The 56,541-nt window shown below is 64.9% G+C and carries 51 protein-coding genes and 1 tRNA gene (1 of these 52 only partly in view); 15 read left to right on the plus strand and 37 right to left on the minus strand.

What is annotated here, in order from left to right:
• Window positions 1-161: 161 nt before the first annotated feature.
• Both HMPREF2559_RS03020 and HMPREF2559_RS03025 read right to left on the minus strand, forming a co-directional pair.
• Window positions 162-238, minus strand: a tRNA-Met gene (locus tag HMPREF2559_RS03020).
• Between the two features lie 152 nt (window positions 239-390).
• Window positions 391-3,360, minus strand: coding sequence for a UPF0182 family protein (locus tag HMPREF2559_RS03025; protein WP_066485539.1), 2,970 nt, complete (start codon window positions 3,358-3,360; stop codon window positions 391-393).
• Between the two features lie 124 nt (window positions 3,361-3,484).
• On the opposite strand from HMPREF2559_RS03025, the gene HMPREF2559_RS03030 reads away from it, so the two are divergent.
• Both HMPREF2559_RS03030 and HMPREF2559_RS03035 read left to right on the plus strand, forming a co-directional pair.
• Window positions 3,485-4,042, plus strand: coding sequence for a PPA1309 family protein (locus HMPREF2559_RS03030; protein WP_066485535.1), 558 nt, complete (start codon window positions 3,485-3,487; stop codon window positions 4,040-4,042).
• A gap of 61 nt (window positions 4,043-4,103) precedes the next feature.
• Window positions 4,104-4,781, plus strand: a complete 678-nt coding sequence (locus HMPREF2559_RS03035; protein WP_070539509.1) for a hypothetical protein — start codon at window positions 4,104-4,106, stop codon at window positions 4,779-4,781.
• Window positions 4,782-4,807: 26 nt separating this feature from the next.
• Here HMPREF2559_RS03035 and HMPREF2559_RS03040 read toward each other — a convergent pair whose 3' ends face one another.
• Window positions 4,808-5,935: a YlbL family protein gene (locus HMPREF2559_RS03040; RefSeq protein ID WP_066485533.1), complete on the minus strand. Its 1,128-nt coding sequence runs from the start codon at window positions 5,933-5,935 to the stop codon at window positions 4,808-4,810.
• 93 nt (window positions 5,936-6,028) lie between these two features.
• On the opposite strand from HMPREF2559_RS03040, the gene HMPREF2559_RS03045 reads away from it, so the two are divergent.
• The gene (locus HMPREF2559_RS03045) at window positions 6,029-7,405 is read left to right on the plus strand and encodes a zinc-dependent metalloprotease (protein ID WP_066485531.1); all 1,377 of its coding nucleotides are present in this window, start codon (window positions 6,029-6,031) and stop codon (window positions 7,403-7,405) included.
• Between the two features lie 36 nt (window positions 7,406-7,441).
• Here the strand turns inward: HMPREF2559_RS03045 and HMPREF2559_RS03050 are convergent, their stop codons facing one another.
• Window positions 7,442-7,960, minus strand: a complete 519-nt coding sequence (locus HMPREF2559_RS03050; protein ID WP_066485529.1) for a M48 metallopeptidase family protein — start codon at window positions 7,958-7,960, stop codon at window positions 7,442-7,444.
• A 68-nt stretch (window positions 7,961-8,028) separates the two neighbouring features.
• On the opposite strand from HMPREF2559_RS03050, the gene HMPREF2559_RS03055 reads away from it, so the two are divergent.
• The gene (locus tag HMPREF2559_RS03055; RefSeq protein ID WP_066485519.1) at window positions 8,029-8,862 is read left to right on the plus strand and encodes a hypothetical protein; all 834 of its coding nucleotides are present in this window, start codon (window positions 8,029-8,031) and stop codon (window positions 8,860-8,862) included.
• Between the two features lie 46 nt (window positions 8,863-8,908).
• On the opposite strand, the gene HMPREF2559_RS03060 is transcribed toward HMPREF2559_RS03055, so the two are convergent.
• The 10 genes from HMPREF2559_RS03060 to HMPREF2559_RS03105 all read right to left on the minus strand — a co-directional run bounded on the left by HMPREF2559_RS03060 (window position 8,909) and on the right by HMPREF2559_RS03105 (window position 24,057).
• Window positions 8,909-10,309 carry a dicarboxylate/amino acid:cation symporter gene (locus tag HMPREF2559_RS03060; RefSeq protein ID WP_070539510.1) on the minus strand — a complete coding sequence of 467 codons (1,401 nt, stop codon included), beginning with the start codon at window positions 10,307-10,309 and terminating at the stop codon, window positions 8,909-8,911.
• A gap of 245 nt (window positions 10,310-10,554) precedes the next feature.
• Window positions 10,555-11,427, minus strand: coding sequence for an endonuclease domain-containing protein (locus tag HMPREF2559_RS12685; protein ID WP_141759150.1), 873 nt, complete (start codon window positions 11,425-11,427; stop codon window positions 10,555-10,557).
• 67 nt (window positions 11,428-11,494) lie between these two features.
• On the minus strand, window positions 11,495-13,543 hold the full coding sequence (locus HMPREF2559_RS03070) for an ATP-dependent DNA helicase UvrD2 (protein WP_066485503.1): 2,049 nt from the start codon (window positions 13,541-13,543) through the stop codon (window positions 11,495-11,497).
• Window positions 13,533-14,300, minus strand: coding sequence for an NAD(+) diphosphatase (locus HMPREF2559_RS03075; RefSeq protein ID WP_230384195.1), 768 nt, complete (start codon window positions 14,298-14,300; stop codon window positions 13,533-13,535). The genes HMPREF2559_RS03070 and HMPREF2559_RS03075 overlap by 11 nt, the downstream gene beginning before the upstream one ends.
• Before the next feature lie 5 nt (window positions 14,301-14,305).
• Window positions 14,306-15,415: a potassium channel family protein gene (locus HMPREF2559_RS03080; protein WP_066485499.1), complete on the minus strand. Its 1,110-nt coding sequence runs from the start codon at window positions 15,413-15,415 to the stop codon at window positions 14,306-14,308.
• Between the two features lie 144 nt (window positions 15,416-15,559).
• Window positions 15,560-18,784 carry an ATP-dependent helicase gene (locus HMPREF2559_RS03085; protein WP_070539512.1) on the minus strand — a complete coding sequence of 1,075 codons (3,225 nt, stop codon included), beginning with the start codon at window positions 18,782-18,784 and terminating at the stop codon, window positions 15,560-15,562.
• Window positions 18,774-21,986 carry an ATP-dependent helicase gene (locus HMPREF2559_RS03090; RefSeq protein ID WP_082723166.1) on the minus strand — a complete coding sequence of 1,071 codons (3,213 nt, stop codon included), beginning with the start codon at window positions 21,984-21,986 and terminating at the stop codon, window positions 18,774-18,776. Before HMPREF2559_RS03090 ends, HMPREF2559_RS03085 begins: the two co-directional genes overlap by 11 nt.
• A 57-nt stretch (window positions 21,987-22,043) precedes the next feature.
• Window positions 22,044-22,841, minus strand: a complete 798-nt coding sequence (locus tag HMPREF2559_RS03095) for a hypothetical protein (RefSeq protein WP_066485491.1) — start codon at window positions 22,839-22,841, stop codon at window positions 22,044-22,046.
• A gap of 31 nt (window positions 22,842-22,872) precedes the next feature.
• Window positions 22,873-23,811, minus strand: coding sequence for a DUF3152 domain-containing protein (locus HMPREF2559_RS03100; RefSeq protein WP_066485489.1), 939 nt, complete (start codon window positions 23,809-23,811; stop codon window positions 22,873-22,875).
• A gap of 21 nt (window positions 23,812-23,832) precedes the next feature.
• Window positions 23,833-24,057 carry a DUF3107 domain-containing protein gene (locus HMPREF2559_RS03105; RefSeq protein WP_066485487.1) on the minus strand — a complete coding sequence of 75 codons (225 nt, stop codon included), beginning with the start codon at window positions 24,055-24,057 and terminating at the stop codon, window positions 23,833-23,835.
• A gap of 71 nt (window positions 24,058-24,128) precedes the next feature.
• On the opposite strand from HMPREF2559_RS03105, the gene HMPREF2559_RS03110 reads away from it, so the two are divergent.
• Both HMPREF2559_RS03110 and HMPREF2559_RS03115 read left to right on the plus strand, forming a co-directional pair.
• On the plus strand, window positions 24,129-25,505 hold the full coding sequence (locus HMPREF2559_RS03110) for a DEAD/DEAH box helicase (protein ID WP_066485483.1): 1,377 nt from the start codon (window positions 24,129-24,131) through the stop codon (window positions 25,503-25,505).
• Window positions 25,502-26,737, plus strand: coding sequence for an Rv3212 family protein (locus HMPREF2559_RS03115; RefSeq protein ID WP_068801500.1), 1,236 nt, complete (start codon window positions 25,502-25,504; stop codon window positions 26,735-26,737). The genes HMPREF2559_RS03110 and HMPREF2559_RS03115 overlap by 4 nt, the downstream gene beginning before the upstream one ends.
• A gap of 154 nt (window positions 26,738-26,891) precedes the next feature.
• Here HMPREF2559_RS03115 and HMPREF2559_RS03120 read toward each other — a convergent pair whose 3' ends face one another.
• Window positions 26,892-27,347, minus strand: coding sequence for a YbjO family protein (locus tag HMPREF2559_RS03120; protein WP_066485472.1), 456 nt, complete (start codon window positions 27,345-27,347; stop codon window positions 26,892-26,894).
• A 716-nt stretch (window positions 27,348-28,063) separates the two neighbouring features.
• Between HMPREF2559_RS03120 and HMPREF2559_RS03125 the strand changes: the two genes are divergently transcribed.
• A complete protein-coding gene (locus tag HMPREF2559_RS03125) occupies window positions 28,064-28,324 on the plus strand; it encodes a WhiB family transcriptional regulator (RefSeq protein WP_066485471.1) in 261 nt (86 codons plus the stop codon).
• A gap of 100 nt (window positions 28,325-28,424) precedes the next feature.
• The gene (locus tag HMPREF2559_RS13475) at window positions 28,425-28,499 is read left to right on the plus strand and encodes a 50S ribosomal protein bL37 (RefSeq protein ID WP_096030696.1); all 75 of its coding nucleotides are present in this window, start codon (window positions 28,425-28,427) and stop codon (window positions 28,497-28,499) included.
• An 88-nt stretch (window positions 28,500-28,587) separates the two neighbouring features.
• On the opposite strand, the gene HMPREF2559_RS03130 is transcribed toward HMPREF2559_RS13475, so the two are convergent.
• Genes HMPREF2559_RS03130 through HMPREF2559_RS03140 form a run of 3 tightly spaced genes read right to left on the minus strand, consistent with a single transcriptional unit; the run spans window position 28,588 to window position 30,103 of the window.
• A complete protein-coding gene (locus HMPREF2559_RS03130; RefSeq protein ID WP_083297758.1) occupies window positions 28,588-29,253 on the minus strand; it encodes a DNA alkylation repair protein in 666 nt (221 codons plus the stop codon).
• The gene (gene rsrA, locus HMPREF2559_RS03135; protein WP_066511679.1) at window positions 29,241-29,516 is read right to left on the minus strand and encodes a mycothiol system anti-sigma-R factor; all 276 of its coding nucleotides are present in this window, start codon (window positions 29,514-29,516) and stop codon (window positions 29,241-29,243) included. Before rsrA ends, HMPREF2559_RS03130 begins: the two co-directional genes overlap by 13 nt.
• A complete protein-coding gene (locus tag HMPREF2559_RS03140) occupies window positions 29,516-30,103 on the minus strand; it encodes a sigma-70 family RNA polymerase sigma factor (RefSeq protein ID WP_077210037.1) in 588 nt (195 codons plus the stop codon). Before HMPREF2559_RS03140 ends, rsrA begins: the two co-directional genes overlap by 1 nt.
• Window positions 30,104-30,157: 54 nt before the next feature.
• On the opposite strand from HMPREF2559_RS03140, the gene ybaK reads away from it, so the two are divergent.
• A complete protein-coding gene (gene ybaK, locus HMPREF2559_RS03145) occupies window positions 30,158-30,661 on the plus strand; it encodes a Cys-tRNA(Pro) deacylase (protein WP_066485461.1) in 504 nt (167 codons plus the stop codon).
• A gap of 35 nt (window positions 30,662-30,696) precedes the next feature.
• On the opposite strand, the gene HMPREF2559_RS03150 is transcribed toward ybaK, so the two are convergent.
• The gene (locus tag HMPREF2559_RS03150) at window positions 30,697-31,365 is read right to left on the minus strand and encodes an SOS response-associated peptidase (RefSeq protein WP_066485458.1); all 669 of its coding nucleotides are present in this window, start codon (window positions 31,363-31,365) and stop codon (window positions 30,697-30,699) included.
• On the opposite strand from HMPREF2559_RS03150, the gene aroA reads away from it, so the two are divergent.
• Entirely contained in the window at window positions 31,364-32,671 is a 1,308-nt protein-coding gene (gene aroA / locus HMPREF2559_RS03155; protein ID WP_070539514.1) for a 3-phosphoshikimate 1-carboxyvinyltransferase, read from the plus strand. The genes HMPREF2559_RS03150 and aroA overlap by 2 nt on opposite strands.
• Complete coding sequence (gene rsgA, locus HMPREF2559_RS03160) at window positions 32,664-33,701, plus strand: ribosome small subunit-dependent GTPase A (RefSeq protein ID WP_070539516.1); 1,038 nt, start codon at window positions 32,664-32,666, stop codon at window positions 33,699-33,701. The genes aroA and rsgA overlap by 8 nt, the downstream gene beginning before the upstream one ends.
• A gap of 93 nt (window positions 33,702-33,794) precedes the next feature.
• Here the strand turns inward: rsgA and HMPREF2559_RS03165 are convergent, their stop codons facing one another.
• From HMPREF2559_RS03165 to HMPREF2559_RS03180, 4 genes are all read right to left on the minus strand, one after another.
• Window positions 33,795-34,424, minus strand: coding sequence for a hypothetical protein (locus HMPREF2559_RS03165; protein ID WP_066485448.1), 630 nt, complete (start codon window positions 34,422-34,424; stop codon window positions 33,795-33,797).
• 131 nt (window positions 34,425-34,555) lie between these two features.
• A complete protein-coding gene (locus HMPREF2559_RS03170) occupies window positions 34,556-35,032 on the minus strand; it encodes a hypothetical protein (protein ID WP_066485444.1) in 477 nt (158 codons plus the stop codon).
• A gap of 146 nt (window positions 35,033-35,178) precedes the next feature.
• A complete protein-coding gene (locus tag HMPREF2559_RS03175) occupies window positions 35,179-35,700 on the minus strand; it encodes a DUF6912 family protein (RefSeq protein WP_371131632.1) in 522 nt (173 codons plus the stop codon).
• Window positions 35,700-36,110 carry an HAD family hydrolase gene (locus tag HMPREF2559_RS03180; protein ID WP_066485435.1) on the minus strand — a complete coding sequence of 137 codons (411 nt, stop codon included), beginning with the start codon at window positions 36,108-36,110 and terminating at the stop codon, window positions 35,700-35,702. The genes HMPREF2559_RS03175 and HMPREF2559_RS03180 overlap by 1 nt, the downstream gene beginning before the upstream one ends.
• Before the next feature lie 282 nt (window positions 36,111-36,392).
• Here HMPREF2559_RS03180 and HMPREF2559_RS03185 point away from each other — a divergent pair, with 282 nt between their 5' ends.
• The gene (locus HMPREF2559_RS03185) at window positions 36,393-36,770 is read left to right on the plus strand and encodes a hypothetical protein (protein ID WP_066485427.1); all 378 of its coding nucleotides are present in this window, start codon (window positions 36,393-36,395) and stop codon (window positions 36,768-36,770) included.
• A 275-nt stretch (window positions 36,771-37,045) separates the two neighbouring features.
• Here the strand turns inward: HMPREF2559_RS03185 and secA are convergent, their stop codons facing one another.
• The 8 genes from secA to HMPREF2559_RS03225 form a co-directional block, all read right to left on the minus strand.
• On the minus strand, window positions 37,046-39,607 hold the full coding sequence (gene secA, locus HMPREF2559_RS03190) for a preprotein translocase subunit SecA (RefSeq protein ID WP_070539519.1): 2,562 nt from the start codon (window positions 39,605-39,607) through the stop codon (window positions 37,046-37,048).
• 206 nt (window positions 39,608-39,813) lie between these two features.
• Window positions 39,814-40,479, minus strand: coding sequence for a ribosome hibernation-promoting factor, HPF/YfiA family (hpf, locus tag HMPREF2559_RS03195; RefSeq protein WP_066485415.1), 666 nt, complete (start codon window positions 40,477-40,479; stop codon window positions 39,814-39,816).
• Between the two features lie 205 nt (window positions 40,480-40,684).
• Complete coding sequence (locus tag HMPREF2559_RS03200; protein WP_230384196.1) at window positions 40,685-41,215, minus strand: ComF family protein; 531 nt, start codon at window positions 41,213-41,215, stop codon at window positions 40,685-40,687.
• Between the two features lie 288 nt (window positions 41,216-41,503).
• Entirely contained in the window at window positions 41,504-43,252 is a 1,749-nt protein-coding gene (gene lpqB / locus HMPREF2559_RS03205) for an MtrAB system accessory lipoprotein LpqB (RefSeq protein WP_066485411.1), read from the minus strand.
• Window positions 43,249-44,898 carry an MtrAB system histidine kinase MtrB gene (gene mtrB, locus HMPREF2559_RS03210; RefSeq protein ID WP_083297761.1) on the minus strand — a complete coding sequence of 550 codons (1,650 nt, stop codon included), beginning with the start codon at window positions 44,896-44,898 and terminating at the stop codon, window positions 43,249-43,251. The genes lpqB and mtrB overlap by 4 nt, the downstream gene beginning before the upstream one ends.
• An 81-nt stretch (window positions 44,899-44,979) precedes the next feature.
• Entirely contained in the window at window positions 44,980-45,681 is a 702-nt protein-coding gene (mtrA, locus tag HMPREF2559_RS03215; protein WP_066485394.1) for an MtrAB system response regulator MtrA, read from the minus strand.
• 209 nt (window positions 45,682-45,890) lie between these two features.
• A complete protein-coding gene (locus HMPREF2559_RS03220) occupies window positions 45,891-46,529 on the minus strand; it encodes a dTMP kinase (RefSeq protein WP_066485393.1) in 639 nt (212 codons plus the stop codon).
• A gap of 290 nt (window positions 46,530-46,819) precedes the next feature.
• Window positions 46,820-47,170 (minus strand): DUF4259 domain-containing protein, encoded by a 351-nt coding sequence (locus tag HMPREF2559_RS03225; RefSeq protein WP_066485392.1) that lies wholly within the window; start codon window positions 47,168-47,170, stop codon window positions 46,820-46,822.
• A 96-nt stretch (window positions 47,171-47,266) separates the two neighbouring features.
• On the opposite strand from HMPREF2559_RS03225, the gene HMPREF2559_RS03230 reads away from it, so the two are divergent.
• Window positions 47,267-48,160, plus strand: coding sequence for a hypothetical protein (locus HMPREF2559_RS03230; protein WP_068801494.1), 894 nt, complete (start codon window positions 47,267-47,269; stop codon window positions 48,158-48,160).
• A gap of 110 nt (window positions 48,161-48,270) precedes the next feature.
• Here the strand turns inward: HMPREF2559_RS03230 and manA are convergent, their stop codons facing one another.
• The gene (gene manA, locus HMPREF2559_RS03235) at window positions 48,271-49,470 is read right to left on the minus strand and encodes a mannose-6-phosphate isomerase, class I (RefSeq protein ID WP_070539521.1); all 1,200 of its coding nucleotides are present in this window, start codon (window positions 49,468-49,470) and stop codon (window positions 48,271-48,273) included.
• Window positions 49,471-49,491: 21 nt separating this feature from the next.
• Window positions 49,492-50,625, minus strand: a complete 1,134-nt coding sequence (locus tag HMPREF2559_RS03240) for a hypothetical protein (RefSeq protein ID WP_066511649.1) — start codon at window positions 50,623-50,625, stop codon at window positions 49,492-49,494.
• Between the two features lie 26 nt (window positions 50,626-50,651).
• On the opposite strand from HMPREF2559_RS03240, the gene cobA reads away from it, so the two are divergent.
• Window positions 50,652-51,377, plus strand: coding sequence for a uroporphyrinogen-III C-methyltransferase (gene cobA / locus HMPREF2559_RS03245; RefSeq protein ID WP_083297759.1), 726 nt, complete (start codon window positions 50,652-50,654; stop codon window positions 51,375-51,377).
• On the opposite strand, the gene HMPREF2559_RS03250 is transcribed toward cobA, so the two are convergent.
• From HMPREF2559_RS03250 to HMPREF2559_RS03265, 4 genes are read right to left on the minus strand one after another with little or no spacing between them, the layout of a single operon-like run.
• Window positions 51,347-52,333, minus strand: a complete 987-nt coding sequence (locus HMPREF2559_RS03250) for a sulfite exporter TauE/SafE family protein (RefSeq protein WP_083297760.1) — start codon at window positions 52,331-52,333, stop codon at window positions 51,347-51,349. The genes cobA and HMPREF2559_RS03250 overlap by 31 nt on opposite strands.
• A gap of 1 nt (window position 52,334) precedes the next feature.
• Complete coding sequence (locus tag HMPREF2559_RS03255; protein ID WP_070539525.1) at window positions 52,335-53,120, minus strand: sirohydrochlorin chelatase; 786 nt, start codon at window positions 53,118-53,120, stop codon at window positions 52,335-52,337.
• Between the two features lie 13 nt (window positions 53,121-53,133).
• Window positions 53,134-53,385, minus strand: coding sequence for a hypothetical protein (locus HMPREF2559_RS03260; protein ID WP_066485354.1), 252 nt, complete (start codon window positions 53,383-53,385; stop codon window positions 53,134-53,136).
• On the minus strand, window positions 53,385-55,067 hold the full coding sequence (locus HMPREF2559_RS03265) for a nitrite/sulfite reductase (RefSeq protein ID WP_066485349.1): 1,683 nt from the start codon (window positions 55,065-55,067) through the stop codon (window positions 53,385-53,387). Before HMPREF2559_RS03265 ends, HMPREF2559_RS03260 begins: the two co-directional genes overlap by 1 nt.
• A gap of 380 nt (window positions 55,068-55,447) precedes the next feature.
• Between HMPREF2559_RS03265 and HMPREF2559_RS03270 the strand changes: the two genes are divergently transcribed.
• Window positions 55,448-56,541, plus strand: partial view of an FAD-dependent oxidoreductase gene (locus tag HMPREF2559_RS03270; protein WP_066485343.1) — the 5' portion only. Its footprint extends 262 nt past the window's final position; only the first 1,094 of its 1,356 coding nucleotides appear in the window; it begins with the start codon at window positions 55,448-55,450; the stop codon falls past the right edge of the window.

Genomic DNA, 56,541 nt, shown 5'->3' on the forward strand with positions numbered 1-56,541 from the left:
AGGTCACAAAATCGAAAATTGTCACTTAACCCCATCACTTCCAAACCGGCTTAAGTGACAAAATGCCATCGCTAAAGTCCCGATTTGAGTCCCAGGACGTGCGCCTTAAGAGAAATAACTAAAGCCCCTACCAGTGTTTCTCCTGGTAGGGGCTTGGAAGTTGGTAGCGGGGGCAGGATTCGAACCTACGACCTCTGGGTTATGAGCCCAGCGAGCTACCGAGCTGCTCCACCCCGCGACGCGTGAAACAAAGAGTTTCACTATCGACTGGAAGGCTTGCGCCCTCCGTGGCGACCCCTGTAACTATACATACCGTCTCCGACTAGACAAAATCGCCAGGGCATCCCGTATAAAAGGGAACCCTGGCGATGGTTTCACGCGGGGTAGCGCTTACTTGTTGAGGTTCTGGTACTCCTTGACCGCCTTGTCGAGTTTGTCGAGAGCCTTGCCGTACTCCTCGTGGGAGCCGTCGCGGGCGTCCTCGATGCCCTTGAGCGCGTCGTTGATGGCGTTGATGGCCTCACCCTCGTTGGAGCTCGCCGGCGCGGACGCCGGAGCCGAGGGGGTGATTGCCTTGTCGGCATCGCCGGAGGTGGGGGCATCGGAAGGCTGAGCGTCGGTGGAACCGGTGTCGCCGTCGATCTCCTCGATGTCCTGAGCAGCCTTCGGGTCGATGCCCACCTGGCTGAGCGCCTCAGAGATGGTGGGCGCGTAACCAATGGAGCCCTTGTAGGACACGAGCACGCGCAGGAGCTTGGGGAACGCGGATTCCTGGTTCTTACGCTTGGAGTAGATGGGCTCGAGATAGAGCAGCTCGCCGTCGCCGACGGGGAGGGCAAGCAGGTTGCCGTTCTGCAGCTGGTTCGTGGACTCCCATAGCGAGCGGTCGCGGGCGACCTGGTCCGAGGACATCATGGCGTCCTGGGCCTGCTTGGGGCCAAGCGTCTGCGTGTCCGTGGGCAGGACGCGGACGGTGATCTTGCCGTAATTGTCCGGGTCCGAGGACGCGGACATGTGGGCGGAGAGGAACTCACGCTTCAAGCCACGGAAGGTGGTGATGAGCTGGAAGCTCGGCTTCTTCGTCTCCGGATCAGCGGCCATGACGTAGTACGGCGGCTGAGACAGCGCGTTGGTGCCCTCGGCGGCATTGGGATCCTGCGGGACGGACCAGAACGCGTCGTTGTTGAAGAAGACGCCCGGATCGGAGACGTGGTAGCGGGCCAGCAGGTTGCGCTGGACCTTGAACATGTCCTCCGGGTAGCGCAGGTGGTCGCGCAGCTCCTCAGAGATCTCAGAGTTCGGCTTCACAACGCCCGGGAAGACGCCCTCCCAAGCCTTGAGGACGGGGTCTTCGGTATCGAACTCGTAGAGGGAGACCGAGCCGTCATACGCGTCGACGGTGGCCTTCACGGAGTTGCGAATGTAGCCCACCTGGTCGTTGATGAGGCGCTGCGTCGTGCCGTCGGGGCTGAGCGCGTCCTGCGTCTCATCCGCGAGCGAGGTGCGCTGGGAGTACGGCAGGTTGGACAGCGTGGTGTAGCCGTCGACGATCCACTTGATACGGCCGTCGATGACGGCCGGGTAGGTCTTCGAGTCGGTGGTGAGCCACGGGGCGACTTCCTCGACGCGCTGACGCGGGTCGCGCTCGTAGAGAATCTTGGACTCCGCACCGACGCGATCAGAGAGCAGGAAGTTCATCTCGCCGTACTTGAGGGCGTACGCCGTGCGGTCGACGATATTGCCGATGCCGACGCCGCCGGAGCCCTCATAGGTGTAGGTGGACTGGTCCGTGTCGTATTCGACGGACTCGTTACCTGTCTTGCCCACGATGGCGTAGTCACGGCCGTCGCGCGCCGAGGCGATGACGGGGCCGAAGTAGATGCGCGGCTCCTCGACGTTGATGCCCAAGGAGGACTCGGCGTCCTTGGTCTCACCCTCACCCTCGGCCTCCTTGCCGGCCTTGGTCTGGAGGTCAGAGACGGTAAAGACCGGGTAGCCACCACGGGTGGAGCCGGCGTCACGGGCGACCTCGTCGACCTTGTTGGCCTCGGCCGCAATGAAGCCGTTGCCGTGGGTGTAGACGGTGTGGCGGTTAATCCAGTTGAGCTGGTTTTCACTCAGCGCGTTGGGGTCAAGCTCGCGGGCGGCGACCACGAAGTCGCGCATCTCGCCGTCGATCTCGTAGCGGTCCATCTCGAGCGTGTCCGGGAAGCCGTAGAAGTTGCGCAGCTGCTGCATCTGGGTAAAGGTCTCGCCCAGGATGTCCGGGTCGAGCAGACGCAGGTTATTGATCGTCGCCTCGTCCGAAGCCACGGCCTCGTCCGACGCGCCTTTCGCGCCCCAGTTGTTCTCGTAGGTCACGTTGTCATCGCCAATGCCGTAGGCATACTTCGTGGACTCGATATTGCGCGTAATCGATTCCGCTTCCTTCGCCTGACGGTTCGGGTCGACGGAGAAGCGCTGCATGAGCACCGGCCACACGTTGCCGATGACGACGGAGGAGACGAGCATAAGCACGACGGCTAGGCCCGGAATGCGCAGGTCCTTGATCACGATGGCCATGAAGAACGCGATGGCCACGAAGACGCCGATGACCATGAGGATGATCTTCGCCGGCAGGTACGCATTGATATCGGTGTAGGAGGCACCAGTGAAGATGGAGTTGTCCCTGTACAGCAGCTCGTAGCGCTCAAACCAGTAGCCAGCGACCTCGAGGAGCATCCAGATGCCGCCGGTAATCGCCAGCTGCTTGCGCGCCGCCGGTGAGACGGAGCCGCGCACGCCCGCCGGGCGGGAGCCAATGCGGATGCCGCCCAGCACGTAGTGGCCCACGAGCGCGATGAGGAACGCGAGCATGGTGAGCAGCGAGAGCGTGGAGATCACAAACTGGTAGACCGGCAGCTGGAAGGCGTAGAAGCCCAGATCCATGTGGAACTGCGGATCGTCCACGCCGAAGGACTGTCGGTTGATAAACAGCATGACCGCACGCCAGTTGGACTGGGCCAGGAAACCGGCGACGATGCCGACGAGGAGAGGCAGCACGCGCAGGAACGCGCCCATGGACTTCTCAATGGACTGGCGGTAGGCGTAGACCGGCGAGTTGAGATCACCCAGGTCGAGGTCGTCCGGACGTCCGCGCCACACGAACCACGCCGCGGCCCACGTGATGAGTCCCGCGATGATCGCGGTGACGAAGAAGATCGCGAGGCGTGCGAGCACCGTCGTGGTGAAGACGCCGCGATAATCAATCGCACCGAACCACTTCCAGTCCGTGTAGAAGCCCACGAGCAGCGGGCCTACAAAGAAGAGGAGACCAAGAATGGTGACGGTCCAGGCCAACAGCCGGGATGGCCGTCGCATGGGGGCATTGGGTCGTGTGAGTCCGGTGGACAACGCCAACTCCAATCAGTTATCGAAGAGATGAGCAAACGGTATAGTCTTCCAGCTTAAGGAAGTAACACAGCATTAACGAATGAGGTCATCAATGAGTTCCCTCTCCCCCAATCAGCAGGCGCTCAATAAGGCCATGCGCGAGGCCGTCGAATTCGTCCACGCAGAGGGCTGGGACGCCGCCCCTACCCTCTTCGCCCTCGTGCCCTCCGAGCTGCTCGTCGACGCGCTCGACTCCCTCGATGACTCGCCGCTGACCCTCGTCGTGCAAAACGATCTGCCGGACAATATCGAGGCCGGCTCGGAGCAGCTCGCGGATTATGTCTCGCGCCTGGCCTGGCCAGCCGAGGTCGCCGGCGTCATCCTCGCCCAGGAGATCCTCTTCCGCGACACCGCGTCTCACGACGCGTCGGCTAGTGTCGCGTCGGCGCCAACCGACGCCCCACGCCCGGCGCGCCTCTACTCCGGCGTCCTGCGTGAGGAAGGAATTGAACAGACCTTGCTGCAGCTGCGCCCCACCGAGGAAGAGCTCGAGGCCGCAGGCCCCTTCGCCCAGGACGAGATCCAGCTGCGCGGCGGTCCTCAGGTCGCCCCCGGCGTCATCGCGGCGCTGCGCTACGGATTAGAGCAGGATCCCGAGGAGCTTTACTAGCCGCGTCCTCTAGACTGATAGAAGACTTCACTCACAGGACAACTCGTCTCAGGAGGCTCTCGTGCGCCACGTTTCCGCCGCCCACTCGCTCGCCCGTCTCGCCACGGTCGCGCTCATCCCTGCCCTCCTCGTTGGTTGCGGCTCCGATGACCCCGCCGACCCCCCGCCGGAGACCCCCGCCCCCGCCGCTCCTGCGTCCCCCACTGTGACCTCCACGTCGGCGTCGAGCACCTCGTCGCCCGCGGCGACGACCTCCGCGTCGACTTCCGCGACGTCTTCGGCATCTGAGTCCTTAGAGCCGTCTTCTTCCAGCGCCACCACGACGTCCTCGGCGTCGCGCTCCTCGCGCGCGGACTCCGTGGAAGATGTCGCGGACATCTTTGGCACGCTAGCGCCCCGCTCGTTCTTCAACGAGCTAGAGGAATGCGACAGCGCGGGACTCAAGGATTCCTACAACTGCTCAGGCCCCGAGGTCGGCCAGTTCCAGTTCTCTAAATCCGAGACCAAGGCCGCGCAGACGACGCAGCTGCTCGAGGAGCTCAAGTCCTCGCGCCTGCTCTACAACGATGACGTGCGCCTCGTGGGTTGGACGATGTTCGGCTCCACCGCCATCATCACGGTCGTCGACAATGACGAGGGCCTCGTCATGCAGCAGATGACGAGCACCGACGAGCAGGATCCCAAGGACAAGATCCGCGAGCTCGGCCTCCTCGACGGCGTCGACGCCGCGGAAGAATAACCGACCGCGCCATGAAAGTCGGCGGGTTAAGGCTGGCAGGTCTTTACCTCGCCGCCGTGGGCGAAGGCGTCCATAGCTGCGACGGAATCCGCGATGGTGTCCACTGACGCAATGACCATGTCGCCGGTATCGCGGCTCATGGCTTCCGCGCAATTGCTGCTGGGCGCAAGGAAGAGTTCCGCGCCCGCGTCGCGCGCCGCGCGCACCTTGTGCACGATGCCGCCGATGGGGCCCACCGTGCCATCCTCGGCGATGGTGCCGGTGCCCGCCACGAAGTGACCGCCGGTGAGGTCGCCGGGCGAAAGCTTGTCGATGACGGCGAGCGAGAACATCATGCCGGCCGAAGGTCCGCCAATGTCTTGCAGGTTGTAGGTGACCTCGACGTCGGTGACCGGCTGGGAGGACATGAGGATGCCAAGCAGGGCCTTCTTCTTGTCATTCGGGTTCTCGCCGAGCGTCACGGTCGCAGTCTGCTCCTTGGCGTCCTTGGCAGCGTCGGCCTTGTCATCCGGCTGCGCGGACTCATCCGCCGCGCGCTTGAAGCCGAGTTTTACCTCGTCGCCCGGCGCCTTGGCCTGGATGAGCTTCTGCGCTTCCTCCGGCTTGGAGACGGCCTGCCCGTCGACGGAGGTGAGGATATCGCCGGCTTCGAGGGCTCCTGCGGCCGCGGCGTCATCCATAACCTTGGCAACGACAATTTCCACGGGTTTGCCCAGGTAGTCCATCGCGGCGACGGTCGCGGCAGACTCGGACTGGGTGAACTGGGCCTCGTTGGCCTCAGTGACTTCTTCCTGCGTCATATCCTGCGGGATGATCTGCTCGACGGGGACGATGGTGTCATCCGTCGAGGCCCAGCGCGCGATGACCTGCGCGAGCGACATGTTGGTGCGCACCGAGACCGTCGTCATATTGAGCTGGCCCTTGGGCTGCTCGACCTCAGTCTTGCCTTCCGTCGACTCGACGTCGACGACCTGGACGCCCTCAACCTCGCCGAGCGTATCCACGGTGGGACCGGGGCCCTCGGCAGCATAAGGCACGGTGAGCGAGATATCCGTGCCGGGAACGTGGTCGAGGCTCACGGCCGCAGCGAGCACGAGAACAGGGATGGCTCCCCAGGTCACAGTCCGCAGGCGGCGCTTCGATGCTGAATTCACGAATGAACAGCCTACCCGTGATCGCTCAAAGCGTTGTATTTCGAGACTGCATGCGACCCATCTGCCGCGCCTGGGCCGGTACATTGGGAAGGCATGAGCAATGGATTCGGTTTTTCCTTCCCCAACAACAATGGCGACGACGACGATGACAACAACCGCCGCGGCGACAACCCGTTTGGTGCGTTTGGATTCGGCGGCCCTGGCGCCGGTGGCTTGGGCGACATGCTCAACCAGTTCGGCCAGATGCTCTCCGGCATGGGCTCGTCCATGAATAACCCGGAGAATTCCGGCCCCGTGAACTTCGAGATGGCGCAGCGCATCGCGCGCCAGCAGCTCGGCACCACGGCCAAGCCCTCGGACGCGGATGTCCGCGCCGTCGAGGAGGCCGTGCGCTTGGCGGAGCTCTGGCTTGACGATGCCACCGCGCTGCCCACCGCAGGAGGGCGCGTCGCCGCATGGAGCTCGGAGGACTGGCTCGAGAACACCATGCCCATCTGGCAGCGTCTCGTGACGCCGGTTGCGGAGCATATGAATGAGGCACAGCTCGAATCCATGCCGGAGGAAGCCCGCGAGATGATGGGCCCGATGGCGAATATGATGCGCCAGATGTCCGGCATGAACACCGGCATGCAGCTGGGTGGCTCGCTGGCCGAGCTCGCCAAGTCCGCCATCACGGGCGCAGACTTCGGCCTGCCGGTCTCCCCGGCTGGTGTGACGGCGCTACTGCCGAAGAATATCGAGGCCATCTCGCGCGATCTCACGGTCCCGGCGCAGGAAATCCTCGTCTACATCGCGGCCCGCGAGGCCGCCCGCCAGCGCTTGTTCACCCACGTGCCGTGGCTTGTCGAGCGTGTCGTCTCCGCCGTGGAGGAATACGCCGTGGGCCTGGTCATCGACACCTCGCACATCGAGGAAGCCACGCGTGAGCTCAACCTCGAGTCCGGCGACCCGCAGGCCATCCAGGACGCGATGGCCAAGCTGCAGGGAATGGACCTCACGCCACGCATCACCTCGCGCAACGCGTCCGCCACCACGCGCCTGGAAACCCTCCTCGCGCTCGTCGAGGGCTGGGTCGACGTCGTCGTCACCGAGGCGCTCACGGAGCGCATTCCGTCCGTGGCGACCATGAATTCCGCGTGGGCGCGCCGCATCGCCTCCGGCGGCTCGGCCGAGCACGCGCTGAGCAAGGTCGTGGGCATCGAGATCGGTGCCCCGCAGATTGCCAAGGCCGCCGAGCTGTGGCGCCGCTCCACCATCGCGGTGGGCTCCACCAAGCGCGATACGGCCTGGGACCACCCGGACTTCCTGCCGACTGCAGAAAACATCGAGAACCCGGCCGAGTTCATCGATACGCTGCTCGATGACGCCCCGGCAGATGACTTCGAGGCCGAGTTCGCGAAGCTCGAGGAGATGCTCCGCGGTGAGGGTGGCGCCGAAGAGAAGGACAAGGACCCCGAGGACGACGAGTAGTCGTACCTCTCCCCTGCCCCGGGCCGGATGGCTGAGCTAGCGCTCGCCGCCCGGCCCGAAGCGTTGGTAGGCCTCGAGAAAGCCTTTCGCACGCTCGGCACGCGGCGCGCGGTCCGCCCACTCCCAGAACTCGCGGCTGTGGTTGGGCACAAAGGTATGCGTGAGTTCGTGGACGAGCACCGCATCCAGCACATAATCGGGCACGTGCTGAAGCCGATCGCTCACACGAATCGCGCCCGTGGACGTTGTGCAGCTCGCCCAGCGCGTGGTCATATTCCCCACCCATCGGATAGACGTCCACTGCGCGTGGCCCTCGAGGATTTCGGCGTTGAGACGTGCGGCGCGGTCGCTAAGGGCGGCATCGGAAAGCGGGGCGACCTTGCGCTTCTTCATGGCGCGCGCCAGCATGTCCTCCACGGCGCGCTCCTCCTCGGCCTTGGATAGGCGCGCGGGGATGCGGACCTCCAGCACGCGGCCTTTAAACCGCGCCTCGATGGTGCGGCGGCGCCGGGCGGAGCGAATGACTTTGACCGGCGGACGTGCGCTTTCTTCCATAGCGGGCAGTCTACCGCTGGCTCAGCTAGACTCGCAGTCGCACTGTTTAAACGCTAGGGGGAAGTGTCATGGGGGTTCTGTATCGCCGCACGCCCGGGGTCCGCATTATTGTGCGCGATCCCGGCGCCATCCAGTTCGGTTTCGACGCGACGCGCGCGGGGCTTATCGAAGTCGCCGATGCCGCCGCCGTGGCCCGTGCGCTGCGCCAGCTCGATGGTTCGGTCTCGCGCGAGCGCTTCGTTTATCAGCTGCGCGCGGCAGGCGTGGGCGACGGCGCTCCAAGCCTCGTGGACGAGCTCGTGTCCTTTGGTCTGTGGCAGCCGCTACGTCCGCCGGACGCCATCTACGTGCTGGGTATGTCTCCGCTTGCTCTACAGGTCTGCGATGCGCTGCGCGCGGATGGCTTCCGCGTGCGTCGGCCACGATTAGGCGAGCTCACCGCACACTACGTGCAGCGCATCGACCCGGACGTGCCCGTCCTGTGCATCGACGAGGACCGCCACATGGCCATGCTCGCGCGGATTATCCGCTCGATGCCCAGCACGTGGCTGCCGGTCACGACCTTCGATACCCGCGTGTTGCTGGGTCCCTTCCACACGCACGGCAAGGGGCCTTGCCCGCTGTGCTTTAGCCTGCACCGCACGGACGCGGACCCGCACTGGGTCACGGTGACGGACCAGCGGCATCCCACAGACTCGCTTGACTCCCTCGTGGCGCTGGCCGGTGTCGCGCACATCGTGGCCGCCGCGCGCCACCTCGTGGGAAGGCCAGGCCTGCCCGGCGCGACACCGGTGCGCTGGATGCCCGGCGAGGTACGCGAGATTGACGTCTTTGGCCGCACGCACCAGCAGTTCCTTGAGCCGCATGCGCGCTGCCCGGCGTGCTTCCAGGCGGAAGCCTAAAACGCACAAACCCCGGCCTTGTGCGGCCGGGGCGGTGCGCGATGTATTAGGAACGGACGAGAGCCGCGTCCTCTGCATCCTCTGCGGACTCCGGGTCGAGGATGCCCGCAACGCCATCTTCGGCAGCGTCCCAGGTGTCCTTGTCCCAGATGCCGGCACGCTTGGCCACGATGGTGGCGGCGAGCGACTGGCCGGTGACGTTGACCGCGGTGCGGCCCATGTCGATGATGGGCTCGATGGCGAGCAGCAGGCCGACGCCGGCGAGCGGCAGGCCCAGGGTGGACAGCGTCAGGGTGAGCATGACGGTCGCGCCCGTCGTGCCAGCCGTAGCAGCCGAGCCAATGACGGAGACGAAGATGATGAGCAGGTACTGCGTGAGCGTCAGGTCAATGCCGTAGAACTGTGCCACGAAGATGGAGGCGACGGCCGGATAGACGGAGGCGCAGCCGTCCATCTTGGTCGTCGCACCCAGCGGGATGGCGAAGGAAGCGTACTCGCTGGGCACGCCCATGGCGCGCTCGGTGACGCGCTCCGTCACGGGCATGACCCCCATGGAGGAACGGGTCACGAAGCCCAGCGAGAAGACCGGCCACACGCGCTTGTAGAAACCAAAAACGGACAGGCCGTTGAGCTTGAGCACCGCCGGGTAGACGACGCCGAGGACGAGTGCCAGGCCGATGTACATAGCGAGCACGAACTTGCCCAGGGAGCCAAGGGCGTCCCAGCCGTAGGTCGCGACGGCCTTGCCGATAAGAGCCGCGGTGCCAATCGGCGCCAGGCGGATGATCCACCACAGGATGACCTGGATGACCTTGAGGAAGGACTCGGTAAAGCGCAAGAACGGGTCCGCGGCCTTGCCAGCCTTCACAGCAGCGATGCCGATGGCCAGGGAGATAACGAGCAGCTGCAGCGCGCCAAAGCTCAGGGAGACCTCGCCATCGCTAAAGGATGCACCCAAGCCGATGAGGTTGCTGGGCAGCATGGACTGCAGGAATGCGGTCCACGAGCCGACGTGCGACGGGTCGGCGGCGGTAGCTGCATCGACGGAGGTGCCCACACCTGGCTTGAGAACGACGGCGACCAGGATGCCGACGAGTACGGAGAAGAACGCCGTGATGGCGAACCACACGAGCGTGGAAATGGCGAGCGAGGCCGCGTTGGTGACCTTGCGCAGGTTCGCCACGGAGGTAACGACCGCGGCAAAGATGAGCGGCGGGACCATGACCTTGAGCAGCTGGACGTACGCCGAGCCGATGCCTGTGAGCGTCGTCGTCAGCCAACTGGCGTCGTCCTCGGCGCGGCCGGCGTCCATGCCGGATGCGATAAAGCCCAGAATGAGGCCGATGATAAGGCCCGCGATGACCTGCGCGCCGAAGCCGGTGGCCCAGCCCGGCAGTCCGCGCTTGGTCTCCTGCGGCTGCGCGTTCGCAGTGGTGGTGTTACTCATGAGGAGTTCCTTTAAACAGCTTTGTACATTATTGAACCGTCTCGGCTATAAATTTTAGACCGATCGGTTTATTTACTTTCGGTACAACAGCCTAACCCCTCGTGCGCATTCCACCAATGCGGAGCGATGTTCGTCACAGTCGCTCGCACGGCAGCTTCCCCCAAAAATCCCTCCAGCACATATAAGCCCCTCGCCACACCGGCGAAAGCGCCTCTATATGTGCTGGACGTAGATCTCATACTCCGCTAGCCGGTCGGACCGATGCGAGCGCCCCAAGGGTCGTCGTACTGACGGGTGAAATAGTGGTGCCATCGCGTCACCATGCGGTGAAGCCGGCCGGCTAGATTGGGAGACTTCGCCGTGGCGATTTGTTCCACGACATCGCCAAGATGGTGCGCGACGCACGTGCCTGTGTAGCGCAACGTGGTCCAACCGCGAAGGACAGCATCATTGTTCTTCCAATGGGCGCGCACGACGGCGTCGGGCTTGGAGTGAAACTCGAAACCGTTAATTTCGACCGCTACCTGCATGTCGGGGAGAACGATATCCCATAGATAATCACCGATAAAGAAATTGGTGTCCACTCGCATTCCCCGAGCCTTCAGTGCACGCGCGACCTTAGCTTCAGCCCCAGAGTCCGTGAACAAGGCAGCCTGCGTGAGCAACCCGTGGGTATGACGCGGAAGTCGCTCGAAGCCACTGCGGTGGCGTTCGAGCAGGCGCCGGCCGCGCGCGTGGGCATAGTGGTGCTCCAGCGCTGCGAGTGCGAGGTCTCGAGGAGTATCAGTGTCAAAAGCCAGCAGCGGATGATGCACGCGTAAGTCACCCACGATCACATGGGTGCGCTGTGAGCGTCGTTTGACTGTGTAGAAAGCTGACGGCCCCAATTTCTGCCCGTATGCAACGCTCAAAGGGAATTCGAGCTCCTGTCCGAGATAGAGATGCGCCGCGCTCGTCCCAGTAGCGACAAGGCCCGGATGGCGGCGCTGCAACTCGTGCAAGAGTTCTACAGGCGTCGGCGTACCCCACACGTGAAAACCACGCGTGATGGCGGTGATTGTGCCTGCAGCAAGGTGTGTGCGCAGCTGATGGCACGTGAGACCAGAAACGATCTTCATATCTCCCCCGAGTTGTGCATTGAGCGTTGTGCCGTTCATCCTAACCCGGGAAGCGCGCCAACGCGCGCTAGCGGAAGTTCGACAGGATCTGCAGCACCTCGGCGCCGTAGTTATCCAGCTTCGTCGCGCCCACACCGGACACGCTGAGCAGCCCCGGGAAATCAGAGGGCATGGCTTCGGCGATATTCATAAGCGTCGCGTCGCTGAAGATGATGTACGGCGGCACCTTGTCCTGGCGGGCTCGGTCTGAGCGCCAGGCGCGCAACGAAGAGAAGACGTCCTCACTCATTCCACCGTCGCAGTGCTCGTGGCGGCCCAAGGCCTTCTCGTGCGGGGTGTCCAAGGCAAGGCGGCATACGCGGCAGCGCTTGGCGCGGGAAGTCCGACGGTTGCCGCGGGACTCTTCCAGCTCCGGCACGATGCCGTCGAGGAAGCGCGTGCGATTGCGCGTGGGCGCGGAATCCGGGTTCTTCGCCAGGGACCAGGAACACTGCAAGTGAATGCGGGCACGGGTCACGCCAACGTAGAAGAGGCGGCGCTCTTCTTCTACTTGCTCGTCGCCCGCGCGGATGGCGTGGCGAATGGGCATGGAGCCTTCCTGCAGACCGACGAGGAACACGGCGTCCCACTCCAAGCCCTTGGCGGCGTGGATGGAGGACAGCGTGACACCCTCGACGGTGGGCGGCTGCTTATTGGCCTGGCGCTGCTGAAGCTCCACGCATACGCCTGGCAAGTCGATGCCCGGGGCGTCGTGGACGATCTGCTCCACAAGTCCCACGAGCGCGCGCAAGGACTGCCAGCGCTCGCGTGCCTGAGCGCCGTCCGGTTCCGCAGCGGATAGGCCCAGCGGAGCAAAGGCCGCGCGCGCGATTGCCACGGGGTCATTGGGCAGGTCCGTGCGGCGGGTAGCGCGGATGAGCTCGCCCACGGCCTCGCGGACCTCGGAGCGCTCGAAGAAGCCCTCGCCACCGCGAACCTGGTAGACCACGCCTGCATCCGCAAGCGCTTCTTCAAAGGCGACGGACTGTGCATTGGTGCGGTAGAGAATCGCGATTTCCGAGGCCTTCACCCCCTCGTTGAGCAGGGTAAGAATCTGGCCGGTGACCTCACGGGCCTCGGCCGGCTCGGACTCGTAGGCGTGGTACTGCGGCTCCGGACCCGCCGGACGCATACCGGTGAGTTGGAGACGCGTGCCCGCAATGCGGCCATGTGCCTTAGCGATGACCTCATTCGCGAGATCCGTGATCTGCGGCGTCGAGCGGTAGTCGCGCTGGAGCTTGACCACCGTGGCGTTTTCATATGTGCGCGAGAAGTCGAGCAGGAAGCCCGGAGTTGCGCCGGTGAACGAGTAAATCGTCTGGTTGGCGTCACCGACCACGGTGAGGTCGTCGCGCTCCCCCAGCCAAGCATTCAACACGCGCTGTTGGAGCGGCGTGACGTCCTGATACTCGTCCACGACGAAGGTGCGGTACTGCTCGCGGAACTGCTCGGCAACACCTTGCGAGTTCTCAATCGCGCCCGCGGTATGGATGAGCACGTCCGAGAAATCCAAGAGCATGCCTTCCGGCTGCGTCTTCATCTCCTCGTAGCGGCGATAGGCCTGCGCGACCTTCGCCGGGTCCGAGGGAGTCTTGCGCTGGTACTTCGCGGCGGCAGCCGGGTACGCGTCGGCCGAGACGAGGAAGGACTTCGCCCAGTCAATCTCGCCAATGATGTCGCGGATCATTTCCGTGGACGGCTCCAGCCCCGCCGAGCGCACGGCACGCGCGACCATCGGGAACTTGTTGCTCAACAGCTTCCACGGCAGGTCGCCCACAATCTGCGGCCAGAAGTACTTGAGCTGGCGCATGGCCGCCGCGTGGAAGGTACGCGCCTGCACGCCGCCCACCCCCAGCTGGCGCAGACGGTCGCGCATCTCGCCCGCCGCGCGATTGGTAAAGGTCACGGCGAGCACGCGCTGGGGGCTCACCATACCTTCGTCGCAGAGGTGCGCGATGCGATAGGTAATCGTGCGGGTCTTACCAGTGCCCGCACCAGCTAGGATGCACACCGGGCCACGCGGCGCGAGGGCCGCTTTTAGCTGGTCCTCGTCGAGGACAGACAAATCAAGCGCCACTGTTGTACCACTCCATGATCATTCTGTGTGCGATCGAACCGGGCGCCGCAAGCGGGACGCGCGGCAGCTCTGCGCGGGTCACCCAGCGGATCTCCGTAAGCTCCCCGTCGGTCTCAGCGACGGGCTCAAGGTCATTCGTCTGGCCCCAGAAGCCGAGCATGATGCTTCCCGATGCCGCCCACGGCTGCGAGCCCCAATACCGGACGTCGTGCACGCGCCGCCCCGTTTCTTCGAGCACCTCGCGTATAAAGGCTTCCTCGAGGGTTTCCCCCACATCGACGTAGCCGGCAGGCAGAGAGAAGAAGCCGCTGCGTTGCGCGTTGCGACCGAGAAGCAGATACTCGCGGTGGGTAACGACGCCGATGACGGCGGGATCGAGACGCGGGAAGACCTCAAGGCCCGCGGGCGTGCGGCCCACGATATTGCCGGAGGTATAGGTGAGCTCCTCGCCCGTGGACGGGTGGAAGTTATTGAGCTTGCGGTTGCGCCACAGCGCTACGCCGCGAGTGACGACGCGGTCGTGGGCGAAGTCCACCGGACGCAGCGTTTCGTAACCGGGGTGGGCCTCGAGGAATTCCCCGGTGACCTCGACGACGTGGTAGCCAGGCACAATCTTCACGGCCGGGCCGACGGTGGCTGCGCCACCACCAGGCAGGGCCGGAAGCTCGGGTAGCCAGACGGCTTCACCGTCCGGTTGGGCGACCACGAGGCCGCGCGCGGTGACGAGCAGAAACATGCCTTCCCCCTGGCTAGTCATGGGTTTTAATCATCATCCTCGTCGTCTTCGTCATCGTCCGTGAGCGGATCGTTGACGCTCGGCAGGTCATGCTTGATGTAGAGCAAGCGGTCGCCGGGCTTGAGCGCGGCGGCATCGTTAGTGTCGACGCGGTGGACCTCGTTATTACGCAGGACGGCGAGCACGATATCGGCGAGGTGGCGCGGGTTGGAGCCCACCTCGAAGTCGCGGACGGGACGCTCGGCAACGGAGAAGCCCTCGTTCGGGGAGAGCAGGTCCTCCATCATCTCCACCACGTTTGGCGTGACGGTGGCCAGGCCAAGGAGGCGGCCGGCGGTCTCCGCAGAGGTCACCACGTTGTTCGCGCCCGACTGCAGCAGCAGGTGGCGGTTCTCCGACTCACGGACAGACGCCACGACATTGGCCCGCGGCGCAAGCTCGCGCACGGAGAGCGTGCACAGCACCGCGGTATCGTCCGTGGACGGTGTCACGACGATGGAGCCCGCGTGCTCGACGCCGGCGATCTTCAGCACATCTTGCTTGGTACCCGAGCCGTAGATGGTGACCAGGCCGTGGTGCTCCGCGTTGGCGAGTGCCGCACGGTTATTGTCGATGACCACGATCTGGTTGGATGGCACGCCGTCCGCCAGCAGTGCGGCGACCGCGCCGGCGCCCTTGGTGCCATAGCCGATGACGACGGTGTGGTTCTTCAAGTTTTTCCTCCAGCGCTGGATTTCAACGGTCTTGCGGGTCTTTTCCGTCAGTACCGACAACGCGGTACCGACCAATAAAACAAGGAAGATAAGGCGGGCAGGGGTGATGATGATGAGGTTAACCAGGCGCGCTCCGGCCGAGACCGGGACGATATCGCCGTAACCCACTGTGGTGAGCGAAACGGACGAGTAATACGCCGCGTCGAGCATGGACAGGTTTTCAGAGTAGCCGTCGCGGTCGAAGTAGACCACGAGCGTGACAAAGATGAGCAGTAATAACGCCCACCACAAACGTCGCGCCAGCAACTTCCACGGGCTGTCAGTATGCGCGTGCGGAACGGTGATGACGTCAAGCAGGCCGTGATCCGGAAGGTGGTTGAGCTCAACCTGCGCCTTGATGCGTCGCGAGAGACGCCGGCCCATGCGCCGGGTTCTTCCGTTAGCCACGCCGAGACACCTTCCTTGCACGAAGACAGAAAACCTATAAGAGACAGTAAACCAGCTACCTTACCCTAGTCGCGCCGCAACGATTCACCAACCTTCTCACTCCTTATTCAACACGGCTCATTACGCGCGACGGCCACGCTGCGGACGCCGAACCTCAAGCAGCGCGGCGAGCTCCGCCCCTTGCGGCAGGTCCTCCGGCTGGAACGTGTCGTTGTCCGCGACGTAGTGGAACGCCGCCGCGACGGGCTTGCCATCGCGAGCGAGGCGACGCCACGCCTCGGCGTAGACCGCAAGCTGGATCTCCGCGTCGTGCAGGTCCCGGCCGGTGGGACGCCGGCCGGTCTTCCAGTCCACGATGAGCCAGCTGCCGTCCGGCTGCGCAAAGACGGCGTCCATGCGCCCGCGCACCACGGCGTGGCCCACGGTGATTTCAAAGGCCTGCTCCACGTAGTTCGGCGTCCGGTCCGCCCACGCAGACTCGAGGAACGCGTCCTTGAGCTCCTCCAGTGTTTCTTCCGGCACCGGCTCGCCGATGCCCGGCAGCTCCTCTTCACCGATGAGCTCACCGCCGCCAAAGCGGTCCTCGAGCCACGCGTGGAACGCCGTGCCGCGCTTGGCATACACATTCGGCTTAAACGGCACGGGGCGACGCTGGCGGCGCGCAAACATGAGCTGGTCCTTCGAAATCGCCACGAGGTCCGAGGCTGTTAGCTCCGTGGGGACCTCGACCTCCACGACGGGCTCCTGCAGCGCGGCGTATTCCTCGATGAGCGCAGAAGCCTCGGACTCCCATTGCTCATAGAGCTCACCGGCACGCGCTGGCGGAAGCTCCCCGTCCGCAGCGGCGTCCATGGCTGCGGCAACGCGCTCGGCGCCAGCGAGAACCTCCGCCCGCGGGGCGAGCGCGGGGAAACGTCCTTCAGCCACGCTGTCGTCGACGGCAGGCTCAACCGGATCCACCGGCACCTCCCAGTGCACGACGAGATCCGGGTGCGCCGCGTGGAGTCTCTCAAGGTACTCGTACGGGCCCTTCTTCGCCTTGCCCCTCGCGCGGTTGGTACCGGAACCGGTGATGGTGAGCGTCTCCTCCGTGCGCGTCATCGCGACGTAGAACAAACGCGCGGCCTCCTCGGCCTGGCCCTGACGGTCGGCCTCGATGAAGGCCTTGCATGCCTTTTCGAATTCGCCGCGGTGCGTCGCGTCCCCGGCGTCGATGACATCATCGTCGCCCGGGACCTTCTCCATGACGGTAAGGAACGTCGAGGCCTGCGCTTTATACGTCGTCGAATCCGCATGGAGGACGCACACGTGCTGGAACTCGAGGCCCTTGGCCTTGTGCGCGGTCATGATCTGCACACGGTCGTGGCGCACGGGGACCTCGCCAGGCTTCAAGCCCTTTTCGTGCTCGCGCGCAAGCGCCAGGTAGTCGAGCAGGCCGGTAAGGCTCGCGCCCGTGTAACCAGCGACGACGTCTGCAAAGCTGTCCAGGTGCGTCGTGCCGCCCGCCTTGCCGCGCGCAAGGACCTCAGTACGGATATTGAAAAGCGCCTCGATGTCGGCGAAGATATCGCCCAAGGTCTTGCCCAGCGAGTACGTGCGCAGGTGACGCAGCTTCGCGGCGAGCTCCTCAATGCGAGCCAGGCCCGCCGGGGTGTAGCGCTCGCGCTCGGCGAGGTCGGCCACCGCGTCGCCCAGGCCCGGCACCTGGTCGGGGCCCTCCTCGATGAGTTCAGCGAGCTCCGCGCGCAGGTGCTCCACGGGGTCCGAATCCGCGGACCAGCGCACGCGCTCGGACTGCAGGCCAGCGAGATTGCGCGCACGGCCTTCGAGCGCCAATAGGTCCTCCAGCCCCAGCCCCACGAGAGGGCCGGCGAGGATGCGCAGCGCCGCCGCCGTATCCTGCGGTCGCACAAGCATGGTTGCCAGCGCCACGAGGTCCTGGATCTCCGGCTCCCAGAGAAGTCCGCCCAAGCCCACAATCTCGTTGGGCACGCCGCGCGCATCGAGCGCCTGCGCGATGGCGGCCGAATGCGCGTTGGCACGCACAAGCACGGCTGCGCGGAACTCGCCGCCGTCAGCTTCCTTGTACTTTGTGCGCAGGTGGTCCGCGACGAATGCGATCTCTTCTTCCTCCGTCGCGAAGTAGCCCAGCTGAATCTCGCCGGGCTCGGCGCCCGGACGCGCGGAAAGCGGATCCACCGGGCGTGGGCCGGAGCCGAAGACGCCGGTCGCCACGTCATTGGCCAGATCAAGCACCCGCGAGGGGTTGCGCCACGACGTGGTGAGCTGGTCCTTGGGCGCGGGCGAGCCATCCGCCTGCGGGAAGTCCTCCACGAAGGCGGCGAGGTTCTCGCTCGTGGCACCACGCCAGCCGTAGATGGCCTGCATGGGGTCGCCCACGGCAGTCACCGACAGGCCCTCGTGATAGCCGCCGCCGTAGAGGCCGCGCAGGAGCACGCGCTGGGCATGCGAGGTGTCCTGGTACTCGTCGAGGAGGACCACGCGGTAGCGGGCACGCTGCTGCGCGCCCACCGCGGGGTGCTCCGTGGCGAGCTTGGCCGCGGCAGCCATCTGCTCGCTAAAGGTGGTCACGCGCAGCTCGGCCTGACGCTCCTTGAGCTGGCGCAGCAGCGGCAGGTATTGCACGCGCAGGCGCTGCTTGTGAAGATACTTCTCCAGGTTCTGGCTGTACTCATTCTTCGAGCGCGGGGACTTGTCCAGGCTCGCGAGCTCCAGACGGAAGGCGCGCTCGTGTTCCTCGATGTCCGCAGGGTTTGACAGCGCCGAGTCCATGGAGTTGGACAGCGCGAGCAGCGTCGCGACCACCGTGGAGACCGTCTCATGAGCGATGAGCTCCCCATCCCAGTTGGTGACCACTTCGTGGGCAATCGCGTAATGCTCCGCGTCCGTGATGATCCGCGCGGTGGGCTCGACCGGCACGAGCAGGCCGTACTCGCGCACAAGGTCGCCCGCGTACGAGTCGTACGTGGAGACATTCACGGCCACATTCTCCACGGCCTCATAAGCCGGGCTGCCCGGCACGAGGAGCCCTGAGCCACGCAGCGTGAGCAGCTGGCGGCGGATGCGCTGCTCGAGCTGCTGCGCCGCCTTGCGCGTAAACGTGAGGCCCAGAACCTGTTCGGGGCGCACCAGGCCGTTGGCCACGAGGTAGATAACGCGCGAGGCCATCGTTTCCGTCTTGCCCGCACCCGCGCCGGCGACGACGAGCTTGGGGCCGAGCGGCCCCTCGATAACCTTGGCCTGCTCCGCGGTGGGCGGGAACTTCTTGCCCAGGCCGCGCGCGAGTTCGATGGGATCAAACTGGATCTCGGAGTTAGTCGACATCGGTGACCATCCTTCCTTCCGGGCGCACCGGGCATAAGGTGCGCACCTGGCAGCTATCGCACGTGGGGTTAATCCGCGCGGTAACCTGTGGCCCGCGCATTTCCTGGACGAGGCCCGGCAAGTAATCCGCGAAGGCCTGCAGCTCCTCCGGCGCCCATGCGGCTTGCTCCCGCACGGTGACGTCCTTGGCCTCGCTCGCCGGGTAGAAGAGCACGCCGCCGCCACGCTCGAGTCCCTTGCCGTCAGCCACGCGGACCTCGCCGTTGCGTTCCGTGAGCGTGCCGTGGGCCAGGGCCAGCTGATACGTCGCCAGCTGCGCGTGGTCCTGGGCTTCGGGGCCCGTCACGGCGTGCTTGCCGGTCTTGAGATCCGCCACGTAATACGCCGGGTTGTCCGCGTGATCGCGTTCCAACCGGTCGATATAGCCGTGAATGGTCACGCCTTCGGCGACGGTGACGTGGACGGGCACCTCAACGCCCACGAGTTCGAAGGCGCCGCGCGTCTGCGCCACCCAGGCGCGGGTGCGTTCGAGAAGCCGGTCGAACTGGGCGAGCTCAAAGTCGCGCTTCCACGCGGGTACATCGAGGATTTCCGCGAACGCACCGCGCGTAAGCTCAGCGGCCTCCGCTGCGTTAACGCCGCGGCCGAGGGCCTCGAGGAAGGCGTGCGCCATGGAACCACGCAGCAGCGCCATGGGCGTGCCTTCCTCCTCGCCGACGTTGCCCAGCACCGCGTTGAGCGGACACGCCAGCAGAGATTCCACGCGCGAGGGCGAGACGGTGGGCGGAATGCGCAGCTCGCCTTCCGATGCCACCGCACGGGCGCCCCACCACTGCGCCGGGTCAGCACCTGGCACGCCAGCGTGGGCCAAGCGCGCGAGCTGGCGGGTGGCCTGCTCGCGCTGGGTCTCTTCGGCCTCGGGGTCACAGACGATCCGGCGCAGGTGCGAAACAAAGGACGGCACGGACAGCACAGAGGTGACGAGCGGATTGAGCTCGCCCGGTTCCTCGCCCGCGCCACCTTTGAGGACGAGGCGCGGCAGATCCACGCCGACCGCCATTCCAGCGCCCGGCGCGTCTGGCACGTTGAGCCCCAGCTCGCGCGCCACGGCCGTGCGGCGCAGGCGCTCGTTCGCCTCCCGACGCGCAAGGCGGCCGGGCAGGTCGAGTCCCTGACCGGCGAACTCCGCAATAAAGCGGGAGGGCTCGAAGACCGCGTCACCCTCGGGAGCATCGATGGCGGCGATGAGCAGGCGCGCGCGGTGTCGCGACGTCGCGACGTGGAAGAGGCGACGCTCCTCCTGCAGGCGCGCGGCGAGGTGGCTCACCGGGACGTCCGGCTCAATGCCCTCGTCGAGGTAGTCGATGAGGTCTTCCTGCCCGAAGAGGGAGCCGGTCTCCCCCAGCGACGGCCACGTTCCTTCCTGGGCGCCGATGACCACGACGGTATCCCACTCGCGCCCCACAGCGCCGTGAGCGGAGAGGACCTCCACGGCCTGTGGCGTGGCGGAACGGCGGTCGCGCACGCCGGTGGGCAGCTCTTGTTCCTCGATGCTGATGAGGAAGGACTCGAGTGGCGCGTGCGGGTAACGCTCCGCGTAGTCGCCTGCCGCGTCGAAGAGCGCCATCATGGCATCCAGGTCGCGGTCCGCCTGGGAACCCGTCGCACCACCGCGCAGCGCTGCGGCCTGGAGACGGTCCGAGAGTCCCGTCGCGGACCATACAGCCCACAGCACGTCCTCGATGCTGCCGTCCAGTGCCGCGCGTCCGGCGTCGAGCACGCCGCGTACGCGCTCGAGGATGGCCTGCTCGCGGCCGGTGAGCAGACCACCGAAGTCCGGCAGCTCGCCGTCCAAGACCTCGCGGAGCGAATCGATGCCGCGGACCGTGGGGCGCCAGCGGCGCAGGCCGCGAATGAGGCGGCGCAGCGTCACGGGATCCGCGCCACCCACAGGGCCGGTGATGAGTTCCTCGAGTCCCACGTTGTCGAGCGGATCCGTGAGCGCCCGGACAGCCTGCAGCACCGCGGAGACGAGGCGCTGCTCTGAGAGCACGACGTCCGTGGGGCTGATGTGAACGGGCACGCCCGCGGCGAGCAGCGTGCGGCGTACCTGGCCGATCTCTCCGCCGCCACGCACGATGACGGCGATGTCCCCCCACGCCACGCCGTCTTCAAGGTGGCGGCGGCGCACGGCGTCCGCGACGACGTAGCGCTGCGTCGCGCGCGAGTCCGCGATCGCGATGCACGCGGGCGCGGGACGCCGGCGCGGCTCGTCCAACACGAGCTCGTGGACGGTGGGAAGCGCCGTGGCAAAGTCATCGAGGAATTCCTCATTCGCGCCACGGAAGGCAAAGACCGCCTGGTCCGGGTCGCCGCCCACGACGGCGAGCTCGGCCGAGCGCGCGAGCTCCGTGACCATGGCGCCGGAGAGGGGATCGAGCAGCTGCGCGTCGTCAACGATGACGGTGTGCCAGCGGTGCTCCGCCGTGAGTTGCGGCTGCTCCGCGACGATCGCGACAAGCTCCGCGGCGGAAAGCGACTTGCGGCCCGAGAGCGCCATGACCTCTTCATATTCGTGCATGAACCGGCCAGCGGCCGCCCACATGGGGCGCCGCCACTGCGTGCCCAGTTCTTCCAGGCGCGCCGGCGAGAGCCCACGCTCGTGCGCGCGGAGCATGAAGTCACGCAGCTGACGGGCAAACCCCACCATGCCGAGCGCCGGGCGCACGCTCTCCGGCCAGTCCACGCCCCCCGCGTCGACGTGGCCAGCGAGCAGCTCGCGGATGACGGCGTCCTGCTCCGCACCGGTGATAAGCCGCAGCTCATCGTCCATGCCGCCGCGCAGCAGTGCGAAGGCGAGCGAGTGGACGGAGCGGACCATGGTCGACGCCGCCGCATAATCCTCGAGCCGGCGCGCGATCTCGCGGCGCAGCAGCGCGCCCGATTCCTTGGAGGGTGCGACGACGAGGATGCCCGACGGATCTGCACCGGCCTCGATGCGCGCGATGACGGTATCGATGAGCAGGCTCGACACCCCCGTGCCCGCGGCTCCCGTCACACGCCACGCGCCGCGCTCCGGCAGGTCAAAGCCCCATTCGCGGTCCGCCGTGGATCCCACGGCAGCGGGGATGAGCCGCACCTCCGGCGAGGGCGGCAGCAGCACGCCAGTGCGCACCGCGCCGGTTGGGTCATACGCGTTCATACGGGTCCCACCTTTCCCGCCCTGCGGACGCTCCGCGTGGCGGCTGACAATCTGAACTTAAGCCAGTGTGCCACTCACCCGCGACACGAAAAGATCCTCCACCTCCGAGATCTTCGCACGCGTGTTCGCGCTCGCGGCGGGGTGCAGGTTATTAACGTGCCGACGGTAGGCCGCCGCACGCAGGAGGAGATGGTCGAAGCCCGCGATATACGCGAAGCGATCGCAAATGCCCGGATCCACCGCGTCGTTGATGAGCCCGTCCACGCACACGAGCGCCGTCGTATAGCCCCGCGGGCGCGGCGCCGCGGTGGGCACGATGTCGACGATGGTGGGCGGATTGGCGCCAGCGAAGATGGTCGTGGCGAGCAGGTCGGCGTGGCCGACGCCGAGCACGGGGGCATCGGCAAGCTCGGCCTCGGTGGCGGAGTAGGCCTCACCAGTCTCCTCCCACGCGGCGAGCTCGGCGCGCGCGAAAACATCGTCGCGCTGGGCCGGCAGAATGAGCCCGCTGAACTGCACCATCGCCGTGGCGAGGGCCTCCTCGACGCGCAGTCCCAGCTGCGCGGTCTCGTCCACGCGGCGCGCGAGCTGGCCCTCGACGAATTTCGTGGCCTTCCAGCCACCCACCGTGTGGCGGCCATTCGTGGCGAGCACAGGCCGGGCCACGCGGGCGCCAGCCACGGCGAGACGCTCACGGACCTTCGCGGACCAGCTAGCATAGGGCCCGGCCTGTGAGTAGACAACATCGCCGTAGCGCCAGCCGTTATCCCAGGCATAGCCCATGTGCTCTGGGCGCGCGGCGTCCTTCACAGGCGCGCGGAAAGCATAGAGAACGAGGTCATCGGGCTGAGCCATGCGGGAATCCTTAGAAGTTGAGACTGAAGTTTTACGCGGGGGCGTGGACGTCGAGGTTGGACGGATTGGGGTACGGCCACGGGTTGGGATGGCAGGTATCCGGGTTGTCCGGGTAGACCTCACCCGGTTCCTTAGCGAAGAGATCCGAGTTCTTCAGGCTGATGGTCTGCTGCATCATGATCGGCGCGAGTGCCCCATCCGCACCGCAGGGCTGGTGGGCCGCGTATCCGATGGCGTGGCCGAACTCATGGTTGATGAGGTACTGGCGGTAATTGCCCAGGTCGCCCTCGTAAGGCAGGGCACCGCGGACCCAGCGAGCCTCGTTGATAATGACGGTCGACGGCCCCGTGATCGTCGTGTGGCACGAGGTCTCGGTCTCCAGCTGCGCGCCGCACAGCTCCGCGGTCGTGGTGAGCGAGGTGAGACGGATGATCGTGTCCGGATTATCATCCGCGGCGACGTGGATGAACTTGAACGCCTTGTCATTCGACCACGAGCGCGGGTCAGACAGGGTGGCGTCGACCATCGCAGCAAACGCGTCATCCCCGCCGTAAGGCGCAGAGTCGATACCGTCTTCGACCTCGATGGCGTAGCGCACCGTGCGCTCCGTGCCCTCGCCGAATTCCAGGCCCGGCGTTCCTACCTGGTGGTAGGTCTTCTTCCCTGTTTCCGTAAACGCGCCGCCGGCAGGCAGCTCGTCCTTGGCCTGCTGGACCGCCGCGGCGTGCGCGGGGTCTGGGCCCTCGGCTGGGCTTTCCGATGCCCCCTCAGTCGCCGGCGCGTAGGTCCCCTCGGCGATGGACGCCGTGGGCTCCGCGTCGGGACGGAACACGTCCACGAGGACCCAGACAGTAATAATGGCCATCACGGGGATGGCCACTACGCGCCACCAGCCGTAGTCCTGGGCGAAGCGCACGATGGGATGGGTACCGCGCGCCTCACGTGCCTGCGGCCGGTGTGTGTTCGTCATGAACACATACTTTAGACGGGCTTATGCGCCCGCAAAACCGACGGTGGTCGGCTTCGTCACGCCGATCTCCGCGTAGACGACGCGATCGGTGCGGATGATGTACTTGCGGCCCTTGTCGTCCGCGAGCTCCAGCACGGAGTTATCCGCGAGCGCACCGTTAATCTGCTGGCTCAGCTCTTCCTGCGTACCCTCGGAGCGAATCACGAGCTCGCGTGCGGTGTCAGCGAATCCAATGCGGATATCCATACCAATTCTCCTTATATGTTCATCATGAGGTTTGATGGCCCCACTATAGCCCCACCCGCTACTATCGAGGTGTGTCTGAAAAGCAGCCTCAAGCCTCCACCACGCCCACGTTCGCGGAGCTCGGTGTCGCCGCAGAGATCGTCGATGCCCTGGCCAGCCGCGGAATCACGCACACGTTTGCCATCCAGGAGCTCACGTTGCCGATCGCGCTCAGCGGACACGATCTCATCGGTCAAGCCCGCACCGGCATGGGCAAGACGTTGGGTTTCGGCGTCCCACTCCTCGACCGCGTCTTCGACGACGCGGACATCGAGGAGCTTGACGGCACTCCGCGGGCGCTCGTCGTCGTGCCCACGCGCGAGCTCGCCGTCCAAGTGGGCGAGGACCTCACACAGGCCGCTCGGCACCTGCCTATCACCGTCGCCACCATCTACGGTGGCCGCCCGTACGAGGCTCAGAAGGAACTGCTCAAATCCGGAGTCGACGTCGTCGTGGGCACCCCGGGCCGCCTGCTCGACCTGCACTCTCAGAAGGCGCTACACCTCGACCACGTGGCCATCTTGGTGCTCGACGAGGCAGATGAGATGCTCGATCTCGGCTTCCTGCCGGATATCGAAAAGCTGCTCGAGGCGCTCCACGGCAATCCGCACCAGACCATGCTCTTCTCCGCGACCATGCCCGGGCCCATTGTGACGCTTGCGCGCACGTTCCTCACCAAGCCGGTGCATATCCGCGCCGAGGGTGCCGAGGAATCCTTCACGCACGAGCAGATTAAGAAGGTCACCTTCCAGGCCCACAAGATGGACAAAGGTGCCGTCCTCGCCAAGGCCCTCCAGGCCGAGGGCCGCGGCAAGACCATCATCTTCACCCGCACCAAGCGCACCGCCGCGGAGGTCTCCCACGATCTCGCCCAGCGCGGCTTTACCGTCGGCGCCGTCCACGGCGACCTCGACCAGAAGGCCCGCGAGCGCTCCCTCCAGGCCTTCCGCGACGGCGAGGTCGACATCCTCGTCGCCACGGACGTCGCCGCCCGCGGCATCGACATCGACGACGTCACACACGTCTTCAACTACCAGGTCCCGGATGACCCGATGACCTTTATCCACCGCATCGGCCGCACCGGCCGCGCGGGTCACTCCGGCACGGCCGTGACCCTCGTGGGCTACGACGAGCTACCCAAGTGGCAGATCATCAACGACGAATTCGATCTGGGTCTGCCTACCCCGCCGCAGTGGTTTAGCACCTCCCCCGAGCTCGCCGAGGCCCTCGCTATCCCCGAGGACGTTTCTGAGACCGTCGGCCCTGCCACTAAGGTTATCGGGGCACCGCGTAGCCGCTCTCAGCGTGACGGCGGCCGCGGTTCCGCCCGCGACTGCGCTCGCCGCTCCGGCTCACGCACGCGCACCCGCACTACCCGTTCTCGAAGCTCGAGGAGCCGCCGCCGATGAGCCGCACCCCCATCCTGTCCGCCAGCCGCAAGGACTGGATCGCCACCGGCGTCATCACGGCCGTGTGCGCTCTCGCGGTGGGCGGCGCGTATTTCACGTCTGATATCCGCAGCGCCGCGCTCACCACGGAAAACACCCCTGGCGACGTGGAGGTCCAGGTCCTCGCCGAGGCCCCCAATAAGCTCGCGGAAGCCTACACGCTCGATAACGCCGGTGTCCCCGGCGAGCACAAGCCGCTCGTCACCGCCGGGCTCGTCATCACCAACGACGCGCGCACGGTCCATGCCACCAATCAGGATGGCTCTGAGGCGTGGTCCTACTCGCGCAAGAACGACGACATCTGCTCGCTCGGCACCGCCTGGAACAAGGTCGTCGTCACCTACCGCACCGGTGTGGGCTGCGGCGACGTTGTCTCCATCGATGCCGCTACCGGTCAGTACGCCAACACGCGCAGCGCCATCAACTCCGAAGACGTCGTCTCCGTGACGTCCAATGACCGCATCGGCACCGTGTCCACCGATCGCATTGACCTCTGGCGCTCGGATCTTGTGCGCACCGTCGAATACGGCGACGTGGAGGCACCCCAAGAGCCCGACATGCAGCCCAACGCGGACTGCACGATCAGCTCCGCGCTCACGCGCACCGAAAACGTGGCACTCACCGAGTCCTGCCCCAACGAGTCTGGCACCTGGATGCGCCTGATGAAGGGCACCCCGGAAGACTCCCGCAAGCCGGAGGTCACCACCAACGTGCAGCTACCCGAGGACGGCGCGCGTCTCGTCGCCATCGGCCAGGAAGCCGCCACCGCCTACGTGCCTGGCCCCACGCCCGCCCTGCGCTCCTTCGATAAAACCGGCACGGAAACCGCCACCCGCACCGTAGCCGAATCCCCCGCAGTGACTGAAGGCACCACGCCCTTCGCCCCGGCCACTGCGGATCTTCCGCACCACATGACCTGGTTCGACGGCACTCGCCTGTATCTGTTTACGCCAACGGAGCTCAAGGTCGACCGCGTCTTCGAGGACGCCATCGGCACGCCCGTCGCCGTGGGCGAGCGCATGCTCATGCCCACCGACAAGGGCATCGCCGTCGTCGATTGGGCCACCGGCGAGACCGAACGCACCATCCCCGTCGACCGCGGCGGCTACTCCGGCCCTGTCTACCTCGCCATGGCCGGCACCACCATCGTCGAGTCCCGCGGCGCACAGACCGTCGTCCTCGCCGCCTCTTAACTCTCCTACATACAGAAAACTCCCCACAATCTGGTTTCTGATTTCTCAGTCCGGATTATGGGGAGCAGTTCATCCTGGTGGGGAATTGTGGATTCTGCTCAGCGCGTAGCTCTCAATAGAGACCTCGGAGCGCTCTAGTAATGCGAGACGCGCTTTAGTAGTGCGAAGCCGCCCACTGCGTCGAGGCAGGCACGAGCATGAGCAACCACAGCGCCACCGCGGCCGAGAGAAGCACGAGCACGCCCAGCGCAATGGCACCGCCACTCATCATCTGGAACGAGCTCGCCGCGAGGATGAATTGTACGAGCACAATCGCGCCGCGCCCCCAGCGCTTACCCTTCACCATGGCCACGGCGCCGAAGATAACGAAGCCGAAGACGATGAACAAGAATATCGCCGTTCCGGTGCCGACCCAGCCGCTGGCCGCGGCATCGGAGACCATCGACTCATTTTTCGCACCCGTGACGTCACGGATGATGAGCACAATGCCAAAGATGATCACGGCGATGGCCTGCACCACGGCGATGCCGGCGCCGATGAGCACAGGTTGCGGCGCACGTTCTTTTTCCGGCGCGGCAGGGCTTGGGACGGGACGCTTCTTCTCATTCACGCGGACTATCTTAGCCACCGCAACGGCGTGCGCCGCCCACCGACCGACCGTCCTTGCCTTACTGGTTGCACGCCTGCGTACCTGCGCCCGCACGCACCGACACACACCCACGCATGTATGAACGCGTCTCCACTTTCCTCGTTTCGTGTACGCGTCCACGAGTTTGCCCAGCTGGGACGAATGTAATTCATACGCAAGCCACCGTTTACCTATCCCAAACGCACATCACATCCTCAACCTAGGACGCAACGGGGGCAACGGTTAAATGACAGATTTGACCTCAGAGCACTCATCCCACTCACCCCACCACGACAAAAACCCAAGGTCACACGATTTTAGGTCAGCCTAATTCGTCTCAAATATGCTTTTGCCAACAAATGCATAGGGGGTAAAACCAGTGACGTTTACCACAATTTACCCCCTAACCCTAGCCAAGGCTGAGTTTTCGTGCGATTATCTTCAAGTACCGCAAACAGGGAACGGTTAACCGCCCCTTAACTGCAGATTAACCTCCGAGAGGAAGTTAGTCTTCACCGCGAATGTTGCCATGGCGGCGTCGACGCGGCCTGGGCCTCGGATTTCTCCGCGGCTTGCAGGCCCCACTGCTCGCAGACCGGCCATTCGCACCTTATCCACTACAACCCGAGGTTCGTTGGCGCGTCCGCGTCTCGTACCTTCATCACACCGCTGTCAAAATTTGTTAGGAGATTTCAATCATGGATTGGCGCCACGAAGCTGTTTGCCGCGACGAAGACCCCGAGCTGTTCTTCCCGGTCGGTAACTCCGGCCCTGCCCTTACCCAAATCGCAAAGGCCAAGCTGGTCTGCAACCGTTGCCCGGTTGCTTCCCAGTGCCTCAAGTGGGCGCTCGAGTCCGGCCAGGATGCCGGCGTCTGGGGCGGCATGTCTGAGGAGGAGCGCCGCGCTCTCAAGCGCCGCCGTAATCGCGGCCGTGGCCGCGCTCGCGTCACCGTCTAAAATCTTTTAACCCGCCGCGATTTCCCCACCGGCAGGTCCAAACACTAAAGTCAGTGGGTAAGTAATTATCCGCTCACCGAATTAAACAAGGAGGCCGCACATGTCGAAGCGTGGTCGTAAGCGTAAGGACCGCCGTAAGAAGAGTGCAAACCACGGCAAGCGTCCTAGCGCATAAGCACAGCATGTAAAACAAGGGCCCGACCTTTTGGTCGGGCCCTTGCTGTATGTCAAGCCATGTGACTGAGGCGATTTCCTCCTCACACCTAGAGATACTTTGACGCCTCACGCACGGACAGCGGCGCCATCTCGGCGCGGTGCGCGTCGACGAAAGCACCCACCCAGTCGGGATTCGTCTTCGAGTAATCGCGCAAGGCCCAGCCAATCGCCTTATTGATGAAGAACTCGCTCGAACCGAAGTTGGCTTCGATGATCTCAGCGAGCAGCTCGGTGTCCGTGTGCGTCTTTCGGCCACGCTGGTGGTCGATGGCAATGCGCCGCAGCCAGAAGTCCTCATCGCGCGCCCAGGCCCGCAGCACGTCATTGACGGAAGGATCACGCAGCGCGATGTCCCCCGCTACTTTGTCGAGCACGTCGATGGAATCCCACCAGGCCTTGGACTGTGCCAACGCGCGCAGACGCGGCACGTCAGCAGCGGACAAGCGCCCGCGGACCGCCACGAGGTAATCCAACGCGACGTACTGATACTCGCGCTCGTCCGCGTCCCAGCAGGCGTCCACGAAGTCCCAGTCCACGCCAGATTGAGCGCGCAGTTCTTTGAGTACCGGCTTCGCGGCCGCGCGCAGCGCCGGGCGCGGAATGCCCAAGAAGGCGAAGCGCCCCCGCATGTAGGAGGACATGGCAGGGGCACGGGTGGCATCGGCAAGCAATGCCAACGCCGCAGAGAGTGCGGCGAACGTTACTGAGTCCACCGGACCTCCGTGCGGGAGATCTCAATGGTGATCTTCTGGCGTAATTGCTCAGGGGCTTGGGCGCCGCCGCAACACTTGCGGACCATGGCACGCACGATCTCCTCGGCCGCGAGGCGCTCAGAGCATTCCTGGCACTGCGCGATGTGCTCACGGATTTCCAGGGCGCGGGCCCGGCTCGTGTTCTCATCGAGGAGCTCACAAAAGAGAGCCTGAACCTCCGGGGAGGTACACGCGCCGCAGTTATGTCCTTGTGCGTGTTCCATTACTTATCCTCCATATCCGGGTGGTGCAATCCAATGCCTTGTTCGCGGGCTACGTCCTTCAACGCGCCGCGCAGTAATTTTCTTCCACGATGGAGGCGCGACATGACAGTTCCCAGCGGAGTGCCCATCACTTCCGCGATTTCCTTGTACGCCAACCCCACGACATCCGCGTAGTAGACCACCATGCGGTAGTCCTCCGGAAGGTCATTCATCGCATCCGAAATCGCACCATCCGGCATGCCGCGCAGGGCCTCGACCTCAGCGGATTCCAGTCCAGACGAGTCGTGTCCAGACGTGGTGTAGAGCTGCGAATCCGTGAGCTCATCCGCGGAGGACTCGTGCGGACGTCGCTTCGCCTTGCGGTAGGAGTTGATGTACGTATTCGTCATAATGCGGTACATCCACGCCTTGAGGTTGGTGCCCCGCGTGTACGAGTCAAAGGAGTTATACGCCTTGAGATAGGTCTCCTGGACCAAATCCTCCGCGTCCTGCGGGTTGCGCGTCATGCGCAGCGCGCCGCCATAGAGCTGGTCGAGCAACGGCATGGCCTGTTCCTCGAAGCTCGGGCTCTTTTCTTGTGTAGCCACGAAGTAGCAGTCCTCCTTTTTCTACTTACGCTGTTAAACCTCTACCCTACTGTTATGGCTAAAAAGAAGCCGCATGCGGCTACCCCGGCACTGAAAATCCTCGAAGACGCGGGCGTCGCGCACTCCGTTTCGACGTTTGAGGGCGGCACCGATCATTTCGGTGATACCGCGGCCGAAGCGCTGGGCATCGACCCCGACCGCATCTTCAAAACCCTCGTCATCGACCTCACCGCGGGCAAAGGCCCCAAGCGCGAGCTCGCCGTATGCGTGCTGCCGGTGAGCCACCAGCTCTCCCTCAAAAAGGCCGCAGCCGCCTTCGGCGTCTCCAAGGCCACCATGGCCCAGCCTGCCGATGCCTCCAAATCCTCTGGGTATATCCCCGGCGGCATCTCCCCGCTCGGCCAGAAGCATGTGCTGCCCACGGCCATGGATGAGACGGCGCTGCTCTTCGACACGGTCTTCTTCTCTGGCGGCAAGCGGGGACTGGACATCGAGATGAACGCCGAAGACCTGCCGAAAGTCCTCGACCTGCAGTTCGTCGACCTCGAGGCCGAATAGCGCTCTTGGAATCCGGCGGCGCGCCAGCGCCGCCGCTAGAACAATTTCTTCTCCGCGGGCCCCTCGATGAGCTCCGCGTAGTCATTGCGTACATTGCCCACCGCCGGGTCCGCCGGACGTGTGTGGAATCCGCGTAGCCCGCTGGGCTGGAGCAAGTCCTCGCTCGTATCGCCCTCGAGCCACGGGCGAATCTCCTCGGGCAGGAGGAACTTGGGCAGGCGGCCGTGGAGCCACTCCATCTCCTCCGTCGCCGCCGTCGTCACCATCGTCGCCGACAGCTTATCCAGACCGGTGGCCCAGAGTCCGGCCGCCCACAGCTGACCTTCGGGTGCGGTGACGTAATACGGCTGCTTCTTTCCGTCTTCGCCCGTGTGCCACTCGTAGTAGCCGTCGAGCGGGATGATGCAGCGGTTCTTCTTGTACGCGTCGCGGAAAGACGGCTTGGTCGCCACGGTCTCCGCCCGCGCGTTGAACAGCGGCGGGCCCTGCTCATCCTTCTTCCAGTGCGGCAGCAAGCCCCAGCGTGCAGGCTCGATGGCGGCGAGCGTCTCCTTCACGCGAATGATGGGGATGGTCTGCGTGGGCGCAATGTTGTAGCGCGCCGGCGGCAGGCTCTGCGGCGCGTGGACTTCGCTCACGCCGGGCCACTGCCCCACGGCGTCGAGAAGGGACTCGGGTTGGAATAAGACAAAGCGTCCGCACATGCCCTCTATTATGGACTGCATGCCAGATTTATGGACAGCCCCAGTCGCCCCCAGCCCGCTCGATGCCACCGTGCGCGTGCCGGGTTCGAAGTCCATCACGAACCGCGCGTTCATCCTCGCGGCGCTCGCAGACGGCCCCTCGGTCCTGCGCGCCCCGCTCGTCTCGCGCGACACGGACCTCATGTCCGCGGCGTTGCGCGCCATGGGCGTGGGCGTCGAGCAGGCCACCGGCGCCGACGGCGTCCCCGAGGTGCGCCTCACCCCAGGCCCGCTCCACGGTGCCACCATCGACTGCGGCCTGGCCGGCACGGTCATGCGCTTCCTGCCGCCGCTGGCCGCGCTTGCCAGTGCCCCCGTCACCGTCGACGGTGATCCCCAAGCGCGTCTGCGCCCCATGGGCACCATTCTCCAGGCGCTGCGCGACCTCGGCGTCGAGGTCGAGGGCGACGCGCTGCCATTTACGGTAACCTCGCACGGCATTCCGGAAGGCGGCACCGTCACTGTGGACGCCTCGGGCTCCTCGCAGTTCGTCTCCGGCCTGCTGCTCTCCGCGCCGCGCTATGCGCAAGGCATCACGGTCGTCCACGAGGGCGGCACGCTACCGTCGCTGCCCCACATTGAGATGACGTGCGCCATGCTCCGCGAGGCAGGCATCACCGTCGAGGAACACGCTGACGGACCGCGTCCGTCCTGGACCGTTCACCCCGGCTCCATCGCCGCGCGCACGTGGGAGATCGAACCGGATCTTTCCAACGCCACTCCGTTCCTCGCCGCGGCGGCCGTCGCCGGCGGCACGGTGCGCATCCCCGGCTGGCCGTCCGCGACGACGCAGCCAGGCGACGCCTTCCGCGGCATCCTCGCCGAGATGGGCGCCGACGTCGCGTTGTCTGACGGCGTACTCGCTGTCACGGGCCCCGCGGGCGGGCGTCTGCGCGGCATCGAGCGCGATATGGGCGACATCGGCGAGCTCACGCCCACCGTCGCGGCGCTGTGTGCCCTCGCGGAGACGCCCTCGCGACTCACGGGCATCGCGCACCTGCGCGGCCACGAGACGGACCGTCTCAAGGCTCTCGCGACAGAAATCAACAACCTGGGCGGCCGCGTGACCGAGCTGTCCGATGGTCTCGCCATCGAGCCGGCGCCGCTGCACGGCGGTGAATGGCATTCCTACGCGGACCACCGCATGGCGACGGCAGGCGCGATCCTCGGGCTGCGCGTGCCGGGCATCGAGGTAGAAAACATCGCGACGACCTCAAAGACGCTGCCGGGATTCGAGCATATGTGGGAGGACATGCTCCATGGGTAGAAACGCCCGCGGACGCTCCGCCCGCGACTACGACGAGTCCGACGTCCACATCCGCCCGGGCAAGGGATCGCGCCCGCGCACGAAAGATCGCCCCAAGCACAAGGACGCGAAGTTCGGCATGGTCATCACCAAGGATCGCGGCCGGTGGGGCGTGGCCCTCGATGACGGCCCCGTGGTGGTCTCCATGCGCGCTCGCGAGCTCGGTCGCACGCCCGTCGAGGTCGGCGACCGCGTCGGCGTCGTGGGCGACACCACGGGCCGCAAGGACACCCTCGCGCGCATCGTAAAGCTCGCGGAGCGCACCTCGGTCCTGCGCCGCACGGCGGACGACACAGACCCGTATGAGCGCATCGTCGTCGCGAACGCGGACCAGATGCTCATCGTCACCGCCGTGGCCGACCCGCCGCCGCGCTCCGGCTTCGTCGAGCGCGCCCTCATCGCGGCATTCGTGGGCAACGTCTCACCCATTCTTTGCCTCACGAAGACCGACCTCACGGACCCCACCCCGTTCGCAGAGGAATTCGCGGACCTTAACGTGCCCGTCGTCTACGCCGGCGTCGAGGACGGCCTCGAGGCGGTCGAATCCGCCATCGATAACCACATCACCGCACTCATCGGACATTCTGGCGTGGGCAAGTCCACGCTCGTCAATCGCATCGTTCCCGACGCCAACCGCGAGACCGGCGAGGTCTCCGCCGTGGGCAAAGGCCGCCACACCTCCACGCAGTCTGTCGCGCTGCGTCTGCCCGGCGCGCCTGGGCCTTCTGGCTGGATCATCGATACCCCGGGCATTCGCTCCTTCGGCCTTGCCCACGTCGACGCGGATACCGTTATCAACGTCTTCGAGGATCTCGCCGCCGCGACCGAGCAGTGCCCGCGTGGTTGCACGCACGCCGGTCCCCCAGCAGACCCCGAATGCGGACTCGACGATCCGGAGCTCGTCCCGCCCGAAACCGCCACGGCCCGCCGCCGCGACGCCGTACGCAAACTGCTCAACGCGCTGCGCACCAACGTCGAGTGGGAGATGTAGCCAGGCGGCAGCCTCCCTGCCGCGAAAGCAAGAACGGACCGAGTGACTCGTGCTAAGCTAATCGGTCCGTATGCGTTCAGCGAGAGCCGGTTCTTAGAAGGGAAGCTTCACGTTGCCCAGGTTGATTCCACCGTGCGAGACAACGTACGCAACGCCAGTGAATGCCGCCGTGCCCAAGAGCCCCAACAAGGTGTAGAGCAACTCATCCGGCATCTGGGACGAGGTGTTGGCTGCGTCCTTGGAGTTGCCGGTGTCCGGCTTGGTCTCGACGCTGTCATCTTTGGACGAATCGTACGGTTTGCCGTTCGCGCAGGCGTCGAGGGCATTCTTGTACGCCTTCTCGTGCTTCTGGATCTGCTTGATGACGGCAACGTTGCCCTTGTAGAGCGGAATGTCATCCTCAGCGACAGTCTGCGCATCCAAAGCATCCTGCTGGTCCTGCATGAGGTACACAAGGCCCTGAGCGCCGTTGAGCTTTTCGTCAAAGCTCGACTTCGTCTTCTTCGCATCCTTGATGTCGACGGAGAACGGCATGACCGATTCCTCGTTGACGTTATTCTTCTGCTCGACCGCAGCGTCCCACTCCTCCTGTTCGGAGAAGTTGAGGTTGAACTTACACGTCTTCTGGGACACGGAGGTGTCCAGTGCGGTGGCCGGGGCGACGAACAAAGTCGCGGCCACAGCGACGGAAGCGAGAGACGCAACAATGCGAGAGCGATACATGAGAGGTTTCCTTTCGGGCGGTAGTCACTTTCACCCTATCAAGGACCCCTCTCCCTCCGCGGGGACTCCCCACATCTGTTGGGGCCACGGTGCCACTGTGTGCGGGGCACACAACGAACGAGAACAGACGGCTAGAACTTGATGCCCTTGATGAGGTTCTGCAGCGCCGGAATTTTTGAGCCGAACGTGTTGTATGCCGCAAGGAGCAGGCTTACAACAGCCAGGATAACGCCGAGGATCGGCGCAGCCTTCGACTTCGAGGACGCGTCGAGGATACGCAGCCACGGCGTCGTGTTCTTATCCTCAGTCATATCTCCCTCAGAGGAGCCACCGTTGTCCTTGGAATCATCCGCGCCGTCGGAGTCATCATCCTCAGAACCCTCATCCTGCGAGCCTTCGCTCTGGGAGTCCTCTCTGTTCTTCGAGTTCTCGGAGTCTTGGGATTCGTCGCCCCCAGCCTCGGTTGAGTCGCCACCGGTAGTGGCGGGAGCCGTCGCCGTGGTCTCTGATTCGGTAGTGACGTCCTCGGCCAAGGCCGGAGCAACGGCCAGCAGAGAGCAGCTCGCCGCAGCAACGAGGGCGGTGGACAAACGCAAAGAGGAACGCATGATATCTAACCTTCCGGAGATAAAAATGACCCACGAGGGAATGAAATCTGGAGCCAGACTATCCCCCGCATCACACCAGATCAAGAACGCGGACCTGCAGGTGCAGGTCCGCGAGGTAAATAAATCTTCGCGTCAGCGCGACTCGATTAGAGCAGTTCCACGAGGAAAGGCAGCTCCGACGGGTCGTAGAACGCCATGAAGTTGTCCAGGGCATCACCAACGGCGAGCTCGGCATCCTCGTCGCCGAGATCGGCGGCATCGATAAGCTCCACGGCTTTCTTCGTTGCTTCTTCGGACTCCTCAATATCGACGTGGATCGCGGCGAGCTGCTCCGGGGTAAAAATCGCGGGCTCGAGCTTGACCACGGCCTCGCCCATGTCCGGCTGCGGGTGCACACACTCGACGGGAACGTCGAGGGAGATGACCACGCGGCGGTGCGGGAAGTCCGTCTCATCACCGATGGCCAGCAGGCGCAGCGAGCTCATCGCCGCTTCCTGGTACGCGGAGTAGGCGATCTCTTCCTCGTCGCCCTCCGTGTAGAACTCCTGGAGCGCCGGCGTCACGGCGAAGCCCCAGCCGCTGCGCGCGGCGAGCTTGCCATTCTCTTTGAGCTCCGTAAGCATTCCAAACGTCGCAGGAACGTAGACGCGCTCGGTCTTCGCTGCCACTAGAATTCGCCCTCAATGTCGAAGACGGCCTGGATTTCCACCGAGGTGCGGTCAAAAACCGTGTAGAGCATGCCCACCATGCCGAAGTCCACGGCGGCGCGGACGTTGAGGATGGAGTCGTCCACCATGACGCAGTCGTTGAGCGGAAGAGCGATGGCGTCCGCCGCAGCCTGGAACGCACCGCGCTCCGGCTTATCTGCGCCGACCTCGCCGGAGAGAACAACGGCATCCACGAAGCCGCGGTATTCCCACTCGCGGATGTGCTCGGCACCGGCTCCACCCGGGTCGTTGGACAAGATGGCGGTGGCAACACCGTTCGACTTAGCAGCGGCGAGCAGGGTGCGCCAGCGCTTTACTTCTTCCTCAGCGCCGTCCAGGACGCCCACGAAATCAACGATGAGTCCGCGCATAGTTGTGAGTATTCCTCCCAAGAGATGTAAACGGTGCTACACGCCGCCGCGACCAGCCCATACCGTGGCACGGACTTAGCTCGCCGCAATCGGAGCACTTGACCACACGCAGTATAACGGACAAATCCCCTGCGCGCCGCCACCCCTTACAGGAAACAGCCAGCAAATATACAGCTACTGCGTAGACGGCAGTTTCATGGCATGATGTCGGTTAACCATCACGCATGTACTCGTCTCTTCCTTTCCCACCGATTTCCTCCCCGGATATCCCTGGAGAACGACATGTACGCCCCCATCCCCGGGTTCACACACCTGCGCGTCTACGTGCCACCCGACCCCGTGCACTATAACCGCGCGGCTCCTCCCGATGAGGACCGGACGCGTCGGCGCACCCTCGAATTGGTCCACATAGTCCTCGAGGCTGCCGCTGGCCTTCGCCCACTCACGCATCTCAACAATGACCGCTTCAGCGCCGCCGTGATGCTCCACATCCGCGCCTGGTCCCGCGGCCGCTCGCAGCGCGCCATCGGCTGCCAGCTACTCTCGCTCCACTGCCAACCCAGCGGCGAGTACTTCGGCTCGGCCTCGATGGGCGGCAATCGGCATGCGTTTACGGGTCGCTACGACGGTGAGGCCCTCACATCGTTCCGGCTCATTTAAGCTGCCGATGGCGCCGTGCGCGCCCGCAGTCTAGCTCAGCGATGTTATGTCCATGAGGTTTTGAACTTGGAGTCCAAAACCTCATGGACATAACTGTTCTAGGGCCTCAGCCCCTTTTATTATTAAGCCCCTCACCAAACCCCAGGCCACACGGCCTGGGGTGTGTGCGCTGGATCGGCGTGCGTGCTGCGCGTAAAGAAGCACCCCGCACGGATGTTCTTGGAACTCCGTGCGGGGTGTTGTGGGTGACTGGCGGCGCTCGCCAGCTATGCGCCTTAGGTCTGAACGGTACCGTCGCCCTCAGCGGCGGCCTGGGCCTGCTGCTGTGCAAACTGCTTGCGCAGCATAAACAGCTGGCGGACGGTCTCTTCCTTGACAGCGTCGTTCATGGCATTGAACATGTCGCCGCCTTCCTTCTGGTACTCAACGAGCGGATCGCGCTGGGCCATGGCACGCAGTCCAATGCCCTCCTTGAGGTAATCCATCTCGTAGAGGTGCTCGCGCCACTTCTGGTCGATGATCGGCAGGATGATCATGCGCTCGGTGTTGCGCATCTGCGACTCGCCGCCGATGGCGGTGATAGCCTCTTCGAGCTGGTCGTACTGGGCGTTCGCGTCGTCCACGAGAGCCTGGCGCAGCTGCTCAGCAGTGAGCTCGCCGGCGGAGCCGTACTCGGTGCCGTCGATGAGCGACTGGTAATCCATGGAGGGGCCGTAGAGGGACTCAAGGGCGTTCCACAGCTCTTCGAGGTTCCAGTCCTCGACGTAGCCGGTGGCGGTGGCACCAGCAACGTACGCGGAGATGGTCTCGTCGATCATCTTGCGAATATTGTCCTTGATGTCGCCCGCGTCGAGAATGCGGTAACGCTCACCGTAGACAACCTTGCGCTGCTCGTTGAGCACTTCGTCGTACTTGAGGACGTTCTTACGCATTTCGAAGTTCTGGTTCTCCACCTGCGCCTGTGCGCCCTTGATGGAGTTGGAGACCATCTTTGCCTCAATCGGAACGTCGTCTGGGACGTTAAGACGGTTCATCATGTTCTCCATGGACTGACCCACGAAGCGGACCATGAGCTCGTCGCGCATGGACAGGTAGAAACGGGTCTCGCCCGGGTCGCCCTGGCGGCCACAACGACCACGCAGCTGATTGTCGATACGGCGGGACTCGTGACGCTCCGTGCCAAGGACGTAGAGACCGCCGGCCTCACGCACCTCGTCGCCGAGGCGCTTGGAACGAGCCTTCTCTTCCTCGATCTCGGCGTCCCACGCTTCCTGGTAGCGCTCTGCATCCTCGAACGGGTCAAGTCCGCGCTCGCGTAGCTTGTCGTCGAGGATAACTTCCGGGTTACCACCCAGCACGATATCGGTACCGCGGCCGGCCATGTTGGTCGCGACAGTGACGGTGCCCGGGCGGCCAGCGCGGGCAACGATCTTGCCTTCTTCTTCGTGGTGCTTTGCGTTAAGAACGGAGTGCTCGATGCCGCGACGCTTGAGCAGTTGCGACAGGTACTCGGAACGCTCGACGGAGGTAGTACCGACGAGGACCGGCTGGCCGGCCTCGACGTGCTCGACGATGTCGTCGACGACGGCTGCGAACTTCGCTTCCTGTGTCTTGTAGATGCGGTCCGAGTGGTCAATACGCTGGTTCGGACGGTTGGTCGGCACCGGCACAACGTCGAGACCGTAGGTGGAATGCAGCTCGGCAGCCTCGGTCTCAGCGGTACCGGTCATGCCAGAGATCTTGTCGTAAAGACGGAAGTAGTTCTGCAGCGTGACGGTTGCGAGAGTCTGGTTCTCGTTCTTAATCTCGACGCCTTCCTTGGCCTCGATGGCCTGGTGCATGCCCTCGTTATAGCGACGGCCAGCCAGGACACGGCCGGTGAAGGAGTCAACAATGAGGACCTCGCCGTTGCGGACGATGTAGTCCTTGTCGCGCTCGAAGAGCTCCTTAGCCTTGAGCGCGTTGTTGAGGTAGGACACGAGCTGCGAGTGCTCCGGAGCGTAGAGGTTGTCGATACCGAGCTGATCCTCGACGAACTCGACGCCTTCCTCGAGCACACCCACGGTGCGCTTCTTGTGGTCGACCTCGTAGTGAATGCCTTCACGCATACGCGGCGTAAGCTGTGCGAAGACGTTAAAGAACTGGGAGTTCGTATCCGTCGGGCCAGAAATAATGAGCGGGGTACGCGCCTCATCGATCAGGATAGAGTCCACCTCATCGACGATGCAGAAGTTGTGGCCGCGCTGAACGATGTCGTTCTTCGTGCGAACCATGTTGTCGCGCAGGTAGTCGAAGCCCAGCTCGTTGTTCGTACCGTACGTGATGTCGCAAGCGTAGGCTTCCTTGCGCTCATTCGGGCGCATCTCAGAGAGGATGACACCCACGGACAGACCGAGCCAGCGGTGGACACGGCCCATCATTTCCGCGTCACGCTTAGCCAGGTAGTCGTTGACCGTGACGATGTGAACACCCTTACCCTCAAGTGCATTGAGGTAAGCCGGCAGCAGCGAGGTCAGGGTCTTGCCCTCACCGGTGCGCATCTCGGCGACGTTGCCGAAGTGCAGGGCGGCACCGCCCATGATCTGCACCTTGTAATGCTTCTGGTCGAGCACGCGCCAGGCAGCCTCACGCACGGTGGCGAAGGCGTCGAGGAGGATATCGTTGAGCTCCGCGCCGTCCGCCAGCTTCTGCTTGAACTCATCGGTCTTTGCCTTGAGCTCTTCATCGGTCAGTGCGGAGTACTGCTCATCAAGGTCCATGACCTGCTGTGCCATCTTGTCGAGACGCTTGACGGTGCGTCCTTCACCGGCGCGCAGCAGCTTGGAGAGTCCAAACACGTAAAAAGTCCTTCTTGTCGCGGCAAAAAATAGTTAACTTCCATGCGATTATACGCGCATGGAGTGCCGGCCCTGCGCGAGCGGTACGGTACGCCGCGGGGCCGTGGATCGCGGCGACCGGAACGGGCCGCAGCAAACAACGAAAACTAGACTACCGCCCGCCCCGGCGTGGTGCCGGAAACGGGCGGTAGGAATTGAAGGGTGACTTACTTGTCAGCCTCAACCTCGTCGCTCAGCGAGATGATGCCGTAGTCGTACGCGTGGCGGCGGTAGACGACGGACGGACGCTGGGTCTCTTCGTCGATGAAGAGGTAGAAGTCGTGGCCAACCAGCTCCATCTCGGACAGGGCATCGTCGACGCTCATCGGAACAGCGGCGTGCACCTTGGTACGAACGATCTGGCCCGGACGCTGCTCCTCAATGGTCTCAGCGTACGGATCGACGTAGCGATCCTGCTGTGCAGCCTTAGCGGCAGCTTCCTGCTCGGCAACGAACTCAGCTGCGAGCTCGCCGGTGCCCTTCTGAGCGCGGTGGCCGGACTTGACCTTCTCGCGGCGGACCTTGACCTTACGCAGGGAGCGCTCCATCTTTGCCAAAGCGGTCTCCAGCGCAGCGTAGAACGAGTCCTCCTTAGCCTCGGCGCGAGCCAAGTGGCCCTTGCCAGTCGCGGTGATCTGCAGGCGCTCTGCCTCGGCGTCGCGACGTGGGTTCGGCTCGTGCTGCAGCTCCACATGGAAGAAGGTCAGCGTGGGATCGAGGCGCTCAATCTTGGCCAGCTTGCTCTTCACGCGTTCTGCGAAGTGCTCAGGAACCTCGACGTTACGACCAGTGATGGTGACCTGTGCATTGGACTCGACCTGTGGGTTGGTCATTGACTTCCTCCCTAGTAGATGGGGACAAACTATGAACCACGAGACCTCCACCTGCGGCAAACGTCCCGGATGAGTACCGGAATTCCTGCACCAAGTTCTGTGACTCGGCCATTTAGGTGGAACTCTTTGTGACACCCCTCATTGTAGCAGTGGTCATAACATGGCTTTCACGGATCCCCCTATCGGGTGCCACCATTCGGTGCTTTCAGGCGTCTGCCAGCGTCAGCCCTGCCCGAACGAGGGCCCCCGCGCCACGCACAGCGCTTGCCGATGCCGCCAACGTCGCACCCGTTGTCACGACATCGTCGACCAGCACGACGTGCGCCCCGCGCAGCTGCGCGCGGCTGCTCGGACGCAGCTCGATGGCATGGGCCATATTCTCCCAGCGCGCATCCGCGTCAAGACGGGACTGATCCGCGGCCGAGGAGCGAATACGCAGGCACGCCAGCACCTGCACGCGTAGCCCGGCACCCGGCGCCTCGGCGAGCGTACGCGCAGCATGCTCGCACATATGGAGCACCGGGTCGCCGCCGCGCTGGCGTGCAGAGCGCACGCGTGTGGGCGCGGGAACGAGCACGAGCTCGTGGGGAATCTCACCTCGTGCGTGAAGGTACCGAAGAGCGGCCGCCAGCACGGCACCCACGTAGGCACGCACCGTCTGATTGTTGTATTCCTTCATCGCCACGATGAGTGACCGGCGCATGCGGTCGTACGGCCCCAACGCGAAGACCGGCATACCTAGGGTACGAGGACGGTGACTGATAAGCCGCGGCGTGGCGCGCAGCTTCTCCCGACACGGTCCGCACAACACATCGCCCGCCGCACCGCAGCCCGCGCACGAGCGCGGGATGACCAACTCCCCCAGCCCCGAAAGAAGATTCCCCAGCACCAATCATCACCCCATGATCCTTCACCCCATGAATTCTTCTGCTGCCCGCAAGACTAGGCCAAAAGCCCACCATGCGCGCGCTGAACGCATGGGAGCCGCAGCCAGGGTTTCGGGGTGCCCGAGCGCGACGAAGCGCTACTTCGCGACAATGGGCGCCGAGCGCATGCCTTGGAGGCCGGGGACCTCGCGCCAGAAGGCGGAGGTGGAATCTTCCGCGGAGACCTGCAGCGTGGCGTGTGCATCCGTGGCGAAGATGGTCGTCTGCGTCGCGGCGACGGAGACGACCGGCGCCGTGATATTGCCGCTGGGCAACGTGGACACAGCGGAGCCGTCCTGCTCGACGCGCCACACCGGAGTGTCGGGGCTCGAGGTGCCCACGACGAGGGAGCCATCCGGCTGCCAGTCGAGGGACAGGGCCATGCCGCGCAACTCGCTGGCGATTTCCGTGACGTTCGCAATGCGGTGGGCGCCGCCGTCCTCGCGCACGGTCACGCCGGTGTAGATCTTGCCGCCGATGATGAGCGCGACGCGCGCACCTGAGGTAGACAGACGCAACACGGAGATTTCGCCGTCGATATCGTCGAGCGCCGATGTATCGACTTCGGTTTCGACGATGCGGCCCGTAGCGGAGGACTGCACGAAGCGCGAGACACGTTTGCCGTCGACGACGGCCCAGGCGGCCTCGCCGCTGTTTTCGAAGGACGGCCGCGAGATGGTGTCCGCTTCCACGGAACGCTGCGGCGTGCCATCGAGATCGCCCATCAGCAGCTGCGACTTACCGTCGCCGAGCTGCGTGACAGCCGCGACGGTGCCCTCCGTCGAGATTTCCGCAGATTCGAGTCGGCCGCTGCGCCCCATTAAGCCGCCCACCGGAGTGGCGATGGTGCCGGTAACGCTCAAAATATTGCCGCCGTTGAGGGCGTAAAGGTTGCTAGCCTCGGTCGCCGCTGCGCGCGGGTTGTACTCGGCAAAGTCATCCGTGGTCATCTCGACCATGCCCGGGACGAGGGCGGCGCCATCGGCGATGACCTTGTACGGGCCCGCGACGCCCGCGTTAGACAGCGTCCACACGAGCTCCGCGGCAAAGTGCACGCGCTCTTCTTCATCGAGACCGCTCAGGCCAGTAAAGCGGTAAGCACCGTCCTCGATGCCGGCGAAGGCCGCGTCGTTGCCCGTGAGCGTGGTCACGGCGGGCGCGAGCGTAGCAGACGGGCCTTGCATGAGCAGCGTGATGAGCTGCGAGTCCAAGGCGTCGCTGCCGGAGAATACCCAACGGCGGTCCGAGATGAGCGAGCGCTGGTCGCGGTCGAAGAAGTAAAGGCTTTCGGGTTGGTACTGATTGCGCAGCTCGTTGCGTTCGATGACGACGCCGGCGGGGAGATCGGAGATACGCCATTGCCCATCCACCATCTTCATCTTCACCGTCGCCTCATAGGCGCCATTTTCCGCGCGGTAGGCGCCGCCGTCCTCAAGTGACCCGATGACGTTGCCACGCACGGCGAAGGCGCGCTCCTCGGTGTCGGCTTCGGCTGCCGCAGACGCGGAGTTCAAGTCGATGGCGTCAACGAGAAGCACCGAGCCCCGGGGATCCCAGGACTGCGTGGCATCATCCGTGAGGAAGGCGCGTGCCGCGGCATAGTCGCCACTGGGGATGGCCGAGGCACGATAGAAGTCACGAAGCAGCAGGTCCGGCTCCTGGTCCGGCTGCGGACCAACCACGGGCACGGCTTCTTGCTGAGGGGCAAAAGAACGCAGCACCTGCGGCGCGGTATTCGACGGCAGCGTCGAGCAGCCAGCAAGGGCCACGACGCTAGCCACTGCCAACACGGTGCGTGCCGGACGGTAAAGCGACGTGCGGTGGCGCGGGTTGGGGAACACTATCATTCGCTCTCCTCCTCGGATCGGGTCGCCTTCTCCGCCAGCGTTTCCGGCTTCCGCATCTGGCCGGGAGACTCGGGCTCCTCGTCGTCGAGGTCGGCGCTGGCTGAGGCGGCTGACGCCGTGGCCTGCAGCGTGGAGCCCTCGGCCGAGCCGTCGGAGGGGGCATCGGCAAGCTCGGCCTGCACAGACGGCAGCTCGAGGGCGATGGGATCATGGTCAATCTCGGCGCTTGGGGTACGCGGCAGGATAAGGCGGAAGCGGGAGCCGACGCCGAAGATGCCCGTGGCATCGAGCGAGCCACCATGGAGGACGGCGTCCTCGCGCGCGATGGCAAGGCCCAAGCCCGTGCCGCCGGAGTGGCGCACGCGCGAGGCATCGGCACGCCAGAAGCGATTGAAGACGAGCTCTTCTTGGCCGTCCTTGAGACCCACGCCGTGGTCCGTGACGGCGATGCCCACGGCGTCCTCGGTCTCCGCGATATCGACGTCAACGGGGTTGCCCTCCGAGTGGTCGATGGCGTTGGCGAGCAGGTTGCGCAGGATGCGCTCGATGCGGCGCGAGTCGCCCTCGACCGTGACCGGGTCGTCTGGGACGTGGAAGCGCACCTCGACGCCGAGTTCCTCGGCCAGATGCGAGGTCTGCTGCCAGGCGGAGTCGACGCAGCTGCGGGCGTCGAGCTGGGCCTTAGACAGATCCGCGACGCAAGCGTCGTGGCGGGAAATCTCCAGGAGGTCCGCGAGCAGCGCCTCGAAGCGGTCAAGCTCGCGGGTCATAAGCTCCGTCGCACGGCGCGTGTGCGGCTCGAGCGAGTCAGCGTCCGCCGCAATGAGGTCCGCGGCCATGCGCACCGTGGTGAGCGGCGTACGCAGCTCGTGCGAGACGTCCGAGGTGAACTGGCGTTGCAGGTTGCCGTACTCCTCAAGCTGCGTAATTTGTTTGGACAGCTTCTCGGCCATGTCGTTGAAGGACGACGCAAGGCGGCCCATCTCATCCTCGCCCTCAACGACCATGCGCTCCCGCAGGTGGCCGGCGGCAAGGCGCTGGGCAATGCGCGAGGCCGAGCGCACCGGCGCGATGACTTGCTGGGTGGCCAGCCAGGCAATGCCGACGAGGAGGACGACGACCACGACGGCGGCGGCAGACAGAAGGCCGCGCATGAGCGCCATCGTGGATTCCTCGGACTCCATGGACAGCACGATGTAGACCTGCGTGCCGGGGATATCCGCGTGTGCCGGGGTACCCATGACGAGCGCGTTGTAGTTGCCACCGTTGGCCTGATCGATATTCGTGAATTGATACGCGATCTGGTCCTGGGCGACGAGGCTGCGCAAGTTATCTGGGATGCGGTACCCCTCGGGCGAGGTGGTCTGCGTGCCGTCCGAGTTCTGGACGACGATGACGGGCTCGAAGGCCGCGTGGGACTCGCCATCCGAGCCAAGCTGGGTGAGCGACGCGCGCGCCGAATTGATGCGCACCTGCACGGAATTGCCGGTTCCGGTGGCGCTGATCTGCTGCTCGACCGTGATGCGGGCGCGATCGATTTCCTGCTCTGCCGCGGACAGCTTCTGGTCGATGAGCCGCTGTGTGAGGACGGAAATGAGCGCGTAGGCAAGAATGAGCATGACCACCGAGGAGGCGGCCAAAATCATGCCAATGAAGCGCACCTGCAGGGAGGAGCGCCACGAGTCGAGGAACCGGTCCTTGATCCGGCTTAAGCGAGTGAGAATGATTTACTCCCCAGCTGCACCGGCACCGACCTTGCCGGTCTTATAGCCCACGCCGCGCACGGTGAGGACGATCTGCGGGTCTTCCGGATCGTGCTCGATCTTGGCGCGCAGGCGCTGGACGTGGACGTTGACAAGGCGCGTGTCCGAAGCATGGCGGTAGCCCCACACGGACTCGAGCAGTTCCTCGCGGGTGTGAACCTGGCCGGGCTTGCGGGCCATCTCAAGGAGCAGATCGAACTCGAGCGGCGTAAGCGAGATTTCCTCCCCATCGACGCGGCGGACGGTGTGCTCCGGGACGTCGATGATGAGGTCGCCGACCTCGATGAGCTCCTGGGAGGTCGACTCCGTGCGGCGCAGGCGGGCGCGGATACGGGCGACGAGCTCCTTCGGCTTGAAGGGCTTGGTGATGTAGTCATCCGCGCCGGACTCAAGGCCCAGCACGACGTCGACGGTGTCCGTCTTCGCGGTAAGCATGACGATCGGCACTGAGGAGGTGCGGCGGATGGCGCGGCAGATATCCACGCCATTCATGCCGGGGAGCATAAGGTCGAGCAAAATGAGGTCCGGCTGGTGCTCCTCAAAGGCCGGTACGGCTTGCGCGCCGTCGGTCACGGCAATGGGCTCAAGCCCCTCCGATTCCAGGACGATAGTGAGCATTTCCGAGATTGCCGGATCATCGTCGACGACCAAAATCTTAGGGGCCACAGTAAACCTCGTCTCCTTCTCAAATGTGGCGCTGCCTGCACAGCGCCTCTATCCCGCACTGCCCACCCACAGTGGCACGCGACCTCCCGCCAACCGGCGTGGTCGCACACTGAGGGCATGCAGCGTTTCCTACCCAGTATGTCGGATCGGAGCGCCCCGCGCGATGAGCGGCGCGCGTGCCTTCCCCATGCTGGGACTTTCAGGGCCGCCTAGATCGCGTCCTCGCTGCCAGCGCCGAAAAGCGCGCGCACGGCCTCGATGACGCGGTCGGCATCGCTGGTCACAAGCCACGGCCCGCCCCACTCTGCGGCGGCCAGGCGCCGGTAGGCTGCGGCCGTATGCGCCTGCAGCGCGTCGTCTTTTTCGTATTCGTCCTTAGCGCGCGTCGCGTCCTGTGCGGCGCGACCCGCGGCACGCTCGGCTGCGAGGGCCACGTCCGTGTCCAAGAAGATCTGCAGGTCCGGGTGCGGAAGCTTCAAGCGGCCGAACTCCAGATCGTAGACCCACTGCACGACTTCAGGGTTGCCCTCGGCGCCGCCCAGGCGCGCGGAGGAGTACGCAGCGTTCGACGCGACGTAGCGGTCGAGTATGACCAGCTCCCCGTCGCGCGGCGCGATGTCGTCGCGCGCGCCACAGCGGTCGAGCGCAAAAAGCGTCGCCATGGCGTACGGCGACTGTGTCATATCCCCCATGCGCCCATAGAGCGCCTCACGTGCGAGCTGCGCATGAATGGACACCTCGTAGCGCGGGAAGGCGATGACGCGCACCGGCACGTCGAGTGCCTCACGTAGGCGACCGACGAGAGTGTTCTTGCCCGCTCCGTCGATTCCCTCGATGGCGACAATCATGGCGTTCCTTTCCCTGTTGTCCTGCACAGCTTTCCTGCACAGCTTTCCTGCACAGCTTTCGTGCGGATTCGTGCGCGCGGCATTTTCAGCGTGCGCGCGATATCCTCCCCGCACTATACGGCGCAACGACACCGCGTACAGCGATAGCCTCGAGCCACAGAGGGGTAGCTCGCGAGAGACGTTGACACCCCCCATGCGTTCAGCCTTCTGCCCTGCATACAACGGTGTAATCCCCGCTCCGGCGCACTCCGAGCGACTATTCGCCCTCGCGCGCCGTGTCACGGCGGTCCCTAGGACAAAGCCTCGGTGAAGGGCTCGAGATCCACCTCATCCTCAACGGATTCCAGCAGCTCCGCAGCCTTTTCATGTAGTTCCTCGTCGCCAGAACCGGCGAGCGAACGAATGAACGGGTATTCGGTAATGATCTCCCCCGCCGTAAAAGGCGCGCCGGCCCAAATGGCGGCGATCGTCGCCGCAGCAAGGCCGTTGCTTTCCTCGTCACCAGAGGCATCGCCGCTGGCAGCAAGCATAACGGCGTCACGCACGGCCTCCACGATATCCTCATCTTCGAGGTCGGCCAGCTCATCGAGGAAGTCTGTATTCACGTCAGAGCTGAGGATGTGCTCATCCCAGGTACTCATATTCTCTCCTTTATCAAAGGTCTAGGCCAGACGGCGACCATGGTATTGTCGTTACCAACTTGTTACCACAGTCATGTCACGAGAGGAATACCGCAGGTGAAAGCCGATACGCGCCGCGCGCTCATCTTCATCGTTGTCGGTGTGCTTCTTGCCGCCGGCATCGGTGCAGTTGTGTGGCGCCTCGGGACCCCAGGGTCCTCTTCCTCTGATCCTGCCATGAATGAGGCCGTCGGCGCCGGTGACATAGACCTACGCAGCACCCAAGCTGCGGGTGACGATGTGCACGACCACGTCTACGCCACGGAAACCGGTGATAGCAGCAAGTCTGGCCGCAACGTGGCACCGCTGGCGGATGACCCTTTCTTGGCACCAAACGCCGTGTTCAACACGAAGAAGCTGGATGCCAACCCCACCACGTATTACCGCCCGGGCAATATCAGCGACGGCACCGTCCTGCCCACGTCAACCCGCGGCCCCTCGGCACGGACGCAGATTCCCGCCACCATGGCGCCTGGTGCGACTGCGGCCCCCACGACTGTCATCACCGCGGTGACGGGCGACCTGCACCCGGGCGCGCCGACTTCCATTGGTACCTTGCCCACCAATGCGCCGGCCCCCGCGCCTAGCCCACGCGACTCCACGTCCAGGTCTGATGACCCGGCTCCGGCGCCCACCCATGCGCCCACGTCACAGCAGCCGACGCCGCGGCCCACCATTGAGATCCCCACGGATAAGCCGACAGAAGGCCCCACGCGTGACGAGGACACGCCTGCTACCTCGACGGACGAGACCACTCCGGTCGAGCCCACGGAGACCACAAGCACGCAAGACACGCCGACGACCGCCACGAACGGCCACACCTCGCCGGCGAACGAACCCACGAGCGCCGACTCGCCACAGCCCACGGCTGACTCCCCCACCGCTGAGACCACCGGCGTGCACACGACCACGCAGGCGGATCCGCAAGAGCCCACGGAGCTGGCCAACTAGCGCGCACCAAGAACGCATTCGGCCCCGCTGTCTCCTTCGTTGTCAACGAAGGAAAGGCAGCGGGGCCATGGGCGTGTGCGGCGCCGTACGCGACCGGAACGAGGCGCGAACTAGGCGCGCGCGACGAAGAGCTGTGCCGGGGCGGCGGCAGCGGAGTCAACGGTGACCGTGACGGGACCGTCCGTAACGGGCAGCCAAGCGGCCTCGCCCGGAGCCAGAGAGGTCTCACCCAGCGTCACGGTGCCGTGCGTGCACAGCGCGATGGCCGGGCCGGTGGGGTTGAGCGTGCCCGTGGCACCAGCCGGCAACTCGTAGCGGTCGACGGTGAACTCGTCGGCCGGGGTGATGTATTCCTCGGCCACCGTGGCGGCCACAGAAAGGCCATCGCCCAGCTGTTGCGGGTGCACACGCGGCTCCTCGAGCGCGGCGAATTTGAGGACCTTGACGAGCTCGGGCACATCGACGTACTTGGGCGTCAAACCGCCACGCAGCACGTTATCCGAGTTCGCCATGACCTCCACGCCGAGGCCGTGGACGTAGGCGTGGAGCTGGCCTGCGTCGAGATAGACAGCCTCGCCCGGCGCGAGCTCGATGTGGTTGAGCAACAGCGCGCCCAGCACGCCGATATCGCCCGGGTACTGCTCGTTGATGTGGAGGACCGTATCCATGACGCGCGACATCCAGCCTTCCGGCACGCGCGGGGCCGCAGCGACGATGGCGTCGATGAGCTCGCGGCGTGCGGCAGATGGAATGGTAATCCACGTCGTAAACAGCGCACGCAGGTTACCTTCCTCCGCGTCCGGGGTCTCCTCCGGCGAAAGCATGGACTGGTAGCGGTCGAGCTCCGGGCACTCGAGAGCAGCGAAGAGCTCGCGCGTGCGCGCCAGCGGGCGGAAGCCCGCCATGGCGTAGAAGGGGCTGAGCGCAATGATGATCTCCGGCTTGTGGGAGCCGTCCTTGTAGTTGCGCTTCGCGTCATCGAGCGCGATGCCCAACGCATTCTCACGGGCAAAGCCTTCCGCGGCCTGCTCCGGTGAGGGGTGCGCCTGCAAGGACAAGACGTCGTCTGCTGCCAAAATCTTCATGAGGAACGGCAGGCCGCCGGCCCACGGTGCGACACTGCGCGGGTCCGCGTCGATGACCTCGTCAAGGCGCGCGCCCGTCTCCGCGATCGTCGAGGGATCCCCAGGGTGGGCGCCGTACCACAGCTCGGCGAGGGGCTGGCCCGAAGGCTCAGAGCCCACGAGCTCGGGGATGAGCGTCCGTGAGCCCCAGGAATAGCGGCGTGCGGCAGGGACAATCTTGTCCATGAAGTCTCCTCTCAATCCGAGCTAGTGCTCGGAGGCATGAAAAGCTGTCGCGGCTAGGGCGCGCACAAGCAACTGCAAGGGATGTGCTGCGGCCGTAGAAGCCGTGACTGCGATATACGTGGGCGGCGTCGTTGACGCGCTGGAACCGGAATATTCAGCGGAATCCGGTTCTTCAACCGACGCCATAGGATAATCCTGACTCGGGGCACCCGCCAAGCCCTGCGGGCTCTCGGGTGCGCCATCCCAGATAAGCACCTTTGACAGTACCATTGGCGGACCGTCAAGGAAGGGATCGTAGAACGGGTCGGCGCGATCCGCGCCCTGTCCCGTGCTCTCCGCGGCGCGGCGCTCGAGCACCGCCGGGACCAGCTCCGGCTCGACGTAGGTGCCGCCCAATCCGCCTGCCGCCCACAGCGCCGCGGCGACCTGCGCCACGGCACCGCCAGTGTGGATAACGTGCGTTCCTTCCACGGCGTTGCGCAGCGCACGCGCAGGGTTGACCGCCGCGTCACGCTCCGGGGAGAGCGTCTCCAGTTCCTGGTCGAGCTCGTCCGCCAGCCCCACGAGGTACTCCGTGGTCACCGTCGCCGGCTGATGGAAGGCATGGAAGATAGCCTCCAGTCCCGCGATATAGCGCGCGGGCGAGGTTCCTTCGGCCGTGGGCAGGGCCTCGATGATAAGCGTGCCCTCTGCGTCTCGAGCGTCCTCGGCCAGCGGGCCGCGCGCAGGGCCCAAGTACACGGTCTGCGCACCGCGCCGCGCGGCGGTGAGCAGCGCCTGCGAGGCCCAGTCACAGGAGCCTCGCTCGCCCAGCACGACCACTGTGTCGAGTGCTCCCACGAAGGCGGGCAGCTGTTGCGTCACCACAACGGGAACACCGGTCTGCTGGTCCGCCACACATTGCGCGCACGCGCGCGCCACAGCGTCCGTGGGCAGCAGGACGACGGCGCGCGGTGTCGCACCAAAGAGCAAGGATTCCAGGGCGGAGGTTGCCCCCGACAAGACGCGTACCTGGGCGCCTTCGTGCGCGACGTCGAAGAAGCGGACGGTTTCCGGGTCATAGTCGCTGGAACCAGACCAGTATCCCGGCTCCGCAGCCTCGTGAGAACCGTCACCGCCCAGCTCGGGGCGGTCCTCCCAGTTCGAAGTGTTCATGGTCCCCCACCCTATACTGATCTCCCATGACACATCCTGTGATTTTGGTAGGCGGCGGCCCCGGCGCATGGGACCTCATCACCGTCCGTGGCCTGCGCGCGCTCGAGCAAGCAGAGGTCATCCTCGCCGATCACCTCGGGCCTGCCGCACAGCTCGAGGATTTCCTCGATACCTCCGAGAAAGAGATCATCGATGTTTCCAAGCTCCCCTATAGGAAATCCATCTCGCAGGAGAAGATCAACGAGCTGCTCATCGAGCACGCTCGCGCCGGCAAGCGCGTCGTGCGTCTCAAGGGCGGCGATCCTTATGTCTTCGGCCGCGGCTTCGAGGAGCTGCAGGCGCTCACGAACGCAGGCCTTGCCTGCGAGGTCGTCCCCGGCGTCACCTCCGCGATTTCCGTCCCGGCGCTCGCAGGCGTGCCCGTCACCCAGCGCGGCGTCGTCCACGCCTTCACGGTCGTCTCCGGCCACCTCGCCCCCGGCCATCCCAAGTCCCTCGTGGACTGGGAGGCGCTCGCCCGCTCCGGCGCCACGCTCAGCGTCATCATGGGAGTGAAGAACGCCGGGAAAATCGCCGAGGCCCTCCTGGCTGGCGGTCGTCCCGGGTCTACCCCGGTCGCCGTCATTCAGGAGGGCACCATGTCGGGTGAGCGCACCTTCCGCACCACGCTCGAGGGGCTGGGCGCACTCATGGAGGGCGAGGCCATCGCCCCGCCCGCCGTTTACGTCATCGGCGAGGTCGCCGGACTGTAGGCATACTCCCGCGCGCTTGCCGATGCCCCCTCGCGCGCAGCGTCGTCTTCTCCCTCGCGCGCAGCGTCGTCTTCTCCCTCGTCCGCCGCAGGCTCCACGGTATCCGCTTCCTTGCGCGCCGCCCGGTAGGCCAGCGTGCCGCGGACGGTGAGCGTCACACCCACCACGCCGAGGGCCACGAGGACCCACGCCGGCGCATCGACGACCTTGGGCACGTTGAGCACGACAATGGCCGTGCCCACCACCCCGCCCAGCGCGACCGGGTTAATACGCGAGATAAGCCACGCTGCGATAGGCGCCGCGATAACGCCACCCACGAGCAAAGCCGCGACGGCCGCAGCGTGCGCGACGATCTCGTCCCACAGTCCCAGCACGAAACCGAGCGTCGCACCCAAGGTCACGAGGAACTCCGAGGCGCTCACCGTGCCCACAATGCGACGGGGCTGCTCGCGGCCGATCGCCATGAGTGTCGACGTGGACACCGGGCCCCAGCCGCCGCCACCAGTGGCGTCGACGAAGCCACCCACGCTGCCCAGCCCAATGAGGAAGGGCGTCGAATGCATGCGTCCGGCCTGAGGGTCGCGGCGCACGCGGCCGCGCGAGAAGCGCCACACGAGGTTGCAGCCAATCGCAGTGAGGATGGCCCCGGTCACCGGCGCCGCCGCATCCGTGGAGATCCGCGACAGGACCGTCGCTCCCAGGAATCCGGCAATGCCGCCGGGCACGCCAAGGCGCACCACCGTGGGCCAGTGCACGTTGCCAAAGCGCCAATGGGAGGCACCGGAGACCAACGTGGTGCCCAACTCTGCCGCATGCACGATGGCGGACGCCTGTGCAGGGCCAAGGCCCGCGAGCAACAGCACCGTCGTGGACGTGACGCCAAAGCCCATACCAATGCCACCGTCGACCAGTTGCGCGGCGAAGCCCGCCAGTGCAATAAGAATAAGCGTGCGCATATTAATTCCTTACTGTGACAGAGGTAGCGTGGCCCCGCAACGGGAAGCGCACGGGGGCGACTTGTCCGCTGTGACGGGCATGGCCCACCCCGGGGGCGCCACCGCGCGCACGGGCCGCGACAATGGGCGCAAGTGCCGCGCCGAGGGGCTCAGGAACGCCGCCGTCGTAGGTCTTTCCGATGCGATGCACGCCGCGCGGCTCGAGCAGGTCAAGTAACAGGCCCGGCGCGACGAAGAGCGGGAGCACCTCGGCGCTGCCATGCGTCGCACACTGGGCATCCACGCCGGCCAGGCCATACGGGGTGCCCGCCGCCTTCGTGGCGAAGATGCACGAGGTCGACTGCCCCGTGAGATCCCCCACGCGCACCGCGAGCCGCTCGACAGCGGCGTTGGCCTGCGCATTCGAAGAACCCACGGAATAGATCACGAGGTGCGCGCTCGGATCGTGCACGCGAGCTGCAAGCAGCGCCGCGATATCGGAACCCGTGCCCAGCACGGGCGCGACGCGCAAGTCCACGCCGGTGAGCTCAGAGGCTTCCGCCGCAACCGTGGGCACGTCCACGCGGGCGTGGTAGCCCTCAGTAAAGAGCAAGGGAACGACCGTTGCCTGCGTCTCGCCGGCCAAGGCGAGCGTGAGGGCGGCATCGGCAAGCGTGGGCGCGGTGAAGTCCAAGTACGCGGCGCGGGTGACCTCGCCGGTGAGATCTTCGGTAGCCCGGGCGAGCTCCTCTACTGCACCGGCCGCGGCAGGGTGCCGCGAACCGTGGGATAAGACGATGATCGCCATGACGGGGAATCCTTTATGACTGGGGACGGGCGGAATGTCCGTGCCGGCGCAGGGAGTCCTGCAGGGCTTGGGCAGCGGACGGGGTGGCGGACGCCGCCACGGGGGCGTCGTCTTGGCCGTGGAACATGACGGAGAAGACGCGCAGGCACGCGCTGCAGCGCCACGCGAAATCGCCTTCCTCATCCGGGAAGAGCGACTCGGACGCGCAGTACGGGCAGTACGCCGGGTGGTTGCGGTTCGGGTTGGGCTCGCGGCGGAAACGCATTACTTCAGCAGCTCCTCGTCGGCGCGCACGACCCAGTCACGGAACTGCTCGCCGGGCTCGCTGTTCTCCTTGAAGTTCGTGACGACGCGGGTGACGTACTCGCCCACCTCATCCGCGATGACCTTGTGGCCGCGCAGCTTGCGACCCCAGGCCTCCTCGCCCAAGCCGAGCGCGCCGCCCAAGTGCACCTGGAAGCCCTCAACGCGGTTGCCCTCGTCGTCCGTGACGGTCTGGCCCTTGAATCCGATATCGGAGACCTGCGAGCGAGCGCACGCGTTAGGGCAGCCGTTGAGCGAGATGGAAATCGGCACGTCGAGGTCGCCCACACGCTCCTCGAGCTCATCGACGAGCTGGATGGCGCGCGCCTTCGTCGTCGCGTGCGCGAGCTTGCAGAACTCCAGGCCGGTGCAGGAGATGATGCCGCGGCGGAACTCGGAGGGTTCCGGGTACAGGCCGGTCTCATTAAGCGCAGCCTTGAGCGGCTCGATGACTTCTTCCTTGATATCGAGGAAGAGCAATTCCTTCATGGGCGTGGTGCGGATGCGCTCGACGCCGAAGCGGTCTGCGACGTCCGCGATGGCGATGAGCTGCTCACCCGTCGCGTGGCCGACCGTCGGCTTGACACCCACGTAGTAGTTGCCGTCCTGTTGCTTGTGGACACCGAGGTGGTCGCGATTGCCCAGGTGCGGGGCGACCGGCTCCGCGCGCTCGAGCGGCGCGTCAAGGTACTCGGTTTCGAGCACCTCGCGGAACTTGTCGATGCCCCACTCGGCGACGAGGAACTTGAGGCGCGCGCGGTTACGCAGACGGCGGAAGCCATAGTCACGGAAGATGCTCACCACACCGTGCCAGACCTCCGGCACGCGCTCAAGCGGGACGAAGACGCCGAGCGAGCGCGCGAGCATGGGGTTGGTGGACAAGCCGCCGCCCACGAAGCAGTCGAAGCCCTTGCCGAGCTCGGGGTGCTCGCGACCGACGAAGGCGATGTCCTGAATCTCGTGCGTCACGTCCTGACGGGCGTTGCCGGAAATCGCGGTCTTAAACTTGCGGGGCAGGTTCTGCACGTCGTCGGAGAGCAGGTACTTCTCCGTAATCTGGTCGATAGCCCAGGTGCCGTCGATAATCTCGTCTTCCGCGACGCCGGCGACGGGCGAGCCGAGGATGACGCGCGGGACGTCACCGCAGCCCATGAGCGTGGACAGGCCCACCTTCTCCAGCTTCTCCCAGATAGTGGGGACGTCCTCGATCTGAATCCAGTGCAGCTGAATATTCTGGCGGTCCGTAAAGTCCGCGGTCGAGCGGGCGTAGTCGCGCGAAATCTCGCCCACGGTGCGCAGCTGCTCCGGGGTGACGCGGCCGCCATCGAAGCGCACGCGCATCATGAAGTACTCGTCCTGCAGCTCGGTATTGCTCAGCGTGGAAGTGAGCTCGCCGCCTAGGTTCTGCTTGCGCTGGGTATAGAGGCCTAGCCACTTAAAGCGTGGCGCCAGGTCTTCGGCCGGGATGGAGCTAAAGCCCTCCTTGGAGTAAATGTCGATGACGCGCTGGCGCGCGGACAGGCCCGGGTCCTCCTGCTTAATGACCTCGTCCTGGTTCAGCGGCTCGGTGCCGTCAATCTTCCACTGGCCTTCCGGCTTCTTTTTCCTTGTGCGGGGCGTGCGCTCGCGGGTCGCGGTCGTCATGGGGTGCTGTCTCCTGAATGCTCATCGATGCCGCCGTGTGCGAGTGGCGGTCACGTGCGTTGTGCTGTGTTTTTGTCGTTCCGGCGGCGCGGGATATATGGCCCACGCCACAACTGGATTGGCAACCACGCTAGTGAAACAACATGGTTCAAACAATATAGACAGCTTGGTCTTTAAAATTCATACCGTATTACCTGCCACTTTGGGACGAATGAAATTGGGGGACTTGCCCACCCACGCAAAGATGAGTTCAATAGGACGCGCATACCGTATGCCCCTAGCCTGGGCATTCGGCACTATGATGGATATATTTATGAACAGATACGTCTAGTTGCGCACCGAAGCACTAGACACGAGACCACTGTGGAAAGGGATCTTTCATGACTTCACCCCTGCGCGTCGCCGTCATTGGCGCTGGCCCTGCCGGAATTTACGCCTCCGACATCCTCGTCAAGAAACTCTCCGGCAACGTCCAGATTGACCTCATCGAGCAGATGCCGGCCCCCTTCGGCCTCATCCGCTACGGCGTGGCTCCGGACCACCCGCGCATCAAGGGCATTATCAAGTCCCTCCACCGCGTCATGGAAACCGAGCAGATCCGTCTGCTCACCAATATCCACGTCGGCCGCGACGTGACTGTCGAGGAACTCCAGGACTACTACGACGCTATCGTCTTCGCGACGGGCGCCGTGGGCGACCGCCACCTCAACATCCCAGGCGTCGACCTCGAAGGCGTCCACGGCGCCGGCGAGTTCGTGGGCTTCTACGACGGCAACCCGCGCTTCAAGCGTGACTGGGACCTCTCCGCTACCGAGGTCGCCGTCGTCGGCGTGGGCAACGTTGGCCTCGACGTCGCCCGCATCCTCGCGAAGACGGGCGACGAGCTCCACGTCACCGAGATCGCGGACAACGTGTACGAGTCCCTGAAGAAGAACAAGGCAGAGACTGTCCGCGTCTTCGGCCGCCGCGGCCCAGCCCAGGCAAAGTTCACCCCGCAGGAGCTCAAAGAGCTCGACCACTCCCCGACTATCAACGTCGTTGTCGACCCAGAAGACATCGACTACGACGAGGCCTCACTGGAAGCTCGCTCTAACTCCAAGTCCCAGGACCTCGTGTGCCAGGTGCTCGAGCAGTACGCCATCCGCGAGCCTAAGGAGGCTCCGCACACGCTGCAGATTCATCTCTTCGAGCAGCCCGTGGAAATCCTCGGCGAGAATGGCAAGGTGACCGGCATCAAGACCGAGCGCACCGCCCTCAACGGCGACGGTTCCGTCTCCGGCACCGGAAAGTTCACCGAGTGGCCGGTCCAGGCCGTCTACCTCGCCGTCGGCTACCGTTCGGACCCGATCGAGTCCGTGCCGTTCAACGATGACCGCCACGTCATCAACAACGACGGCGGCCACGTCACCTCCCTCGACGGCGAGGTCGTCCCTGGCCTCTACGCCACCGGCTGGGTCAAGCGCGGCCCCGTGGG

Source organism: Corynebacterium sp. HMSC072G08 (assembly GCF_001809185.1).
GTDB classification, from domain to species: domain Bacteria; phylum Actinomycetota; class Actinomycetes; order Mycobacteriales; family Mycobacteriaceae; genus Corynebacterium; species Corynebacterium phoceense.

What these genes read in the sequence shown, in the direction of transcription:
- HMPREF2559_RS03025 (WP_066485539.1), bottom strand. Translation starts at nt 3,360, where the DNA reads ATGCGACGGCCATCCCGGCTGTTGGCCTGGACCGTCACCATTCTTGGT.
- HMPREF2559_RS03030 (WP_066485535.1), top strand. Translation starts at nt 3,485, where the DNA reads ATGAGTTCCCTCTCCCCCAATCAGCAGGCGCTCAATAAGGCCATGCGC.
- HMPREF2559_RS03045 (WP_066485531.1), top strand. Translation starts at nt 6,029, where the DNA reads ATGAGCAATGGATTCGGTTTTTCCTTCCCCAACAACAATGGCGACGAC.
- HMPREF2559_RS03050 (WP_066485529.1), bottom strand. Translation starts at nt 7,960, where the DNA reads ATGGAAGAAAGCGCACGTCCGCCGGTCAAAGTCATTCGCTCCGCCCGG.
- HMPREF2559_RS03055 (WP_066485519.1), top strand. Translation starts at nt 8,029, where the DNA reads ATGGGGGTTCTGTATCGCCGCACGCCCGGGGTCCGCATTATTGTGCGC.
- HMPREF2559_RS03060 (WP_070539510.1), bottom strand. Translation starts at nt 10,309, where the DNA reads ATGAGTAACACCACCACTGCGAACGCGCAGCCGCAGGAGACCAAGCGC.
- HMPREF2559_RS12685 (WP_141759150.1), bottom strand. Translation starts at nt 11,427, where the DNA reads ATGAAGATCGTTTCTGGTCTCACGTGCCATCAGCTGCGCACACACCTT.
- HMPREF2559_RS03075 (WP_230384195.1), bottom strand. Translation starts at nt 14,300, where the DNA reads ATGACTAGCCAGGGGGAAGGCATGTTTCTGCTCGTCACCGCGCGCGGC.
- HMPREF2559_RS03080 (WP_066485499.1), bottom strand. Translation starts at nt 15,415, where the DNA reads ATGGGCCGGCGTCTCTCGCGACGCATCAAGGCGCAGGTTGAGCTCAAC.
- HMPREF2559_RS03085 (WP_070539512.1), bottom strand. Translation starts at nt 18,784, where the DNA reads ATGTCGACTAACTCCGAGATCCAGTTTGATCCCATCGAACTCGCGCGC.
- HMPREF2559_RS03090 (WP_082723166.1), bottom strand. Translation starts at nt 21,986, where the DNA reads ATGAACGCGTATGACCCAACCGGCGCGGTGCGCACTGGCGTGCTGCTG.
- HMPREF2559_RS03095 (WP_066485491.1), bottom strand. Translation starts at nt 22,841, where the DNA reads ATGGCTCAGCCCGATGACCTCGTTCTCTATGCTTTCCGCGCGCCTGTG.
- HMPREF2559_RS03100 (WP_066485489.1), bottom strand. Translation starts at nt 23,811, where the DNA reads ATGACGAACACACACCGGCCGCAGGCACGTGAGGCGCGCGGTACCCAT.
- HMPREF2559_RS03105 (WP_066485487.1), bottom strand. Translation starts at nt 24,057, where the DNA reads ATGGATATCCGCATTGGATTCGCTGACACCGCACGCGAGCTCGTGATT.
- HMPREF2559_RS03115 (WP_068801500.1), top strand. Translation starts at nt 25,502, where the DNA reads ATGAGCCGCACCCCCATCCTGTCCGCCAGCCGCAAGGACTGGATCGCC.
- HMPREF2559_RS03125 (WP_066485471.1), top strand. Translation starts at nt 28,064, where the DNA reads ATGGATTGGCGCCACGAAGCTGTTTGCCGCGACGAAGACCCCGAGCTG.
- rsrA (WP_066511679.1), bottom strand. Translation starts at nt 29,516, where the DNA reads ATGGAACACGCACAAGGACATAACTGCGGCGCGTGTACCTCCCCGGAG.
- ybaK (WP_066485461.1), top strand. Translation starts at nt 30,158, where the DNA reads ATGGCTAAAAAGAAGCCGCATGCGGCTACCCCGGCACTGAAAATCCTC.
- aroA (WP_070539514.1), top strand. Translation starts at nt 31,364, where the DNA reads ATGCCCTCTATTATGGACTGCATGCCAGATTTATGGACAGCCCCAGTC.
- HMPREF2559_RS03150 (WP_066485458.1), bottom strand. Translation starts at nt 31,365, where the DNA reads ATGTGCGGACGCTTTGTCTTATTCCAACCCGAGTCCCTTCTCGACGCC.
- rsgA (WP_070539516.1), top strand. Translation starts at nt 32,664, where the DNA reads ATGGGTAGAAACGCCCGCGGACGCTCCGCCCGCGACTACGACGAGTCC.
- HMPREF2559_RS03165 (WP_066485448.1), bottom strand. Translation starts at nt 34,424, where the DNA reads ATGTATCGCTCTCGCATTGTTGCGTCTCTCGCTTCCGTCGCTGTGGCC.
- HMPREF2559_RS03170 (WP_066485444.1), bottom strand. Translation starts at nt 35,032, where the DNA reads ATGCGTTCCTCTTTGCGTTTGTCCACCGCCCTCGTTGCTGCGGCGAGC.
- HMPREF2559_RS03180 (WP_066485435.1), bottom strand. Translation starts at nt 36,110, where the DNA reads ATGCGCGGACTCATCGTTGATTTCGTGGGCGTCCTGGACGGCGCTGAG.
- HMPREF2559_RS03185 (WP_066485427.1), top strand. Translation starts at nt 36,393, where the DNA reads ATGTACGCCCCCATCCCCGGGTTCACACACCTGCGCGTCTACGTGCCA.
- hpf (WP_066485415.1), bottom strand. Translation starts at nt 40,479, where the DNA reads ATGACCAACCCACAGGTCGAGTCCAATGCACAGGTCACCATCACTGGT.
- HMPREF2559_RS03200 (WP_230384196.1), bottom strand. Translation starts at nt 41,215, where the DNA reads ATGCCGGTCTTCGCGTTGGGGCCGTACGACCGCATGCGCCGGTCACTC.
- lpqB (WP_066485411.1), bottom strand. Translation starts at nt 43,252, where the DNA reads ATGATAGTGTTCCCCAACCCGCGCCACCGCACGTCGCTTTACCGTCCG.
- mtrB (WP_083297761.1), bottom strand. Translation starts at nt 44,898, where the DNA reads ATGATTTTGGCCGCCTCCTCGGTGGTCATGCTCATTCTTGCCTACGCG.
- HMPREF2559_RS03220 (WP_066485393.1), bottom strand. Translation starts at nt 46,529, where the DNA reads ATGATTGTCGCCATCGAGGGAATCGACGGAGCGGGCAAGAACACTCTC.
- HMPREF2559_RS03225 (WP_066485392.1), bottom strand. Translation starts at nt 47,170, where the DNA reads ATGAGTACCTGGGATGAGCACATCCTCAGCTCTGACGTGAATACAGAC.
- manA (WP_070539521.1), bottom strand. Translation starts at nt 49,470, where the DNA reads ATGGACAAGATTGTCCCTGCCGCACGCCGCTATTCCTGGGGCTCACGG.
- HMPREF2559_RS03240 (WP_066511649.1), bottom strand. Translation starts at nt 50,625, where the DNA reads ATGAACACTTCGAACTGGGAGGACCGCCCCGAGCTGGGCGGTGACGGT.
- cobA (WP_083297759.1), top strand. Translation starts at nt 50,652, where the DNA reads ATGACACATCCTGTGATTTTGGTAGGCGGCGGCCCCGGCGCATGGGAC.
- HMPREF2559_RS03250 (WP_083297760.1), bottom strand. Translation starts at nt 52,333, where the DNA reads ATGCGCACGCTTATTCTTATTGCACTGGCGGGCTTCGCCGCGCAACTG.
- HMPREF2559_RS03255 (WP_070539525.1), bottom strand. Translation starts at nt 53,120, where the DNA reads ATGGCGATCATCGTCTTATCCCACGGTTCGCGGCACCCTGCCGCGGCC.
- HMPREF2559_RS03260 (WP_066485354.1), bottom strand. Translation starts at nt 53,385, where the DNA reads ATGCGTTTCCGCCGCGAGCCCAACCCGAACCGCAACCACCCGGCGTAC.
- HMPREF2559_RS03265 (WP_066485349.1), bottom strand. Translation starts at nt 55,067, where the DNA reads ATGACGACCGCGACCCGCGAGCGCACGCCCCGCACAAGGAAAAAGAAG.